Origin of the sequence: uncultured Flavobacterium sp. (assembly GCF_963974175.1) — a bacterium.
Classification (GTDB): domain Bacteria; phylum Bacteroidota; class Bacteroidia; order Flavobacteriales; family Flavobacteriaceae; genus Flavobacterium.
This window is the reverse complement of sequence record NZ_CAXBBR010000003.1, coordinates 173,015-230,685: the sequence shown is the minus strand read 5'-3', so window position 1 is coordinate 230,685 and position 57,671 is coordinate 173,015. Positions and strand designations below refer to the sequence as shown.

Annotated in this window: 46 protein-coding genes (2 of these 46 running past the window's edge); 27 read left to right on the top strand and 19 right to left on the bottom strand. The window is 35.0% G+C overall.

All coding sequences use genetic code 11. The features are described 5' to 3' along the window. Both AAC069_RS06255 and AAC069_RS06250 read left to right on the top strand, forming a co-directional pair. A protein-coding gene (locus AAC069_RS06255; RefSeq protein WP_339919617.1) for a T9SS type B sorting domain-containing protein crosses the window boundary here: on the top strand, window positions 1-11,584 show its 3' portion. The gene continues 1,874 nt to the left of window position 1, outside the view; only the last 11,584 of its 13,458 coding nucleotides appear in the window; its start codon lies beyond the left edge, outside the window; the stop codon is at window positions 11,582-11,584. A 45-nt stretch (window positions 11,585-11,629) separates the two neighbouring features. Further along, window positions 11,630-12,604: a type IX secretion system membrane protein PorP/SprF gene (locus AAC069_RS06250; protein ID WP_339919616.1), complete on the top strand. Its 975-nt coding sequence runs from the start codon at window positions 11,630-11,632 to the stop codon at window positions 12,602-12,604. A 276-nt stretch (window positions 12,605-12,880) separates the two neighbouring features. Here AAC069_RS06250 and AAC069_RS06245 read toward each other — a convergent pair whose 3' ends face one another. From AAC069_RS06245 to AAC069_RS06225, 5 genes are all read right to left on the bottom strand, one after another. Further along, complete coding sequence (locus AAC069_RS06245) at window positions 12,881-13,504, bottom strand: hypothetical protein (protein ID WP_339919615.1); 624 nt, start codon at window positions 13,502-13,504, stop codon at window positions 12,881-12,883. A gap of 109 nt (window positions 13,505-13,613) precedes the next feature. Beyond that, window positions 13,614-13,820, bottom strand: a complete 207-nt coding sequence (locus tag AAC069_RS06240) for a KTSC domain-containing protein (RefSeq protein ID WP_339919614.1) — start codon at window positions 13,818-13,820, stop codon at window positions 13,614-13,616. A gap of 16 nt (window positions 13,821-13,836) precedes the next feature. Beyond that, the gene (locus AAC069_RS06235) at window positions 13,837-15,189 is read right to left on the bottom strand and encodes a hypothetical protein (protein WP_339919613.1); all 1,353 of its coding nucleotides are present in this window, start codon (window positions 15,187-15,189) and stop codon (window positions 13,837-13,839) included. Window positions 15,190-15,230: 41 nt separating this feature from the next. After that, the gene (locus AAC069_RS06230; RefSeq protein ID WP_339919612.1) at window positions 15,231-18,239 is read right to left on the bottom strand and encodes a TaqI-like C-terminal specificity domain-containing protein; all 3,009 of its coding nucleotides are present in this window, start codon (window positions 18,237-18,239) and stop codon (window positions 15,231-15,233) included. Window positions 18,240-18,631: 392 nt separating this feature from the next. Then, window positions 18,632-19,042 (bottom strand): helix-turn-helix transcriptional regulator, encoded by a 411-nt coding sequence (locus AAC069_RS06225; protein WP_339919611.1) that lies wholly within the window; start codon window positions 19,040-19,042, stop codon window positions 18,632-18,634. A 168-nt stretch (window positions 19,043-19,210) separates the two neighbouring features. Between AAC069_RS06225 and AAC069_RS06220 the strand changes: the two genes are divergently transcribed. The 3 genes from AAC069_RS06220 to AAC069_RS06210 all read left to right on the top strand — a co-directional run bounded on the left by AAC069_RS06220 (window position 19,211) and on the right by AAC069_RS06210 (window position 21,676). Continuing rightward, window positions 19,211-20,890 (top strand): hypothetical protein, encoded by a 1,680-nt coding sequence (locus tag AAC069_RS06220; protein ID WP_339919610.1) that lies wholly within the window; start codon window positions 19,211-19,213, stop codon window positions 20,888-20,890. 90 nt (window positions 20,891-20,980) lie between these two features. Further along, entirely contained in the window at window positions 20,981-21,322 is a 342-nt protein-coding gene (locus tag AAC069_RS06215) for a hypothetical protein (protein WP_339919609.1), read from the top strand. 24 nt (window positions 21,323-21,346) lie between these two features. Beyond that, the gene (locus AAC069_RS06210; RefSeq protein WP_339919608.1) at window positions 21,347-21,676 is read left to right on the top strand and encodes a hypothetical protein; all 330 of its coding nucleotides are present in this window, start codon (window positions 21,347-21,349) and stop codon (window positions 21,674-21,676) included. 42 nt (window positions 21,677-21,718) lie between these two features. Here the strand turns inward: AAC069_RS06210 and AAC069_RS06205 are convergent, their stop codons facing one another. From AAC069_RS06205 to AAC069_RS06185, 5 genes are all read right to left on the bottom strand, one after another. Then, on the bottom strand, window positions 21,719-22,339 hold the full coding sequence (locus tag AAC069_RS06205) for a hypothetical protein (RefSeq protein WP_339919607.1): 621 nt from the start codon (window positions 22,337-22,339) through the stop codon (window positions 21,719-21,721). A gap of 100 nt (window positions 22,340-22,439) precedes the next feature. Next, window positions 22,440-22,925 (bottom strand): ATPase, encoded by a 486-nt coding sequence (locus tag AAC069_RS06200; RefSeq protein WP_339919606.1) that lies wholly within the window; start codon window positions 22,923-22,925, stop codon window positions 22,440-22,442. A 157-nt stretch (window positions 22,926-23,082) separates the two neighbouring features. Further along, window positions 23,083-24,084 carry a transcriptional regulator gene (locus AAC069_RS06195; protein ID WP_339919605.1) on the bottom strand — a complete coding sequence of 334 codons (1,002 nt, stop codon included), beginning with the start codon at window positions 24,082-24,084 and terminating at the stop codon, window positions 23,083-23,085. Between the two features lie 149 nt (window positions 24,085-24,233). Beyond that, window positions 24,234-24,569, bottom strand: a complete 336-nt coding sequence (locus tag AAC069_RS06190; protein ID WP_197037196.1) for a helix-turn-helix domain-containing protein — start codon at window positions 24,567-24,569, stop codon at window positions 24,234-24,236. A 580-nt stretch (window positions 24,570-25,149) separates the two neighbouring features. Next, window positions 25,150-26,796, bottom strand: a complete 1,647-nt coding sequence (locus AAC069_RS06185) for a helix-turn-helix domain-containing protein (protein ID WP_339919604.1) — start codon at window positions 26,794-26,796, stop codon at window positions 25,150-25,152. A gap of 383 nt (window positions 26,797-27,179) precedes the next feature. Here AAC069_RS06185 and AAC069_RS06180 point away from each other — a divergent pair, with 383 nt between their 5' ends. Beyond that, complete coding sequence (locus AAC069_RS06180; protein ID WP_339919603.1) at window positions 27,180-27,461, top strand: hypothetical protein; 282 nt, start codon at window positions 27,180-27,182, stop codon at window positions 27,459-27,461. Between the two features lie 98 nt (window positions 27,462-27,559). Here the strand turns inward: AAC069_RS06180 and AAC069_RS06175 are convergent, their stop codons facing one another. Together AAC069_RS06175 and AAC069_RS06170 are read right to left on the bottom strand one after the other, a co-directional pair. Next, on the bottom strand, window positions 27,560-28,405 hold the full coding sequence (locus AAC069_RS06175; protein WP_339919602.1) for an RteC domain-containing protein: 846 nt from the start codon (window positions 28,403-28,405) through the stop codon (window positions 27,560-27,562). Between the two features lie 467 nt (window positions 28,406-28,872). Next, complete coding sequence (locus tag AAC069_RS06170; protein WP_339919601.1) at window positions 28,873-29,751, bottom strand: hypothetical protein; 879 nt, start codon at window positions 29,749-29,751, stop codon at window positions 28,873-28,875. Between the two features lie 344 nt (window positions 29,752-30,095). Between AAC069_RS06170 and AAC069_RS06165 the strand changes: the two genes are divergently transcribed. From AAC069_RS06165 to AAC069_RS06080, 18 genes are all read left to right on the top strand, one after another. Next, window positions 30,096-30,329: a hypothetical protein gene (locus AAC069_RS06165; RefSeq protein WP_339919600.1), complete on the top strand. Its 234-nt coding sequence runs from the start codon at window positions 30,096-30,098 to the stop codon at window positions 30,327-30,329. A gap of 696 nt (window positions 30,330-31,025) precedes the next feature. After that, window positions 31,026-31,508, top strand: a complete 483-nt coding sequence (locus AAC069_RS06160) for a hypothetical protein (RefSeq protein WP_339919599.1) — start codon at window positions 31,026-31,028, stop codon at window positions 31,506-31,508. Next, complete coding sequence (locus AAC069_RS06155; RefSeq protein WP_339919598.1) at window positions 31,509-31,820, top strand: hypothetical protein; 312 nt, start codon at window positions 31,509-31,511, stop codon at window positions 31,818-31,820. Window positions 31,821-31,855: 35 nt separating this feature from the next. Next, a complete protein-coding gene (locus tag AAC069_RS06150; protein WP_339919597.1) occupies window positions 31,856-32,080 on the top strand; it encodes a hypothetical protein in 225 nt (74 codons plus the stop codon). 10 nt (window positions 32,081-32,090) lie between these two features. After that, a complete protein-coding gene (locus AAC069_RS06145; protein WP_339919596.1) occupies window positions 32,091-32,759 on the top strand; it encodes a response regulator in 669 nt (222 codons plus the stop codon). Window positions 32,760-32,917: 158 nt separating this feature from the next. Beyond that, entirely contained in the window at window positions 32,918-33,148 is a 231-nt protein-coding gene (locus tag AAC069_RS06140; RefSeq protein WP_339919595.1) for a hypothetical protein, read from the top strand. Further along, window positions 33,149-33,433, top strand: coding sequence for a membrane protein insertion efficiency factor YidD (gene yidD, locus AAC069_RS06135; protein ID WP_339919594.1), 285 nt, complete (start codon window positions 33,149-33,151; stop codon window positions 33,431-33,433). Window positions 33,434-33,443: 10 nt separating this feature from the next. After that, entirely contained in the window at window positions 33,444-33,650 is a 207-nt protein-coding gene (locus AAC069_RS06130) for a hypothetical protein (RefSeq protein ID WP_339919593.1), read from the top strand. Window positions 33,651-33,656: 6 nt separating this feature from the next. After that, window positions 33,657-33,905 (top strand): DUF4236 domain-containing protein, encoded by a 249-nt coding sequence (locus AAC069_RS06125; RefSeq protein ID WP_339919592.1) that lies wholly within the window; start codon window positions 33,657-33,659, stop codon window positions 33,903-33,905. Between the two features lie 12 nt (window positions 33,906-33,917). Continuing rightward, window positions 33,918-34,187 (top strand): hypothetical protein, encoded by a 270-nt coding sequence (locus AAC069_RS06120; protein WP_339919591.1) that lies wholly within the window; start codon window positions 33,918-33,920, stop codon window positions 34,185-34,187. 106 nt (window positions 34,188-34,293) lie between these two features. Then, on the top strand, window positions 34,294-34,644 hold the full coding sequence (locus AAC069_RS06115) for a hypothetical protein (RefSeq protein WP_339919590.1): 351 nt from the start codon (window positions 34,294-34,296) through the stop codon (window positions 34,642-34,644). Window positions 34,645-34,647: 3 nt separating this feature from the next. After that, window positions 34,648-35,913, top strand: a complete 1,266-nt coding sequence (locus AAC069_RS06110; protein ID WP_339919589.1) for an ABC transporter permease — start codon at window positions 34,648-34,650, stop codon at window positions 35,911-35,913. Window positions 35,914-35,918: 5 nt separating this feature from the next. Continuing rightward, entirely contained in the window at window positions 35,919-36,833 is a 915-nt protein-coding gene (locus AAC069_RS06105; RefSeq protein ID WP_339919588.1) for a hypothetical protein, read from the top strand. A gap of 115 nt (window positions 36,834-36,948) precedes the next feature. Next, window positions 36,949-37,158, top strand: coding sequence for a hypothetical protein (locus AAC069_RS06100; RefSeq protein ID WP_339919587.1), 210 nt, complete (start codon window positions 36,949-36,951; stop codon window positions 37,156-37,158). A gap of 151 nt (window positions 37,159-37,309) precedes the next feature. Beyond that, window positions 37,310-38,560, top strand: a complete 1,251-nt coding sequence (locus tag AAC069_RS06095) for a hypothetical protein (protein WP_339919586.1) — start codon at window positions 37,310-37,312, stop codon at window positions 38,558-38,560. A 53-nt stretch (window positions 38,561-38,613) separates the two neighbouring features. Further along, entirely contained in the window at window positions 38,614-38,940 is a 327-nt protein-coding gene (locus AAC069_RS06090; protein WP_126569108.1) for a DUF3892 domain-containing protein, read from the top strand. A 311-nt stretch (window positions 38,941-39,251) separates the two neighbouring features. Further along, complete coding sequence (locus tag AAC069_RS06085; RefSeq protein ID WP_339919585.1) at window positions 39,252-40,376, top strand: ATP-binding protein; 1,125 nt, start codon at window positions 39,252-39,254, stop codon at window positions 40,374-40,376. Next, the gene (locus tag AAC069_RS06080; RefSeq protein ID WP_339919584.1) at window positions 40,369-42,696 is read left to right on the top strand and encodes a S8 family peptidase; all 2,328 of its coding nucleotides are present in this window, start codon (window positions 40,369-40,371) and stop codon (window positions 42,694-42,696) included. The genes AAC069_RS06085 and AAC069_RS06080 overlap by 8 nt, the downstream gene beginning before the upstream one ends. A gap of 384 nt (window positions 42,697-43,080) precedes the next feature. Here AAC069_RS06080 and AAC069_RS06075 read toward each other — a convergent pair whose 3' ends face one another. The 3 genes from AAC069_RS06075 to AAC069_RS06065 all read right to left on the bottom strand — a co-directional run bounded on the left by AAC069_RS06075 (window position 43,081) and on the right by AAC069_RS06065 (window position 45,182). Further along, window positions 43,081-43,653: a hypothetical protein gene (locus tag AAC069_RS06075; RefSeq protein ID WP_339919583.1), complete on the bottom strand. Its 573-nt coding sequence runs from the start codon at window positions 43,651-43,653 to the stop codon at window positions 43,081-43,083. Window positions 43,654-43,812: 159 nt separating this feature from the next. Continuing rightward, on the bottom strand, window positions 43,813-44,460 hold the full coding sequence (locus AAC069_RS06070; RefSeq protein WP_339919582.1) for a hypothetical protein: 648 nt from the start codon (window positions 44,458-44,460) through the stop codon (window positions 43,813-43,815). 455 nt (window positions 44,461-44,915) lie between these two features. Further along, window positions 44,916-45,182: a helix-turn-helix transcriptional regulator gene (locus tag AAC069_RS06065; RefSeq protein WP_339919581.1), complete on the bottom strand. Its 267-nt coding sequence runs from the start codon at window positions 45,180-45,182 to the stop codon at window positions 44,916-44,918. Between the two features lie 954 nt (window positions 45,183-46,136). On the opposite strand from AAC069_RS06065, the gene AAC069_RS06060 reads away from it, so the two are divergent. The 3 genes from AAC069_RS06060 to AAC069_RS06050 are packed head-to-tail and all read left to right on the top strand — an operon-like array spanning window position 46,137 to window position 53,256. After that, window positions 46,137-49,172: a SusC/RagA family TonB-linked outer membrane protein gene (locus AAC069_RS06060; RefSeq protein WP_339919580.1), complete on the top strand. Its 3,036-nt coding sequence runs from the start codon at window positions 46,137-46,139 to the stop codon at window positions 49,170-49,172. 18 nt (window positions 49,173-49,190) lie between these two features. After that, window positions 49,191-50,585, top strand: a complete 1,395-nt coding sequence (locus tag AAC069_RS06055; RefSeq protein ID WP_339919579.1) for a RagB/SusD family nutrient uptake outer membrane protein — start codon at window positions 49,191-49,193, stop codon at window positions 50,583-50,585. Window position 50,586: 1 nt separating this feature from the next. Next, a complete protein-coding gene (locus AAC069_RS06050; protein ID WP_339919578.1) occupies window positions 50,587-53,256 on the top strand; it encodes a prolyl oligopeptidase family serine peptidase in 2,670 nt (889 codons plus the stop codon). Window positions 53,257-53,310: 54 nt separating this feature from the next. Here the strand turns inward: AAC069_RS06050 and AAC069_RS06045 are convergent, their stop codons facing one another. From AAC069_RS06045 to AAC069_RS06030, 4 genes are all read right to left on the bottom strand, one after another. Then, window positions 53,311-53,574 (bottom strand): DUF6520 family protein, encoded by a 264-nt coding sequence (locus AAC069_RS06045; protein ID WP_132109417.1) that lies wholly within the window; start codon window positions 53,572-53,574, stop codon window positions 53,311-53,313. A 90-nt stretch (window positions 53,575-53,664) separates the two neighbouring features. Beyond that, window positions 53,665-55,161, bottom strand: a complete 1,497-nt coding sequence (locus AAC069_RS06040; protein WP_339919577.1) for a MauE/DoxX family redox-associated membrane protein — start codon at window positions 55,159-55,161, stop codon at window positions 53,665-53,667. 101 nt (window positions 55,162-55,262) lie between these two features. Then, complete coding sequence (locus AAC069_RS06035) at window positions 55,263-56,168, bottom strand: helix-turn-helix domain-containing protein (protein ID WP_339919576.1); 906 nt, start codon at window positions 56,166-56,168, stop codon at window positions 55,263-55,265. A 430-nt stretch (window positions 56,169-56,598) separates the two neighbouring features. After that, on the bottom strand, window positions 56,599-57,671 hold the 3' portion of the coding sequence (locus tag AAC069_RS06030; RefSeq protein WP_339919575.1) for a site-specific integrase. 172 nt of this gene lie beyond the right edge of the window; the window shows 1,073 of its 1,245 coding nt (coding positions 173-1,245); its start codon lies off the right edge, out of view; the stop codon is at window positions 56,599-56,601.

Sequence of the window (57,671 nt, the reverse complement as noted above, 5' to 3'; positions counted from 1 at the left end):
AAATATTTTTCTTTGTGGTGCAAATGCATCGCGACTCATTCAAACTAATATTACAGACGCTTCTTCGATAGAATGGCAAAAATTGGATGAAGCAAGCTGTCCGTCTACAGCTATCGCTAATTGCGCCAATGAAAGTTTTGCAAACACTTGTTGGAAAACAGTGGCTACGGGTCCAAATTATTCGGCTGATACTGCGGGTCAATTTAGAGTTGTCTTAAAGTATGCTGGGGGATGTCAAAGTATTTTTTATTTCAATGTATATAAAAACATTCTAAACCCTACAGTTACGACCAATGATATTATTTGTACGACCAATGGAAATATAACAGTTGGAGGAGTCCCTTCCGGATATGAATACAGTCTGGATAAGGTGAATTACCAATTGTCTACTATTTTTACAATTGCAACTGCAGGTACTTATACCGTATATATCAGACAAGTTGGTGTAACTACAAATCCTTGTATTTTTGAGGTACAAAATATTTTAATTAGAAAAAGGAATTTTACAGTTTCTGAAATTACTACCCAACCACTTTGTAATGGCGATTTAGGAAGTATAAGATTGGTTGCCAATGATGCGCGTGCACAATATTTCTTCAGTATCAGTAAATCAGGAGTATTGGTAAATAGCGTAGGTCCTATATTAGCGAATGAAAATACTTTTTCCAATTTATCTGCTGGTACCTACACCTATGAGGTGAGAACGGAAGATGGTTGCATAGAAACAGGATCTATTGACATAATAAATCCAGATAAATTAACAGCTACAGCTGCATTAACCAAGGCATTAACTTGCGCTAATGGAGAAATAACTATTTACCCAGTTGGGGGGACACCACCTTATAAATATTTTGTAAATAGTACTACGGTATTTCAAACGGTACCTCAAATAGTAGTTTCGAAACCATTACCCCCAGGAGGTGTTTATAATATTACTGTGGTTGATGCGAACAATTGCTCTACTACTACTTCAATAACTGTCGCTGAAGTTCCTAAACCGGATTATACAGTAAGTAAAACGGATGTTTTATGTTACGGATCCAATTCTGGAGAAATTAAATTTAATGTCAGCAATGCCAATGGCTACAGTTTAAGATACAGTATTAACAACGGAACATCGTACAGTACTAATGCTACTTTTTCTAATCTAGCGCCGGGAACCTATACTCCAGTCCTAGAATATACCTTGAGCGAACAAGTATGTACTGAGGTAGGAACTCCTATTACGATTACTGGACCTGCTGCCGCTCTAACTGCTTCTGCGGAAGTTTCTGAATTGGCAGGATGTGGTCCTAATGGTGAAGGAAAAATAAGAGTTAGTAATCCACAAGGGGGAACACCATTTCCGGCGCCAAATCCTTATTTATACAGTTTTGATAGTCAGGGAAGTTGGACAAACCTAAATGAGGCCTACAAAATGCCGGGCAACTACACGGTGTATATCAAAGATGCCAACGGCTGTGTTTTTCCTATGGCAATTACTGTTGATCCACAACCCGTTCCTCCAACAATTAATACAAACACAATAATTAATTGTGATGGTACGGCTACAGTTACCGTAAATAATAATGGAGCATCTAATTTTAATTATGAGTATTTAATCGATAATGTATTAAATACAAATACTCCTTCTAATGTTTTTGTAAACGTACCATCAGGACCACATACCATTACCGTAAATTATACCTTAATTGTAAGTAGCTCCGTAATATCCTGTGTTACTACAAAAGAGTTTCCTATAACAATTGATTCTGGTAAAGCTTTTACCGCTTCCGTTACTGGTTTTTCAAATCTAAAATGTTTGGGGTCTAATGATGGAACAATTACTATAGCTGCTCAAAATTTTGATGCAACAACGGGATTCCAGTATTCTACTAATAATGGTGCAAATTGGTTCACAACAACAACTTCTCCAGTTACGGTTTCGGGTTTAGCTGCAAATACATATTCTGTACTAGTACGCCCTAATTCATCATCGGCGGCAGTTTGTACCAAAACATTCTCAGTACCAATTACAGCACCAACTGCTGTAACTGCGTCAGCCACAATAATACTTCAAGCTACTTGCAGTACAGGTGCAACAATTCGCGCAGTAGGCGGAGGCGGAACCCCTGCGTACCAATATGAATTGCGTCAAGCAAATGGTACTACTGTAGTAACCGCCTTCAATAACAATCCAGATTTTACAAATGTACCTGCAGGCAGTTACACGGTTTTTGTGCAAGATGCAAATGCTTGTTCGAATGCAACTGGAGTGCCAATAACGGTAAACGCTCCACCAACTCTCACAGCAACATTAAACGCATCGACAGATTATTGCTATACGGTAGCAAATCCAGCGACTCTAGTGGTAAATGTAAGCGGTGGTGTAGGTCCATTTACGTATAAATTAGACAGCAATGCCTCAATTAGCTCGGCATTAACTACGTTTTCATTTGCTAATGTTACTCCAGGAACGCACACGATTGAAGTGACAGATAGCAACAATTGTACATCCACTATTCCGAATATTGTAATTGCACCCGCAGTAGCATTCAACGTATCTTTACTTCAAGACTTGACCTGTTTGGTAAACGCATCTATTGGTAACCCAATAATTACAGGCGGTTATGGCCCAACACACACCTACACGGTTTCGTTCAATTCAGGAACCCCAACAGCAGTAGCTTCATTCCCATATACTGCGACTGTTGCAGGAACGTATGTATTTACTGTATCTGATTCTAAAGGATGTCCAGCTACAAGCAACACGATTACTGTAACACCAAAAACGACTCCAACGCATACTACTGTTAAAACTGATAGTACTTGTAACGGATTAAATAACGGGACTATTACCGTAACTGCCTCAGGTGGCTTTACTACAACGTATACTTATGCGATAAAAGGGAGTTCAGCAACTACTTACACCACACAAACTACCAATCAGTTTACTGGTTTGGCTGCAGGCACGTATGATATAAAAGTGATCGATAGCAAAGGCTGTGAGTCTACTCCAAGCCAAGTGACTATTATAAATCCAACACCTATTGCAGCCAATGCTACGGCTACTGCTTTCAAGTGTAGCACTACAAACGCCAATCAATCGGCAACTATTACTGTTGCACCAACAGGTGGAACGGGTACGTACACGTATAGTTATAACAATGGTGCATCGTATGGATCAAGTAGTACGCTGACTGTCAATGACAACGGACTTCCGCAAACTTTTGATATAATTGTTAAAGATGCGAATGGCTGTTTATCACCCGTTCAAACGATCACATTGGCACCGCTTAATAAACCAACAGATTTAACTTTTAGTAATGCCGCAGTAACGTGTACAGCTACCACAACAACGGTATCTGTAACCGCTACCAACGGAGTAGGTGCTTTAAGGTTTGAGATTACAGGAACTACATCAGCTACAGCTTCTACTAATTTTGGACCAATAACCACAACAGGATCGGCTCAAGCGGCTTCGTTCCCTAATTTGTTACCAGGAAATTATACCTTTAGAGTAACAGATGCGAATGGCTGTTATTATTCAGAATCCTACACCATTGTACCTGTAACGCCTATTGTTGCAACGGCCACTAAATTGACCGATGTAGACTGTCGTGGAAACACTACAGGTTCTATTCGCTATGGCGTTAGCGGTTTTGCTTCAGGATATAGCTATACTGTTAATGGCGGATCTCCAGTAGCAGGCACAGCCAGTACGTTTACCTTGCCTAACTTGGGAGCCATTACGTATAATGTGGTATTTACAGATAATGTTACAGGATGTACAGCTTCTACTTCTGTTACGATTAATCAACCAGCTGCAGCGTTATCTGCAAGCTATACCACCATAAATGCAAATTGTAACGTGCCGACATCAAGCGTAACGGTTACAGTAGCGGGAGGAACTCCAAGTTTTAGATATTCATTTGTTACTTCAAGTACAACACCTGGAACTTATGGAACAAGTAATACTGCTAATTTAAACCCAGCAACTCCTACGTGGTACGCACATATTATTGATGCTAACAATTGTACTTTTGTACTACCAATAACTATTGCAAAAGACCCTTTACCAACTGTAACAGCATCAGCAACAGGACAATGTTTAGGGTCTGGTTCGTATACTATAACTGCTTCAGGTTTAGGCGGAGTAGGAACACTTAGTTACAGTATCAACGGTGGAGCTTCTTACCAAGCAGGAAATACTTTTGTAGTAACAACTGCTGGAAACTATACAATAACTGTAAAAGACGGCAACGGTTGTACTAATACAAGTAATGTTATCACTGTAAATCCTCAATTAACCTTAACAGCAGTATTAAACAAAGATATTACCTGTAGCGCACCTGATCCTGCTCAAATTACATTGACACCTACAGGAGGCACAGCAGCATATACGTATGAATATAAAGAAGCGGCAGGCGTTTACACGACAATGGCTAGCAATGTATTCAATACCAGTACGCCTGGCAGTTATACATTTAGAGTAACAGATAACATATTATGCCAAGCTGTTACAACTACCCCAATCGTACTAACTACCCCAATTGATCCAGATATCACTGGAGTTACTCAAACGGCGTTTATTAATTGTAATGGAGATGATACAGCGGCAATTTCAATTGCTATTGACAATACCAAAGGACAATCACCATTTGTGTTCAATGTTACGAGAACTACACCAACAGTTTTCAATTATGGCACACAAACCTCTGGTTTATCAGCAGGTGATTATGTGGTTACTGTAACCGATGCTAAAGGATGTACTGATTTTGAAACGATAACTATTTCTGAGCCGCCTCCAATGGTTATAGATTTTAGGGTTATTGATATTCAATGTGTATCGGGTTCTGGTATTTCAAAAGGGTCTATTATTATTGATAAGATTACAGATGGTGTAAGTACTGTAGGAGGTTCAGGTGGTACGCTACCGTATACCTACTATGTTACGGGTATAAATGGTTATAACCAATCTGAAATGAATCCAGGAAATATTTCAACCACTTTCGATGTAGTTGATTTCGGATTCTATCAAATAAGAGTGGTGGATGCTAAAGGATGTACTGTTATTGAAAGTGATGTAAAAGTAGCATCTGATCCAGATGATTTAGATATTGTTATTAATACAACAGCTAATTGTGCTCTTGGCGGTACAGCTGATGTAGCAGTTCTTGGTGCATTAACGAGTTCGGGACCTTTCCATTTTAATATTTATAACGGTCCTGGTCAAGTTTTCATTGCCGACGGGACTGATGGATGGCAAGGAGAAACTCCTCCAGGATCTAAAGGCACTACTTTTACAGGCTTGCTTCCAGGAGTTACGTATACTTTTATTGTATATGATTCAGCTACTTTGTGTTATTACTATGAAACAGCAGTTACTCCAATACCTTCAAATTCATCACTTGTAGTAGGTAACCTTGTTCCAAAAAACATTACGTGTACAGGAAGTGCAGATGGAAATGTATCTTTTGATGTTACGAATTCAAGTGGTGTTGCGGTTGATTATACCTATGAAATCTTTGAAGCGTTTACCAATATATCGCAATATCTTTCAGGACCTTTCACTGTTCCGGGTTCTAGTACGGTAAATATTCCAAGTATTCCTATTACTCTAGGTGTGGGCAGTTATTATGTTTACGTTAGAGAAACCTCAGGACCTAATACTGGTTGTGGAAATGCTTCGGCTAATTTTAATATCCAAGAGTCACCAGTATTGTTAGTAGTTGATGCAACATTAGTTAAAAACTCAAATTGTACCGAGTTGGGTATTATTTCAGCGGCAGCTAGTAATGGTACAGGACCATACACCTATCAAGTAACTACTTCGGCTACTCCACCATTAGCATCGGATGCTAGTTGGGTAAGCGGAAACACGTTTACTAGACCAGGTTCGTTAACAGGTATAATATATTATGTTTATGCGAAGGATTCATACAATTGTATACAATCTACAACAGAAACGGTATTTGCAGATGAAAATCCAACGATTTCAACACCTGCACCAATTTGCTACGACGGTAATCCATTTACGATTACTATTTCTGGTACAGTTGATCCTGATATCGTAGGCGCACCAACCTACAGCGTAAACGGAAGTGCATTCCAAAGTTCGTCAAGCTTTACTTTTAATGCTTCTGGAACGTATAATCTGGAGATCAAGGATGGTAATGGTTGTACCGCTAATGTAGATTATATTGTTTATCCTCAATTGCAGTTGACACCAACTTTAACGAAGGTATTGGATTGTACTGGAACACCAAATGCAACAATCACATTGAATACAATCGGCGGGAATACAACACCAGCCTCAAATTATACATACGAAGTTAACTTTAACTCGGGTGGTTTTGTAGCCGCTACAACTCCTTATTCAGCATCGGCTCCAGGTTCTTATGAGTTTAGAGTAACAGATGCTAACAATCCAACACTTTGTCAAACTACAGCAACCATAGTTCTGGATCCAATTCCAGCTACTATTATTGCTACGCCTGTTGTAACTAACGTAATTTGCAATGGTGAAAGTAACGGAACCATTACGGTTACAGTAACTTCAGGTGAAGGGCCTTATACTTATGCACTTTCGGGTACAACTACAAACGCGACTGGAGATGCTTCGGGTGTTTATACCGGTTTACCAGTAGGCAATTATGTGGTTACGGTTCGTAATGGCAGAGGTTGTTTACAGGCCTCAACTCCTATAACAATTACAGAGCCTGTAATTTTAACAGCTACAGACACTTTTACAGTCAATACGACTTGTAGTCCTACTACCATCATTACAGTTACGGCTGCTGGTGGAAACGGCGGATATTTGTATAACTTTAATGGTTTAGGATACACTACAGCCAATATCTATACCGTTAATAATTTAACAACTGCAACCACTGTAAGTTATACAGTGAAAGATGCCAAAGGTTGTGTAACAGTTTCAAAATCAGTTACTACTCCAGCATTAAATCCACCTACGGATATGGATATTACAGGAACACCTATTTATTGTGTACAGCAAGGTTTAGGAGACGTGACGAGTACAGTAACAATTAACACTGTTACAAACGGAGTAGTTCCGTTTACTTATCAAATGCTTATGCCAACCAGCATCAATAACAGTACAAACAATGTATTCACTGGTTTAACAGCAGGAGATTATTTGTTCCAAGTAACCGATGCTAATGGTTGTACCTACCAAGAATTGTATACGGTTGCGCCACGTGTGGATATAGCAGTAGCAGTAACAACGATTACGGATGAAACTTGTTTTAACACAGATAACGGAACGGCAACTTTTACGGTTGCTAATTCAGCAGGTTATACTGCAACCCTAACTGTTGGAACTGGAACTCCAGTGATTGCTGGAACTCCAGTGAGTTTAACTGCACTAGCACCTGGAAATTATACGCTGCAAGTGGTAGATACTACAACAGGATGTTTAGCTGATGTACCTTTTGTAATTGGTGGAGTTGCACAGGTTCTTGATTTTACCAGTACGGCAACGAACACTAATTGTTCTACCGATATGGCAACTATTACGGTTGTGGCTTCAGGTGGAACCGTAAATTATAAATATGTTGCAGTGATTGCAGGTTCAACAGTGCCAGCAGCATCTGCTTACGGATCCAGTAATACACTTGTGGTAGATACTAATGGAGGCGCGAATATGGCTTGGGATGTGTATGTGATGGATGCCAATGGATGTTTCATTACTAAACCACAAAACATTGTTTTAGACGCGAGTCCAGTCATTACTTCGGTAGTAGCAACGCCGTGTCCGAGTCCAACAGGAACGTATACCATTACAGTAACAGCTACAGGATTTAGTACAGCGTTGCAGTACAGTGCGGGTGGAGGCAATTTCCAAACCGGAAATGTAATTACAGTGAACGCACCAGGCACTTATACCATTTCGGTTAAAGATGCGAATGGATGTGCTACTACTGCGGCACCAGTTACCATTTTAGACCCATTAATTTTGACACCAACAGTTACCACATCACCTTCTTGCGCAGATGGAGATGGTGTGATTGCAGTGGCAACAACAGGCGGTTCAGGAAATTATGAATATAGAATCGGCAGTGGCGTATACCCAATGGCAACACCATTTACCGGTATTGCGTCAGGAACACATACCATTTATGTGCGTGATATAACAACGGGCTGTGAAGTAACTACAACGGTAACGTTACAACCAGCAACGCTGATAACTGGATTTAGTTTGAATACTACAGCTGTGACTTGTAACGGTGGAACTGATGGTACAATCACCGCAACTTTAGCCACACTAGCTCCTGGAGTCAATGATAATCCGGTGTACACGTACACGCTAAACGGAACAATAGTAGGCGGGCTAGCCGTGAGCAGACCTTCTCAAAATTCTCAATTATTTAGTGGATTATCAGCCGGAACGTACACCGTTGTTGTTACATCAGGTAGAGCTTGTACCGCTACTCAAACTATAGATGTACTCGAACCAGCGGTACTTGTTGTGCCTGCACCAACTGTTGTACAATTTGGTTGTACCACAGGAAACGTAGGTAATAATGCTACTATCACAGTTACAGGTGTAACGGGCGGTACCACGCCATATTTGAACTATGAGTTTATAAAAATAGGAACACCTAATACGCAAGTACAGTTTAGTGCTAGTAATGTGTATACGGAAGGGAATCTTTTAGGAGGTTCATACATTGTAAACGTGTACGACAGTAAAGGTTGTTTTGGAACTACAACTGGGCCTATCACAATTGCACCTTATGTTGCTTTAGTTAAGGTAAATGTTACTATAAATCAAGCGATTACCTGTTCTAATCTGGAAGATATTACCGTTACTGCAACAACAGTTGGAGGAACAGCGACTAATTTAGAATATACGTTGGTAGATGCCAATACAACGGGTACTTTATATCCAAGTCAAACCAATACAACCGGTATATTTACTAATCTTCCAGTAGCTGATTATTTAATCACGGTGAGAAACTTAGATACGAATTGTGAAATAAAAGGAGTTCATTATGTAAACGAACCGAATACGTTTGATGTAACCATTGATGCTGTAGTTGATGTCACCTGTTTTGGAGGAACTACTGGTAGTGCCAATGTAACTTTTGTAGACCGATACATTACTACAACACCTCCAAATGGGGATGATGCGGGTGCGTTTACTTATACGCTTGTGGATGCTGCAGGGACGCCTCTTCCAGGAGGAACATCCCCAGATAATGGGCCAATCCCTATTTCAGGTTTAGCTGCAGGAACGTATACCATAACAGCAACATTATCACAATCACCTGATTGTGCAGTGACTAAAAACTTCACGATTACAGGTCCAACTGCAACATTGGCTCTTATGGAGACACATACTGAAATTACGTGTGCTGGTGCTGACGGAAGTATATCCGTTTCTGCTAGTGGCGGATGGCCAGGAGGATACGAATTCCAATTGGAATTAGGAGGTAACCCTATAGTCTTATGGAGTGCCGGGACTGATTTTACAGGATTAACCGCCGGAAGTTATACGGTAAATGTAAAAGACAGCAAAGGATGTATAGTGCCTGTAAATGTGAATTTGTTAGATCCAACACCAATCGCTGTAACAGCCAGTCCAGATGTTTCTTTACTAAGTTGTTATGGAGACACAAGTGCTTCTATTACTGTAAACACAGTAACAGGAGGTTCAGGAGATTATTTGTACACATTGCAAACTCTTGACGCTACAGGAAATGTTGTTAACAGCAATGGACCACAACAGGCTTCTGTTTTTAACAATTTAGGCGCAGGGACATATAATGTTATGGTGACAGATACTTGGTCTTGTTCTAATGTTTCAAGTCCAATAGTAATAACTGAACCTGCTAAAGTTATAGTGAGTCTAGTAAAAAATAGCTCTCAAACTTGTTTGACAGAAGCGACCCTTACATTAAGCGCTACAGGAGGAACGGGGCCTTACACTTATAGTGCTGATGGAAGTTTTACACCTAGCGGTTTGCCAGAAATGTCAGGTTCATTTACAGCAGCAACACCAGCTACGTTCTCAGTTCCAGTAGGAACCTATCATTATTATGTGAGAGATGCCAAGGGTTGTACCAGTTATATTTCTAATGATATTAAAATTGATCCATTAGAGACCTTAGTGATTAATTTAGACAAGACGAATGCGGTCATTAATTGTGCAGGAGACAATACAGGGGTTATTGTTGCAACGGCTCAAGGAGGTCTGGGTAATTATAGTTATACTTTGCTGGATGGACTTGGTGCAATTATTCAAGAGCCACAACCTTCGGGTAATTTCACGGGTCTTTTTGCCGGAAAGTATCAGGTAAAAGTAGATAGCGGGGATTGTACAACATTATCTTCCGTGATTAGCATTACGCAACCAGCCTCTCCATTGATTGCGCCTTATGTAACTATAGATGTAACGTGTAATGGGGCAAAGAATGGAATATTACAAATTAATGCTTCCGGAGGGTCGGGAAGTATCAAATATGCTATTTCTCCCTATTTGAATCAATTTGTAGACACGAATATATTCGACAAACTGGCACCGGGTAACTATGATATCATTGTTCAGGATATTTTGGGTTGCTATGTGAAAATCAATTTTGATATCACGGAGCCGGCGCCTATCGTAGCATCCACTGTCGCAGGATCGATACTTCCTGAAATTTGCGCAGGAGATAAAGACGGAGCATTTATGATTGAGGTCGATGGAGGAGTTTTACCTTACAGTGTTAGTCTGGATGATCCTAACGGAACGTATACAGTGGGTACAGCAACCCAAACAGAATTTGATTTTACAGACTTAAGTGGCGGAAACCATTTTGTTTTCATTCGTGATGCTAATGGTTGTACGACAGATTGGTTAGTAGCTTTACCTGAATCTATAAACATGACACCAATCGCAGTAGTGCAGTATGACTGCGTGAATAATGCTGCGGTCAATACGGTTACCATTAGCATTGATGACAGTATCACTGATCCAGCAGATGTTGATTATGCTTTAGACGGGGGTGATTTTAAATCGTCGGCTATATTTACCAATCTAGCTCCCGGGACTCATTTTGTTACGGCAAGACATAGCAACGGATGCGAACAGCAAACGATAATTTTTAATATTGTCCAAGTAGATCCTTTGACACTCGTTTTGAATGATGGAGGCTTAAATGAGATTGTTGCTGTAGCGGCTGGTGGCGGTGGCGGATATACGTATATGCTCAATGGGGAATCCTATGGTAGTACGTCTAATTTTATTATTTACAAATCAGGGGAGTATACCGTTACCGTTGCAGATGTTAATGGTTGTGTGGCTAGTGTTACGAAATATATGGAGTATATTGATGTATGTATTCCAAATTATTTCACTCCAAACGGAGATGGTGTTAACGATGGTTGGGCTCCTGGATGTACAGAAAATTATAAGAACTTACTATTCTCAATTTTTGATCGATACGGTCGTAAAGTAGGGGACTATCGTACAGGACAATATTGGGATGGTAAATACAATGGAGCAGAGCTTCCTAGCGGCGATTACTGGTATGTTTTAAGGCTGAATGACATGAAGGACGCTCGCGAATTTGTGGGACATTTTACGCTTTACAGATAAATTTATTAAAGGGACGAGCAGTTCTGACAAATGAAAAAAAATCTAATGAAAAAAATAATAGCATCATTTCTACTCTTTGCTGTAACTTGGGGTTATAGTCAAGAGTTAAATTTACCGGTTTTTACTCAGTATCTGGCCGACAATCATTTTGTAATAGCACCAACATTTGCAGGAATTGGTGATAATCTTAAAATTAGAGCCAATGGATTGACCCAATGGGTGGGTATAAAAGATGCCCCAAACAATCAATCGGTTTATGCCGATTTTAGAATTGCAGATCAATCCGGGGTTGGGCTGTCTTTTTACAATGACAGCAATGGAAATACGAGGCAAACTGGTGCCAAAGTGTCTTTTGCACACCACTTGATTTTGGATTATTACTCCAAGCAATATTTGTCGTTTGCGATGTCGTACAACCTCAATAATTTTAAAATAGATATTGATAAGTTCAATACCACCTATGAAAGACCTATGCTGGATCCCAGTATCACTGACAATAGATTTGTTTCAAACAACAACTTTGAAGTAGGCTTATTATACAGAAACAAGTCTTATTATTTGAGTCTGAATGCTAGTAATATTTTAAATAAAAACGCCGATCGATTTTCAGGGGTGGAGCCTATCTTACTTCGAAATTACCAAGTGTATTCAGGCTATGTTTTTAAAAGTCTCAATGATAATACGGCCGAATTTGAACCGTCTGTTTTTTATCAATATTTTGCCAGCGACGGGCGTTCGAGTACAGATGTCAACATAAAGTACAGAAAATTTAACAGATACGATGATTACTACTGGATTGGAGTTTCTTATCGTTTCTTGAATGACCAGTTTTTTAAACCATTAAATGTGGGGCCAATGGTGGGTTTTAAGAAGTCTAATTTTTATTTTGGATATTCTTATCAAGTTACTCTTAATCAATTAGCGGTATTTAATACGGGAACTCATGTCGTTACAATTGGGCTTGACTTTCTTGCAGGTATTAGTAACTGTCCTTGTACACAAAGTCCGGTACACGATTAATAGTTCAAATTAATTATTAAAATGTTACTCCGAACTTAATACTGGCGAATATATCTCCAATATGAGAGGTTGAGTATAATAATAAAAATTTTTCTTTGTTTAATATTATATCATTTAGTTCTGGGAAATGATTGTTTTTCATTCCTGACATAACATTCCAATCTAAATAGACTTTAATCATAATAAATTCTTTTGAATACTACTAATATCTTCAGTATGCAAATCACAAAAGGACAAAATATAGCTTCTATTTCTTTTGATCTTTTTTTGGTTTGACTAATACATAATACTGGATTTGTTTATAGTTACCATTGGAAAGGGCACGGATTTGAAATCCGCGCTAGCGGGTTTAAAAGTAATTTCAGAATGGGTATTCATTCTTCCATTAAAATTCTTCCATTGTATTCCATATAATCTCTTGTGATTTGAAATTGTATTGTACAAATATATTTGATACTTGTCTGGTAATGAATTATTATCTTTTTCTAAAATAAAGTTTACTAATTCTTTGTCATTTTTGAGAATACCAGTATGTTCAATTGCTAAAAACATTGTGAGTATTTGTTTCAAAACATTCAAAGGTTTAAAATTAAACTCTATAATATTAGTTTTGCTAATTATTTCAGCTTTATCAAAGTGATTATAGGCTTGAGCTACAAATTCTGAGAAATCCCTAGCATACCAAGTTCCTGTATTTTTGTTGCAATTTTCACAAAAACAAAAGGCACCAGAACCATTATTGCTTCTTATTGATTTTCCATAGACATAACTTTTTTTATCAAACAAATGTTCGTGTTTTTGAATTAGAATTGGCCTATCATTGAAAGCAGCTTTTGGTGGTATATGCTCAAATGACAGTTCTTTAAATTCCCCACATAAATGACAATTTCCTTTTCTCATAAACTTAGTTCTTAACTCCCCTCCAAAATCCTAATCTCTGTCTCGCTTAAACCATACAATTTTAACCCTACCTTGTATTATTTTGAAAAAATGTAATTTACTTTGGTATTTATCTAATTTGTCTAAATCTATATCTGTCCTTGATGTAAGTGTTCAGAAAAGTTCCTTTTGATGATGCGTTTAGAAGTCCTAAAAAAACATTTTCTGGTACATTAAAATATTGGTAAATTGAACGATTTTTAAATTCTATTTCTAATTTACCATCTTCATAACCAACACTCTTTATATTTGTAGAATGAATATTTTGTCGCATCATAATTTATTAATTGCCCTTAATTTTTTTTTAAAGCATCAGTCAAAGTGCCAACTGTTTCTTTTAAATTTTTCGTGTTAAAACTAAATAATGTTTCACTTTTATCTGGATGAATTTTCGGTTGGTTATACACCAGTTCAATAGATTTCAATAGCATTTGTTGACGAGAAGTATTGTCCTCTCTATCCGCATTTGAAAGCATTTCAGAATAAGCCGTTAGTGTCATTGCTACTGCTGACTTAAAAGCGTATTCTTCCTGAAGATTTCTTTCTTTTTTGTATTGTGAAAAAACAAATCCCATTAATATAAAAACTGGGGAAGTTTTAAGTAAATTGATTAATAAGTTTATCCATACATCACCTGTATTTGCTTTCAAACAAGTAAATACAACCAATACCCATATAACAGAAAGTATGGTAACTCCAGGAACACTATTTTTCCAAAAAACTAATCCCTTTTCTAATTTATCTTGTCTTTGGTCAAATTTCGAACCTAATGCACCATCTGCAGCCATTCCGGTTAAACGAACAATTTCCTCCCGATTACCTTCAACAAATTCAATACCTTCTTTTGATTTTTTTAAATCTTCCAATGCTGTGGCAATTGATGTTTCTAATTGAAGTTTTAATGCTAAATTGTCTTTTTTAATTGACGTGAAATCAGTTTCATATTCTGTGATACTTTCAGAAACCGTTGTAACTTTATCCTTGATATTCTTTAATATTCCGTCAATTTCCGTATCCTTATTTGTGGCATTAGAAACTACTAGATTTAACTCTGTTAATTGTGAATTTGCAGTAGAAAGTAAGGTTGTAATTTGGGTTAACTCCAGTTTTTTTTCATCGATAAAAACTTTAAAATCAGAAATTGTACTTTCTAAATTTGCTTTTAAAACATCATAAGAAATTAGATTTTTATTTAATGCCTTTTGATTTAGATTGATTAAAGTTTTTTGCTTCTTTAGTTCTTCTAAATCAACTGAATGCGATTTTACTTCTGATTTGTTCCAGAAGCCATTTTTTATTTGATAATGAATTAGTTTGTCTAGTATAGGCTCGATAGTAGTAAATTGGTTGGAATTTAAATAACTATGAATATTTGACAAATCGTTTTGAAGATTTACTGCGCCAAAATCATTAGCATAATTTTCAGTAAATGGCAATAAAAATCCTAATCCATTTTCTAATTCCTCTTCTAATTGAGTAATCATTTTATTGAAAAGAAACAGAAATTCTGCAGCACTATATTTACTGATATTTATTTTGCTAAAATCAGTTTCAGTAGGATAGGTAGCTATTAAATGTTGCTCAATATCGGTGCTTTTTATTGCTTCTAAACTATCCTGCACGATTTGTTTTTGATTAATGTTCATATCCTTCCAAGTATTTTTTTCGTTTACTATCTCTTACTTTTTTAATTATTTTCAACAATATTAATCTCTTCCTCACTCAAACCATACAATTCATACACCATTTTATCAATAGCTTTTTCGGTGGTTTCTATTTGTGATTTTAGGTTCTGGGCTTTGGCTTTGTTTTCTTCAAATAGGTCTAACCATTCGAACTCGTCTTTTTTTGTGAGTGGCGTTTGTCTTGCTGTTTTAATGGCTTTGTTGAGTTCTGTAATGTAAGTAGCAAAGGTTAATTCGTTCCAGTTTTCTAGCTTTTTAGGCAGTTTCCCAAGTTTATATTGTCCTGAAAAGTAGTTTGTGAATTTTGTTACTACTTTATTGAAATCATTTGTACGATTTAAAATGTCAATTATTAAAATTTTAAACTCTGAACTTTCACTCTTGACATAAGGAAATCCTTCAATATAAATGCCTTTAAATTGGGCAAATGCTTTATTTTCATCACTACTTTTAGTTTTATGGTAGTAACTCATCAACCTAGAATTAATTTGTGCAATCATTGAATAAATTTCATCTGTCTTTTTGGGAATTATTAAATACAAATTTTTAAGTGCGAAATACATTTCAGTTTCAATTGTTGCTATAATCGTAGCTCCAGTTCTCCTCATTAAAATTTTTGGCTGCAAATACATATTTTCATTTGCATTACTTTTCATCTCTTTTTTAATAAAATTCAAATAAGTACCACTATGATTGTATTGATATTTATTTACATCACGGCCTAATAAAATTGGAATATGAAACTCTGAATGTTTGGTTTCAGACAACCATTTACTATTATCCCTAGTTTCAACACCACGATAAACAATTGCGTTTTTGCCAAGTTTATCGAATTTGGTTTCTAACTTTTCTAAAAAGGGTTCTGACTTAGTAATGAAAGGATTATAACCACTAATAAATTTATCTTTATTAAATTGTACTTGCTCAAAGGTATTGTTGATTACATCTGATGACAACTTAATAGTTTCATTTTTATTTGCTACATTTTCAGACAATAAAATTACAGTTTCAACGACTTCAGCAAATACGGTATCTTTTAAATATACAATTTCATTAACATTTTTATGATAAACACCCTTTCTCATTTTTGAAAAATATTGACCATCTAGCCAAGAATTTGGTATAATAAATCCAAGATACCCTCCTTTTTTAAGAATAATATTTAATCCTAAATCAGTGAATAATGCATAGGTATTTGGATTGTATTCTGAAAATTGGAATTGCTGATTTACATACTTTAAAGTTTCATCACCAAATATTGATTTTATATAAACAACATAAGGCGGGTTTCCAATAATCACATCAAAACCTCCTTTGGCAAACACTTCCGGGAATTGTTCCTTCCAGTTAAAGGCTTTGTCGCCGGCAATGGCTTTGCTTTCGATAAGAGAGTTGCCGCATTTGATGTTGTTGTTTAAACTCGTAAGTTTTCGTTTGGGTTGGGCAGTGCGCAGCCACAACGAGAGTTTTGCAATCTCAATACTTTCTTCGTTGAGATCGACCCCATAAATATTGTGTTCCAGGATTTGGTTTTCGATATCGGGAAAGACAAAGAAACCTCCAAAGAGTTGTTTGTTGAGTTCATCTAGGTAGGCGTGTTCCTTGATCAAGAAATCTAAGGCTTGGTTCAGGAAAGCTCCCGAGCCACAAGCTGGGTCGCAAATGGTGAGTTCCAAGAGCCATTCGCGGTAGTCTTTGAGCTGCTGGTCCAGTTTTATAATGGTGGTGGCTTGGCGGTTCTTGCGGCCTTTGGCATATTCTTCGTCAATGATGCCGAGTTCTTGTTTTTTCTCGGTACAGAGTTTACCAATGGTGTTGTCGACAATGTATTTGGTAATGTATTTTGGAGTATAAAAAACGCCGTCTTTTTTGCGTTTGGTTTTTTGTTTGTCGAAATCGGTTCCTTCAATTTCGGCATTGACACTTTCGATTTCATTTAGTGAATGTTCAAAAATGTGCCCCAAAATATTCACATCTACCTGACTTTCGAAATCATAAGTAGAAAGTTTTAAGGTATGACGATAGAGTAGGTCATTGTCTATGATAATTGCATCGAGAATCGCATCGGGTTGAAAAAGCCCACCGTTATAGGCAAAGATTTCTTCTTTCTTGTCGGTGCCTTTTCGACCCGTATCGAGATAGCCAAAGTATTGTTTGTAGCGGTCGTAAAGTGGCATTTCGACATCCAAATCAGCCAAAGCTTTCCATTCTTTTAGCACGGTATTGATCGAGTTTGGCGCCAATAATCCACGGTCTTCTGCAAAGAGAATAAACAGAAAACGGTCAATCAATTTTTGTGATTTTTGGAAAAGAATCAGTTTCGTAGTCTTTTCGGGTAAATCATTAAGTATGATGTTAGACCGGTTTTGTTTGACTAAATCGCGGTACAATTCGCGCTTGAATACGGAATAATCCCCATAGAATTTTTTAGTAATATTTTCTTCTTCCACCACCGAAGCTTCTTTTATACTGAGGGGTTTATTAGCCAAGATATTTTCTTTGGCCAGACAGAGGTAGAAGATTTCAAATTCGGCGTGGGTTAGCGTAAACAAGTTGAATTCTTCATAATCTACGGCATTGTTGATGTAGAACCTCAACTTCTCGAAGTTGGAGGTAATGACATAGATACAGCCTGTTTGGTTGGCTTTGTAATCAAAGGCTTGTTGACGGATGCTTTCTAGGTCTTTGGTGTTGGTTCCCTTAAGTTCAATTACTGCTAGGGCATTTCCGTCTTTTAGAATGGCGCCGTCCACTTTTTTGGCTCCCTTTATGTTTTTGAGTTCCGTTGTCAGATTAAAGTTAGCTGCCGGATTTAGTGTGTAGCCCAAAATGTCCACAAATAATTCTCGCAAGAATCCTTCCTGGAATTGTTCCTCCTTACTGTTGCGAATATTTTCCTGAATTGCACCATTGTGAAAATACTTAACGTATTTTTTATAGGCTTTTTGGATCAAGGCAGAATCTTGTTGGCTCAAGTATTTCTTGAGAACTGAGGGCTGAAATAATGACATTGGTAACGCTTTTTTTTAGAATCTAAAAATACACAATTTGAAAGGAGTGTAAGAATTTTGTTATTAACAAATTAGGCTGATAAATGACACTACTTTCGATAAACGAATCCGATTGATTTTTCAAAACTAAGGAGACTAAATTGAATTAATTTACGGTTTCCCACATTTGAGGAGCACAAATATTTATTATCTGCTTTATTTCCATTTGTTTTGCGTCAAATTATAACCTTTTGACTGTTAAAAGGTAAATAAACAACATTTTATAGGAATACGCCATACCCACTTTTAGTGATATTGACTATATCACACAGATGAAAAATATTTTAGGATTTCTTATAAAAACAAAAAAGACCGCCTCAATGAGACAGTCTTTTAATAGGTATTTTTGGAAATTATTTGTTTTTAAATAGCTTTTCTAAATATTCTACTTTTTCTTTTTCGGCTTGAAGTAGACGTTCATAAAGTTTTTTGTTTTCTTCAAAAACTTCAACTAATTTTTCGATAGGATTAAAGTTTGGCTGATAATTAAATAATGCACCATTATCGTGATTATTAACTGTGTTTCCAATAATATTAAAAACAGCTTCTTCTGAAAAATTTTTCAGAACCTCTTCATTTACTCCAAGTGCTTTTGCAACTTCAAGTAATTTTTCATCTTCAATAGTTTCACTATTTTCCATATTAGAAACCGTTTGCTGACTCACTCCAATAGCTATTGCCAATGCTTCTTGTTTCATTCCTCGTAGTTCTCTGATGCGACTGATGTTGCGTCCTATGTGTTTTGGTTTTGTAGTTGTGCTCATAGTGTAAAGGTATTAAATAGCTGCGAAATTTTTATTGGTAAAATACCAACGGTAAATTGTGTAATACAATCCCAATTGGTTGAGTACGGCCAGAACTGTTCGGAACTTGCTATGACTTAAACAAAAATACACATTTGTCCGATATGTTTCACACTAAAAACCAGAATTATGAATCACACCACTTTACTACAGCAAAAGTATCCAGAACAAGATTCCCTTGAAAAAGTAATTGAACTTTTATTATCCTTTGTCCTGGCAGACTCCATCTATTTCTCTTCTCCCCTTGAAGAGGAGGGTAATGAAGGAATCATTATCGTTATTATTGGAAAGCATAGTCCGCATGATTGGGATGATCTTACTGATTATTGTTGGAAAATTTTTGAATCTTATCCTCAATTCTCTTTCCGAATTTTTGGTTGTGATTGGGTGAAGGAAGAACTGAAGAATGGAAATCCCTTTTTTGTTATGCACTGCAGTTCTAAAGAGTTAGTTTACACTGTAGATGATAGGAGCACTATTTTTTTTACTGAGAAACTGAAACCAAAACGCTTTTTGAAAAAAGCGAAATGTAGGTATCAGATTGATAATCAAACTTCGTTTGCTGCGGGATTGAATGTGAGGCATTATAAACACGGTAAAGATTATCTTCAAGCCGCTTATGCATTGCACCAAAGTATAAAATTTCTATTCATTACTGCTTCTGGTTTCTTGACAGGGGAATGGTTAGTAGATCAAGAGTTGGAAACACAGCAAAAGCATATTAGCAAATTTTCGAACACGCTGGGAAAAGTATTTGATCATGATAAGGTGGAAGATGTTCTATTACTGGAGTGTCTTAGTAGTGCCTGCTGTGTGGTACAGGGACATCAGGAAACTGTTGAAATATCTTTGCAGCTAATTGAAGCTGCAGAAGCAAAATGGGAATGGATGAAACAAGAGGTTCAACGCTTATTTACTACTTGTATATGCCGGTGCAAACATCAATTTTCTTTGGAAAGTATTCCTCTTATTGCAATTAACGAAAAAGATCCCCTGCAATTAATTACTACAATTATTACTGATTCTATCGAAACATTGGCTATTTATTGCTTTGGAAAACGGAGTATTAATCGATCATTGACTGATACTATTCTTGAAGAAAACAAAGTGAACTTTGAAAACAATCACTATTATTTATTTGTAATTGTTAACCAATATGTGGCAGATGCTGCAGCTAATCTTGCCGACAGTATTAAAACTCAAACGGGAGGTCAACATACAGCAACGGTACTGCTACACAAGAAAACATCGCTTAAGCAAAGGCGCGGTGATCAACAGCATTTTTTCTATCAGGTTATGGAACGGGGCCAATTGTTATTTCAAAATAATGCTCAGCCACCTTACCTTCCTTATGATGAAACGCCATGCCGTAGTATCGAATCAGCACGTAGGTATCTCGAACAGCGAAACAAGACGAAGCATATTTTTATTGAAGCAGAATCCATGGATGGAGGTAGTTCCACTAAAGTAAATGTCTTTATGATGCATATTGTTTTGGAACAGACTTGTTTGGGACTTATTCGTTTGTTTTTAGGGTATTTTCCTAATCATTTTTCTTTAGTCTTTCTATTTGATCTGTGTGAGTATTTCACGCCACTTACTGCTGAAATTTTTCCACGACAAACGGACAAGGACAAAGTGCTGTTGAAAATACTTTCCTGTCCAGGTAGTTCTTTGCGGTATGGGTTTATTGATGATGTGAGTCAACACGATTATGAAGTTTTGTGTAACCGCTACCATGAATTTGTGGAGCGTGCTGATGCAATTGCAACAAAAGAATTGGAACGTTTAGAAGAAGTGTTCAAGTAGCAGTATTCAGAAGGCAAAAGACAATAAACTGATAATTAATTACAACAGATTTAGATAGGTAAAAATAGTATATAATTTATTTTAAGGATTATGGAAACAAATAAAATCAAATCTCTCGAAGATTTAAAAACGCTTGCAAGGAAAAGCTTTATAGTGCTAAAGCCAGATGATCGAAAGGGACACTACAATATCACTTTACCGGTTAAAAGTTACACGGAATTGCATTTGTTCATCTTGGACATTGTAAAACTTTCGCTGTTGGCACTTGATGCCGAACAAGAGTCGGTGACATCTATTAAAAACCCTTGCGTGGCGATTCGTGGCGTATTGGAAATTGTATTGCAGCTCGTTCCCTTGGAGGAAGCGGAATTACTTGATAAGATACATCAATTGGTATTTGATGGGGTAGAAGATTCGGAAACAAAATCGTAATTGTTAAACACAACTAATAAAATTATGGAATTATCTGTTATTAAAAAATTGACTAATTTGAACGAACTGACAGACAAACATTTTACTTCATTATCTCCGGATAAGTACAAAAAAGAGGTCTATACTGCATCTTTTGGCGTAGTAGGTTACAAAGACCTCATTTTTGTGGTTAGTGACCTGATTAAGCTTTGTATTAAAGCTATCGAGACGGAAGAATCTCATGATCCTGGTTTGATTGTCAGTCCCCTTGTCAACATTAGTAATATTCTTGAAATTGCTATTCAGCTTTTACCGATTGATGAAGCGGAACTTTTGGACCAACTGCGGGCGTTGATGGAAAAACCACAGACATAGGCGATAAAGGAATTTTGGAAACATAGTCAGTCTGGGATTAGGCTAGGTGTTGTTTTGTTTGTTCAAAATTTCGGTAAGAGTTTCTAAATCGTATAGTTGAATACTCTCTGTATTTTCTTGTGGTTCCTGAGGAAGTTGTACCAAAGTGTTATTTTTGTCGACTATTAATTCGCTTAATTGATCTTGCGAAATAAGTGCTATTACTTGATTGAATGTCTTTGTGTTGCATATTATTTTTTTACTTTTAAGATGGATAAATATGTTCGCTTTTTTAGCATTTTCATTGTAATCCAGTGAAAGGAATTTTGAATCATTTGATTTCAGCGTTATGTCTGAAAATATAGGAATGTCCCTTCTCTCGACTTGGGATGGTAAAAGTACGGCAGTAAATTTCCATGTTTTCAATTTAGGGGCGTTGTCAATTAATGCTATTACTTGATTGAAGTATTCAGGGTTGCCATTGCAGGTGATTGTGAATTCGGTTTTGTCTTTTGCGGTATTTGGAAAAACGATTATGAAGTCTATTTCTTTGCAATAGTACCCCAAGTGTTTGTTGATCCAAAACAGGATGTGTTCTTGTTTTTCAATGGTTTCGTTGTTTATAGTTTTGATCGTTTGATTGTTGTCTTGGAACCAGTTCCAGAAGGTGTTTATTTTTCTCATGATGAAAAAGTTTAAAGTTTAAGGTTTGACAAGTTTAAATTTGCTTTTCGATATAATTTTTGCTCAAAGTGATGCCGTTGCTTTGTTCAAGGAATGATTGTTATCGTTTATCCTTTGTTTCTTTATCGAAGGTGATGAGGTTAAACATGGCTCTCATTCTGGAACGGAGGCGGTTGCCGTAGTTATTTTCGATTTCGGAGGCGGAAAGGTTAGTGGTGATGTGCGTGACGGATTTGTTTTCGATAAACTGTTCGTACCGGCTGATAAGTACTTCAGCCATGACGTTGCAATCATTACCGAAGTGCTTGATTTGTTGTTCTGCACCCAAATCGTCAAAACAATAACCCGTTAGTCGCGATTGATTGGCTTGCTTTATTGTGTAGCAGTTGATGGCCTCAAAGCCATTTTTGGCAAACTCAAAAGAGACTTCTCTACATGTTTTGATTTTATAGTCGGAGTTTTGATATGCAAAAGGTCGTATTAGATGCATTAGAGACGTTTTGCCGCAACCAATTGCTCCAGATACTAGAATGCCTTTTGCTAGGTCGATCTTTAGTTTTAAGGCTATTTTCTCGTCTTGAATCATATAAATCAACAATTTATAGATGGTTGGGTGGTCCGTTTCGTTAATTTGAAATGAATTTCCATAGGTTGTTTTTCCTTGGTTCTCGAGGTATTCCAGGCATTTTTTGAAATTATATACTTTGAAACCTTTGTATAGCACGAAGGTTTCATGAATGGATTTACAATGGTTCATCATAGTTTTTTTGGGTTGCCGTGTGCAGATGCATCGGTTTTGGTTGCGAGTTGTAATTGGTTTTTGGAACATTTGTAGCAAACTTAGCTGTGTTGAGCATCCAGTTTCGAGCTGCTGCTTTCCAATCTTTCATTTTTGTTTTTCCGCCTATAAGCCAACCGATACTGGAGTAGTAGTTGAAAAATTTATTGGCTTCTATTTGGGAACTTTCCTTGAAAGAGAAATATTCCAGTATCATTTCGAGTGAGGGTTTCTCGACTTCGTTCGAAATGACAGTTTCGTACAAACTGTTTTCTGTTTTATTTTTTGAGCTTGCTTCAAAAATTAAATCGAGTTCAATTGTTTTTTCTTTTTTGGCGCAAGTTTTTTGCCGACTGCTTTCAGTTTGTTTTTTATCGGTGTCGGCGAATACTGTAATTATTTGCCGATTGTCATAGGTCCATACTTCCAGCATTTCATTTTTTTCTTCTGGAATTATTAAAGGATTCAAATTTTGAACTGGTTTATTTCTTGAAATTTTTTCTATATCTATTTTTGTTTTGTTTAAATTGTTTTTAACTGTTTGTTTTTTATTATATATATAGAGCGGTTCATTTAGCTGTTCAATGACTTGTTCGTTTTTTGCTACTGTCAAATTGGGAACGGGTTCATTTTTTGAATGGGTTGGTTGTGGTAATTTTGTAATTTTTTTTTCTTTTTCAGAGAAATTGATCATGATTATGGTAGAGGAGGAGTGGGGATTAAATGTTGGGTTGTATACCATAAACCCTAAAAGCTCCAACTCTTTCATGCACTTATGATACGTCGCTTTTGAATTGATTTTGCTGGCTTTCATGATTTCTTCCCGAGAAATGCCTGTTGGATTCTTAAACCTATTCACGTTCCAACATTGGAAAAGGGCTAAATAGAGTGAAATGTGGGTAGGGTTGAGGTTGGTTTCGTAATTGATTTTATTGAAAAATCCGGTGAGGTGTTTGATGTAGTTCATAAGATAGTGTTCAGTGTTCAGTTTTTAGTGTTCAGTTTGATTAACCACAAGTTGTAAGGAGTTAATGAGATTACTCCTCTAATTCGAATAAAGTCCTCTTGTCTTCCTTTGTCGAGGTTAGAGAGATTGTTTCGTTACTTGTAATGACTTTACTTGAAAAGGGTCGGCAGGGCATTTACTTTATTTCCGTTTAAAAGTTTTTCTATATCAGTTTGGTCGTAATACATAATGCCACCTATTTTGGTGTAGGTCAACGTTCCGTTAATACGAAGGTTTTGTAAAGTACCTGGTGAAATATTCAGCAGTTTTCGGACTTCATTGGATTTGAGCCATTGTTTTTGTTGAAGTGGTTTGGATTGTATGATTCCTTTTAAATCATTGAGAAGAAGACTTCGAAATTCGTTTAAGTCTTCCATTGTAATTAATTGCTCGCGGTACATTCTGTTTTTAGTAGCGTTGGTGGAGCTGTTGCTTTCAAGTGCCATAACTTATGTTTTAGATTGTTATGGTACAAAAGTGTTGGTATTGGTTGATTTTATATCACAAGTGGTTCACAAGTTGTGAAAGAAAAGTAGTGTTTAGTGATCAGTGTTCAGTCTCGATTGATATCGGGATTAGTGTTCAGGGAGTTGTGAGGAGGTTGTAATTGTACGTTTATTGGTTGATTGCTGTTTTTATATTTGAAGAAAGTCTTTACTTTTTTCCTTGATGAAAAAAGTAACAAAAAAATCAAGCCTGAATATTTTTACACCCAAAATCATCGGACAAATTTCCCTATCGCGACCCCAGCCGCTCGTGTTTCACACTCGACTCGGGGGGCACTCCCTACGGCCAATGCTAAAATTCTTACCGTGATTTTATGGCGTAAAATTATAAGGGCGGTGTGAGGAGAGTACAGTTGAACGTTTATTGGTTGAATGTTATTTTTTTATTTTTAAGGAATTTTTTTCTTTTGTATTATGCAGTCGGTTCGAATAAAACTCCCTGTGGACAACGCTTAAATCCACGCCTTGATTTTCTGGTATTTCAACTATAAGGACGTCTCAGATGATGTCTTGTTATTATTTATGAATGTTGTTGGTTTTTTAATTCACTGATGAAGTAGGTGGGAGAGAGGCCTGTTTGATTTTTGAACGCTCGTGTAAAGTTTTGGGTAGAACCGAAACCTGCTTCGTCAGCTAATGCCTCATTTTTGTACTTGCGGTATGTGTTATCGTTTTTGAGTAGTTCTACAATATGTTCAATCTTTAAATCACTGATATATTCAATTGTTCCCTTATCACGGTAGCGTGAAATAATTTTTGAAGCGTATTTTGTATTGGTGTTTAGTAATGAAGCCATTTTTGCCAAAGTCATGTCTTTTTCGAGGTACTTTTTATTGCGCTCAAATTTTTCTAGATTTTTTAGAACTGTAGTAATTAGTTCAGGATTGATATCGAGTTCTTTACTGGTATTGTTTAATACTAATGATTGGGCCGTGTCGGGTTTACGATTCATTAATTCTTCAAATAATCTTTTGTTTTTATAGTGTCTGTGCACCAGAAACACAATGATTATTGACATTATAGTTATTATAATGGAGACCACAACTGTCCAGTAGTGTTCATTGTTTATTTGAGTTTGAAGTGTTTTTTTTGTGTCGTATTCTTTGTATATTTTGCCTGAAAGGTATTTATAATCCTTAAGTAACTGCTGATCTACTTTTGACAGGGTGCTGAAGTAGTATAGTTCTAATTCCTTGTCGTTTTGTTCCTGATAATAATGAATTAATAGTTCATAAGCTTCCCGTAAATCAGGGCGTATGTACTTTTGTTTTTGGAAAGCTTCATCTATCTTTTTTAAGTAGGGTACTGCCTTTTCCTGTAAATTTAGGGCCCAGTAGCTTTTACCTATGTAAAAATAGGCCGTCGTTTCGTTTGTAAAGTCTTTATTCACTTTCACAGCCGGCAGTGCCTTCGTCAATTTCTTTATTGCGTCAGGAAAATTGTGTTTAAAATACTGATTTACCCCTTCGGAATGAATGAAGTAGGGCTGCATTTCTAGGTTTTTAAAACGCAGGCCCTCGCTCAGACCTGTCTGGTTCATCTGGCTGCATAACTTATATTTGCCTATGCGATTGTAAGAAAGCCCTAAAGAGTGAAGTGTATTCAGATACGCACGGCTATTTTCTTGCTTGAAATACCCAAGACATTCTTTAAATAATGCTACTGCCTCATCGTAAAACCCAAGGTAATATTTGATCTGAGCAATGCCATATTTTACTTTGTAAATTTGGTACTGGTTGTTTGTCTTCGAAATGTATTCATCTGCTATCAGGTAGTTGTCAAGTGCTTTCATGTGTTCCTTACGGTCATAATAGACTGCTCCTCTCGTCATGTACGCTGCTCCGATTAATGCCATGTCGGCTGTCCGCTTGGCAGCTATCAGCATACTATCGGCATATGTAAGCCGTAACTTTTTATCGTTTTTATAAATTAATACTTTATATGCCAACGCCATTTGGTCGAAGTTTATTTCCCTTTTTGCTTTAGCTAACCATGATTGTGCATACAAACTTTCTTTGATACTGTCCTTTTCCTCATAAAGTATGTTTTTACTAAAATATTCATAGTCTTTAGTTGAAAGACTATCCGGAATAACAAAATTATTTTGTTGTGCATAAGCATTACAATACAGACATAACCATATTATAAGTAAGTATTTTTTCGTCATATTTCTAAAAGATTGGGGGCTTACTGATTAGAAAACATAAGATTAATGTCTTTGGGACTGTATTTTGTAAAATAAATGTAGCTAAAATAATGTAATTGATTACAAGAATTAGCCTTATAAAGGATTCTTTCGTTTCATTGAGTTTAACTTGCTGTTTAGTTGGATTTTAGAGTAAAATGTAGTGTATTCAATTCGGGAATTGCATATCATGGATTCCCGAATTGAACAGCTGTTGGCTTGCCGGAGAGGAAAGGACCGATTAGTTTTGCCTTGAATTCAAACGGTTTTGTTATGAGCAAAACCACCATCAAAATTGTTCAGATTATCCCGGGAGAAATGAACTGATTAAAAAGTAATCAGTAACATTTAAAACATTATCAAAGATGAAAAAATTCTATTTAGGTTTTTGTACAGTAATTTGTTTATCCGTTCTATTTTCGCTTGCATCCTGTAGCACCGATAGTCCTTTTGTAGAGGGCGATACGATAGGCAAGGCAGATGTGAAGAACGAAATTCCTTATTATGCTCCCAAAAAAGGGGATGCAGTGCTCGCTGCGGAAAGCTTAACGGCTAATACAGTCACAACGGAGGAAGAAGATATTATTGATCCAGACTGGAAAATACTTATCGGCCATATTACTGGTGGTACTGGAAGTAGTAACTAGACATAAAAATCATACACATTACTATGGTAGTTATTATTACAGTATGATTTTTTTTGCAACCAAAGCTAAAAGGCTGCTCTAATTTGAGCAGCTTTTTTTTAATTTTCATCTGCATCATCCATGCGGATTGTGAGTTTGTTTTTGAGTGTATTCATAAATTTTGTCCTATCGGATTTCCTGTTGCGGATTTCCAGAAAAACCCTGTTGAATTGACCCAATTCGATTTCTAAAGAAGACTCGAAAAAGGATATGACTTCTTTGAGCCCTGTGGCTCCATTATTAAAAACGCCTTCTGAATGCAGCGCATAAATTAATTCTATCAAATCTACTTTTGATCCTGTCCATTTTAGGCTTTTAGGGAGTGGGGAAGGAGATTGTGCTGTTATTGCCTTTCTTTCTAGTTTTTCCACTTGTTCCAGCAGAAAAATTTTTATTTCATCGTTCGCTATTATACGAGCCATCTTATAGTCGTGAGAGGTTGCGAAGCGATGGTCTATTTGAAAATAAACACTATCCATCATCAATTTAAGGTCGTATTTTTCGCGTATATAATATTTGCTGTCAAGACAGTTGTTAGCCGTGCGGCAGTAGCGATAAAATTCCTGGTTTTGTTTGAAGAAAACCTTTAATTTAAGAAGTTCGGAGTTATAATATTTAGCTATTGTTTTATGGGAACCCAATGGCTTGTTGGTTTCTATAGTATAGATTTCGCTGTAGTAAATGAGTTTAGCCGCAAACTTTGGTTTGATGTCGCGAAAGAATTCTATTTCTCCTTTCTTGTTCAACGATTTGTATTTTATGAAAAAGGATTTTAGTCTCTCTAAGGCATTAACGCTACTTTTAATGGACAATTCAGCCGATTGAATTGGATTTTCTATTTGCAGATGGATTTCTTTTAATTGCTGTTCTAATTGGGACATCAAGGATTCAGAAAATAATTTCATTGAAGCGGTTTAAGATTTACAAATTGACTTTTTTGATAATTGAATTGGGCTGTAAATCTATTTGATGATTACTATTGTTGCAAATGGTGTGGTGTGCGATTCCCGAATTGAATAGTGAAATTCCCGAATTGCATAGTAGTTATAATTTTATTTTTTTTGCGTCTATGATAATTTCTTGCGTAGTTTTAAAATAAACTGTGGTAGTTATGGAATGTGATGTCGGAGCAATAAGAATGGCTGGTATTTGTAAGAAGCAGGAAAAGCTCGAAGTGTGATATTTTCCAATTATCCTCGTTAAAAACGCTTTGTTTTTATCTTACTAAAATTAATACTACTCAATTTAATAGAGTAACAAAGCGGTATGAATAATTCGTTTTGAACAACTATAACGAAAGGATTGGGATTACAGAAAGGGCTTAGGTCTTACTTATTGTAACATAAAAGGAATACAAAGCACCTGAGTCCGTTTACTTCATATATTTATCAATCATATATTGGGTAATTGGTTTTAAAGGTTTTTCATTTTCAGGGTTAAAACCAGGTCCATTAAAAAAAACCAATTGATTACCTTTTTTACAATACCACAATATTGGTTTATTGTGCTTAAAAAAGGTTGTAGTATCACAAATTTTAATTTTTCTAAAATTCAGCATATTTTTATTTAGAGGCATAGTTGAATACAAGTCTACAAAACCAACTGCTTTAGTTTCACAGTCAACTGCTTCATAATGGTCTTTTTGCCATTGCATGCACTCTTTTTTGGGTAAAAAACTGTATCCAATACCACTCAACATTATAATTAATAGCATTCCAGGAATAACTACCTTTTTTTGGTAAAGACTTAATTTTTTCTTTTTCAAGAACGATGGTTGAATTGGGAGATCCGCACTAATAGTATTCTTTTTAATAAACTCAGTTGCTCCAAAAACATCGCCTGTATTTAGACTCTCAATACTCGTACTGGGAATGTTCTCTTTTTTTAAAGCTTCCTGTTTTGAGAATTTAAGATAAGGTCGTGAATTAAAATCGACTAATATGGCTGCAATATTCACTGCTTCAATATCAGCTAAATCAGTTTCTCCTTTAAAAAACGTTTCAATAGGCCTGAATTTATCTGTTTGCTCTTTTAATCTATTGGAGCAATTTAAAGAAAAATCAAATTGAAAAAAGGCAGAAAAGCTTTTTAAATCATCAGTGTTAGTGTTATTCTTAAATAACTCGCCACACAATTTCCTCAATTTGGCACGTGAAGGATTTAGCAAAAAACTAGAATAATTTCCAATCTTTTCAGACTCATACTTCAATTTAACCGCTGCTTTATAATCTTCTAAAGTATTTTTCATCATAAGCTTAAAGGAATTTTCAGGAATTTCAAGGAATCCACCGTACTAGTGGGAATCATGGGAATTCCACGGCAATTTTACTGTGGAAGCGTCATTACTTTGCTTCAGAATTAGTTCTTGTTCTATTTCGCGATACGGACAAATGTACAAAACTACTTCTATAAAAGTGAGGCTATACAGAACAGAATTTTTATTCCGGGAAGTATAATTAAACGATTCCGTACTAGCCCACTTTACTTCCCGTAACCCAAAAAACTGTTCTCATTTTAATGGTTTGGCCCTTATTAATTATTCGATTAAAGATATCGAACGGCCAAACCTATGTCAAATTTTCAAAAATTTAAATCATGAAAAAAATATTTTTTACAGCTGCTGTTGCAGTATCGGGCTTAGTTATGGTATCCTGTGAAGCGGATGCGATTGATAGTGCAATTCCTCAAGCAAAAGATTTTAGAGTACAAACAAAAGGGCTAGAATTCAAGGAAAGTGACACTATTCCGATGTTGAATATAAGCACTTCTATGACTAGTGACGGTCCTGGCGATGACATAATTATTATTACACCACCCAAAAATCCTTAATTATAAGCCTTTGTTTATAATTAACCGCTAATTTCGGGGAAAGTAGCATTGTATGCTGCGTTCCTCGATTTTATTTTTTTTACTTCCAAGTATATCTTGCCAAAAGAGTACCGAGATACCTTTTGTTACTATTAAAAAAGAAGAAACGCCTAAAAGTGTCCTAGCTAAGAAATTCTCCAATTTAAGAGGTTTGTATTAAACTGCAAAAAAATTTGATAGCGCCTACTATTATTACAACAAGTCAAAAGAGATATTTGAAACTTAAAAAGATAGTGCATATTCTGCTTACACTTTAATTCAGTTGGCACGAATCCAGCAGATATTTGGTAATTATGGTAACAGCGAAGAAATATTAACTGAGGGGTTGCCTTCTATTCATGATAATTTGGAATATCAGATAGCTGCAATTAATTTATTTAGTATCTCTGCATAAGAGCTAAAGAATTATGATGATGCCGTTTTTTATTACATTAAAATCTTAGAAATTGCTAGCGATTCAATAGTAAGGGTTACGCCGCTCAATAATATGGCTAATGTCTATATAGAACAAAAACAATATAAGGGCGTGGTAGCTATTTTAGCCCCCTTTTTAAATCGAATTTTTTAGATACGCTACCTTATAAGAAAGCCATAGTTACTGATAATATGGGGTTTGCTTATTATAAATGTGATAGTAATAAAAAAGGAGTAGAACTTATGAACCAGGCTTTAGCAATGCGGATTTATATAAGTGATTCCTATCGAAGTATTGAAAGATATTTGCATTTAGTTGATTTTTATAAAGGAATGAATTATCAAAAATCAAAAGAAAATGCATTGCAAGCTTATGCAATAGCTACAAAATATCAAAGCATGGATGGAAGGTTAGAGGCCCTGACAATTTTAATGTCATATAATCAAGAAAAAGGAATAAATCGTTATGCCGTATTGTTTGTAAGTTTAGATGACAGTATTAAAAAAGTTTGGAATAATGCTAAAAATCAATTTGCTAAAATTAGATATGATTCTAGAAAAGCCAATCTGGAAAGCGTCAAATATAAGGGGCAGAGGGCAGAAGCCCTCTTGCAACTTTCAATACAAAAGAGCCAAAAGTACCTGCTCTTTTTTGGATTTATGATATTACTTGGCGGGATTGGATTTATAATCAATTACTACAAAAGTAAAACCAAACACGAATGATTGGAGGCAAGTTATACTACTGAAACCCGAATTTACAAGGAACTCCATGATGAATTGGGTAATGACATTTTTTATGCTATGATTTATGCTGAAATTCAAGATTTGCAGAATCCAATAAAAAAAGAAACTCTTTTAGATAATCTTGATAAAATATATGTTAGAACCCGAAACTTTTCTAAGGTGAATAGTCGTATAGAAACGGGAGAACAGTTTGAGCAGAATTTAAAACAAATGCTCAATTATACTACCGAGGTTATTATTAAAAAAGGTAACCCAATAGATTGGTCAAAAGTTGAAGCAGAAAAAAGATAGCTATACAAAGAGTATTGTAAGAACTTATGATTAATATGAAAAAATACAGTCAAGTCAGTTTAGAGCTTATTGGTTTTGATTTGGAACAAAATACTCTCAAAATTGATTGTTCAGATAATGGAATTGGTTTTACGGAGAAACTAATTTTAAAAAATGGTCTCCAGAATGCGGAAAACCGTATTCAGACAATAAATGGAATACTTACTTTTGATTCTCAAACCAATAAAGGTTTTAAGGCTAAAATTTTAATTCCAAAATAATACACCAAATATGTTTACAAAAGTTTTAATTGCGGATGATATTGATTTTAATGATTTGGGTGCTGTTCAGACACTGAATGAACTTGATGTTGCTGAAATTCAATTTGCAAAATATTGTGATGAAGCATTGTTAAAGGTTAAAAAAGCAAATTTTGATGGTACTCCTTTTCAACTGCTTATTTCTGATTTGTCCTTTAAAGCGGATCACCAATTGAACAAACTCAATTCAGGCGAAGAATTGATAGCTGCAGTAAAAAAGGAGTGTCCTAATATTAAAGTAATTGTTTTTTCGATTGAAGACAAAGCGCACCGTATCAAATTATTATTTGATGCCCTTCATATAGATGGCTATGTATTAAAAGGTAGAAATAAAATATATGACCTAAGAAGAGCTATTCAAAAAGCCTACAAGGAGGAACAAGAAAATATTTCTCCTGAATTGTTGTACGTGCTTCAAGATATGACTACGAGTGAAATAAATAATTATGACGTGCAGTTAATCAAGTATCTCTCACGAGGAATCTCTTTAGAAAATATTGAAGCAGTATTTAAACTTGAAGGCATTAGCCCTAATAGTAAGAGTTCTATTGAAAAACATATCAATAAACTCAAAATTTATTTCAAAGCAAATAACACGGTACATCTTGTCGCTATAGCCAAGGATTTAGGAATTGTTTAAAATTCCACTCTTAATATACCTTAATTTATTCTTTAGATTCTAGCTCCTTCGGGAGCTTTTTTTTATGGTTTAAATAAAATAATGAATTGGGTTACGGTTTACCGTAAGGAGTTGACTTTTAATGGTTTTATCTTTGAATAAATTAATAAAAAAAAAATATGGAATATAAAGTAGTCCCTTTCGTAGCTTCAATAGAGGCCAATAAAGGCAATTCTAATCATGTTGCTGAACAGTTAGAAAGTCTAATAAAAAATCATACAAACCAAGGTTGGAAATATGTTAGACTAGAGAGTGTTTCCACTTTTGTTCAACCAGAATCTGGTTGCTTTGGTATAGCTAGTAAACCTGGATTTACAACAAGTAGACAAATGGTTGTTTTCGAAAAATAGATGAAGTATACGATACTACTTGCAATTCAACTCTACTGGTTTTTTAAATCAAAAAATGGAAAGGCAAAATGCATCTTTAAAAAGTCATGCTCTACTTATGTTTATGAGAAAACAAAAGCAGAAGGATTTATAATAGGGACCAAAGCATTTCTTTTTAGATACAAAAATTGTCGAGGGGGTTTTGAAATATTCAAAAGTCCAATTACTAATAAAACACAAATATTACTTCACTCAAAAATTATTGTTGAAAGTGAAGAAATTGCAAACCGATTTTTAATCCATTAAATTAAATAGTATGAAAAATTATTATGTAAACAATCAAGCGCAATCAAATGGTGATCATGAAGTTCATACAGCAGATTGTAGGTATTTACCAAGTCTTTTAAATAGAAAAGCTTTAGGTCAACATGAAAATTGCAAATTAGCTGTTACTGAAGCAAAAAAAACGTATTCAAAGTCAGACGGTTGTGAAACGTGTTCTAATGATTGCCATAAAAGCTAGTTCATTATGAGTTTTCGCTTCTCCAAAAGAATTAACCTTGGCGGCGGTTTAGGGTTAAATGTTAGTAAGTCAGGAATTTCGCCAAGTCTAAAGACTAAAGGCGGAACTATCAGTAATAAGGGTTTCTCGGTGAGGACTGGAGTGCCAGGTGCATCTTTCAGGAAATCATTTAATTCATCAAAATCTAGTGGATGTCTCGTTGCATTTATCGTCTACTTGGGTTTAGGTATAGTATTTTATCAACTCTTTCAATAAGAATTATTTATTATGAAACTATTTTTATACACCTCTTTATTTCTCCTTTTTAGTTGGACCGCTTCAAGTCAAACAAGTTCGAAAAAATTAATTGCTTCAAGCTGTGAGGCTAGGGGATGTTCCGGTTCGGAATATTGTTCCGCCTGTAAAAATTGTTCGGGTTGTAAGCATTGCGCCAAAGAAGGAGGGACCTGTGGCGTTTGTGCGCCTGCTCCAAAAAAGAAGACTAGTTCAAAAAAGGGTAAAAGCACTAAAAGTTCAAAAAGAATAGGAGAATCCTAGTTTAAAAGAAAGCAAACCAAATAATAACCATTTAATTTTTTAAAGTATGAATTCAAATTCGACTATAAGTATCCAATTGAAAAGCCATTTTCTTAGACTGTATCAGATGGCTTTAACAGATGATAATTTTGATATTCTGGAGTTGCAAATGTTATATCATTTAGCAGAGGAAAGGGGTATTCCCAGAGAAGAATTGGATAAATTATTTCTTAATCCAGTTAATCAGGAAGCAGATATTCCAGAAGATTTAAATATAAGAATTGAATATTTGTATGATTTGACGCGCATTATGTGGGCCGACAGAAAAATCACGGATGATGAATTAAATACCTTAAAAAAGTATTGCAAAAAATTTGAGTTCTTAGATGAGAATATAGATGAATTAAGTAGTTATCTTATCGATTGTGTGCAGAAAGGCATTGATAAAAAGGAGATTATTAATCAATTAAATTCTTAATTTATGAAATCATTACAGCAATTATTTAGCCTCAAGAAAACGGAAGAAAGTCAAATAAATAGTAGTCCACAGAACGAGGAAGACAGAGAACAAATAAGAATTACATATTATCAAAGCGGATTTGCTGCTTCTATAAAGGCAACCGGAAAACCCATCGTTCTTAGAGCCTGTTTACAAAATTTATTCAGCAGTTTTGAAGACCAATGTCGCAAACAAATTTTAGAGCAAGAAAGACTAAAACAACCCTATAGAGAAGAACAAGAAAAAAGTAGGACTGAGCTTAAAAAATGTGAAACGGCTATCGGAATTTATGAACAGAAGGAGCAGGAAATAGAGCATAAGATTGAAAACACTCAGCATGAAATTGTTGATGTAAAAGTAAATCCACAAAAATATATTGATGATGGTAAGGGTGGATCTGCACAGTTTTATATTGGTTTGATATTACTCTTGCCAATAACCTTATATCTATTAGTCTTTTATATCTCTGCCTCTTATTCTGCTTTTTTTAAAGAGTTCACAGACGCTAGCTTAACTGCTGCCATTTTTGACGCTGATGCTTTGACCAATTCATTTAAAGCAAGTTGGCTTGAAGGAGTCTTAGTGATTACTATTCCTTTTGTATTTATGGGTTTGGGATATGTAATTCACATGATGCAAAAAGGCATTGGAATAAAAAAGACATTTCGAATAATTGCACTTTTCGCTACAACATTTTTATTTGATGGTCTATTGGCTTATGTGATTGAAAAGAAAATTTATGATTTTAATAAAACTCCAGATTCACCACTCTATAATTTAGAAATAGCGCTAGGTCAATCTGAATTTTGGATGATTATTTTTGCAGGATTTGTGGTTTATGTTATTTGGGGATTAGTATTTGATTTTGTGATGAAAGAGAATGAAAATAAAGATAAAATAAGAGTTTTTATTAGGGGTAAAAAAGAAGAAATAATAAATTTTGAAAAAGTTAAATTAATCAATTCAAATAAGATACTTGACTTTAAAAATAAGATGGATCATCATAGAGGAGATATAAAAGTCTTGCAATCCAAAATTGATGGTTTTGTGTTTCCAGTAAAAGAATATTTAAACTATCACAATCAATATAAAGAAGGCTGGTTTCAAGCTATTGGAACAGAAATAGCACTGGCTAAAAACCAAAAAGATGATCTATTAATTGAATGTGATAACATTGCCTTAGACCATTTAAAATCACTTGATCTAATAAATTCAGATTTTCAACATTTAGTTTACTCAAAAAATTAATACTTATGAAAAAAGATTTTAAAACAATTTTACTGTTATTGGTACTGTCTAATTTAACGATTTCTTGTAAAAATGATGAAACTACCAATGCATCACAAGAAAAAATACAAAGCACAAAAGTAAATAGTCCCAATATAAACTACAATATAAGTATCCTCTTAGATTTATCGGATAGAATAGATCCTCAGAAATATTCAAATACAGCAATGGAATTTTATCAAAGAGATTTAGGTTATATCAATTCTGTTTCTCAAGCATTTACAAATCATGTTAGAGATAAAAAAACGAGGCTTATAAATGACAAGATAGAAGTTTATTTTAATCCTGAGCCGCAAAACCAAGAAATTAATAGTATCTCAAAGAAATTAAAATTTGAGATTAATAAAAATAATGCATCGAAAAGCACCATAAGTTTAGTCAATACAGCCTATAATAATGAAACTGCTAAAATTTATGATTTAGCGATAAAGGATAATAATTATATAGGATCTGATATATGGAAGTTTTTTGAAAATAATGTTAATGATTATTGTATTGACCCTAGTCGTAGAAATATCTTGGTAATACTCACAGATGGTTATATTTTTTATGAAGACACAAAATTCAAAGAAGGAAATTCAACTTCTTACTTGTTACCAGAAATGATTCGTTCCAACGGCATAAATAAAGCCAATTGGAAAGAAAAAATGCAGCAACAACATTTTGGTTTTATTAAAGCAAATGAAAATTTATCAAATCTGGAGATTTTAGTTTTAGGGATAAATCCAGATAAAAAGAATCCTTATGAAGGAAAAGTAATCAAGGAATATTGGAGTAATTGGTTTACTGTAATGAAAGTGAAACGGTTTGAAATTAAGGAAACGGGTTTGCCAAGTAATATGGATAAAGTGATTAAAGATTTTATACTAAACCCTTATTAAGTATTAGTAATCTTAGTGTCAATCCAGATGAAAAATTAAAAGCTACTGGTGAAAATGGCAATGAACATGACCCAGGAACAAATTCAGTACTACTTTTAGTAACAAAATTATTTAAATGAAATCTATTGTAATCCTACTTTTTATTTTTTTGACTTCCTTTCACCCCATAGTGACTAAAGTGTACATCTGCGGACCACGAGGAGCAAAAAAATACCATTATACTGAAAACTGTCGTGGATTATCAGCCTGTATACACGGAATAGTAAAAACATCACTTTCTCAAGCTCAGAACTACGGATTAACACTCTGTGGATGGGAAGATTGATTATAGCAGTTTTAGCATAAAAAAAGTTTTGTGATTAAAAAACTGGGTGTTAATAATAGGCGGTCAAAGAAGTAATTAACCGTATTCGTTTTGACGCGGTTAGAACTTCACAGAATCAAATGATTTATAATGAGTAAAAAGAAAAGTAATTATGGAAGAAAAATTTGTACAGAAAAATGTAGTGCTTATCCCTGAAGAAAGTACAGGAAAGCTTAGGATAGAGAAATTATGGGAATTGATGGAAGATCATCCTTATAAAGAAAAAATGTATGCTGAATTTGAAATTGAAAAAATTAAAAAGGAAGTAATTGTTATCGACTTTATAGATACTATCTATAAACGTATTAGACATTTTGGTACAAATTATAAACGAAAGTTAATCAGAGCCGAAATTAAGCATATTAACCTTTTTGAAGAAATGCTTTTAATTGATGGGGAAAAGAAAAAGGAAATAGTTTTTCATTTTGATGAATATGTGGTCGTTGATGAGGTGAAGGAAAATTTGAAAACTGTTGCTAAATATGATTCAAAAAACACCTATTTGGATGAGTATGTAATGACCAAGTACGCTAATAGTCTATTCAAAAATGGATTGTCTGATCTGGCAAGGCAAAATATTCAGTATTTTAAAGATTTGGCCAGTAGTTCAGATAATTATAACAAGCATAGGAGTTATCGTCTCGTAGAGAATGATGGTACTACTTATTTGAGAGGTATTACTTCAATAGATAAATATTATGAATATGGTGTCGATTTTGCATTTGTGGTTTCGATGCTTGTATTCCATGATTTTATGAAAAAGAATCAAGGAGTAGAATACAAAATCAAATCAGCACATATTAATGAATCCAAATTAGAAATCATAATTGCAGAAAAATTTAAGAAAGATGCAGGTGAGTTTGGAGAAGTTTCAACAGCAATTAAAGTTTCAACAAATGATTTAGGGAAAGGTTCTTTGAACTTTCTAAATATCATTAATGTCGGTAAAACCAATAAAGACGGATTTTATTTATTTCCAAAAGAAAACCCATTTGAAAGTAATAGGATAAGAATTTCTCATACCACAAAGCCAGAAAATGTCTTCGCAACATTAAAAACGATGGAAAGTGTTCTCAATACTAGTGATAAATTTATCAAAGAATTAAAAGAAGTTAAAACGATTAAAACCCCTGATGAGTTGCGAATTAAGATACAGGCCAAGATTGATGGTCCTAGAAGTTCTTTTGGTCATATAAAGAAATTGTCTGATATTTTTAAATCAAAAATTGATAATGAAATCACTAATCTTTCTAAACTTTTAGAAATGTGTAACAAAGCAGAGGAATTAGAAATTGATTTTGATCTGAAAGATAAATTAAGATATATTATTTCAGATATTATTTTATACGGCAGTACAAAATAGGTTTTTTATAAACCCATATTTAAAAAATTAAAATAACACTAAAAAAGATTAAAATGTCAGAATATAGAATTTCAGGAATTTGGAAAAATAGTCAAGAAGTAATAACTCACTATGCTGTCCATATAAGAACAAGAAATCAAGCAGGAAATGGTTATGAAATTGGCCGAGCAGCAAAGATGACCAAGGCAGATGCTGTAGTACTATTGCAAAATCCTGCAAACAGCGCTAAAACTTTCTTGTGGAATTACGCAAGAACTCAATGGGTAGCTGGTGAAGAAGTACATGTAGTTAACGGTAATCCTTCTTTCCTCAGAACAAATCATGACGGTACATTAAAGGATAATCTGCTACATCTTATAAATTACGGATATGTGTATTAATTATAAAGCTATTAAAGGTCATCGTTACGGCGAGGATCTTATTTTAAAATAAATATCAGTAGTGATGTCATAATTCACAATTTAACAGGTATCCCACTAAAAGTAAATAGTGCTAATATCTAAAATTATGTTCAAACCCTTCTAAAAAAAAAACAATTGGGTATGTCAAAAAAATATTAATATTGTTTTTAATGTAATTTTTCTGTTTTTAAGTTAAATGTAAAAAAACAGAAAAAAATAGTTTCAATGTGTTATTTAATAAGTATTTTTGTTTTTCAGTATATGAATGTATAATATATAAAACAAAAAAATTGAAAGCTACAGAGAAAAAAATAATCATCGATTTGATACATGCAGGATTAATTGGGGATACAAAAAGAGTTGAATTAGCAGCTTTGAGTTTAGCTCGATCTGTTAAGAATGACAGTCCTGAAATGTTTGACAATATTAAAACTACTCTTAGTTCTTATTCTTTAACAGGAGGTACGAATATAAGAAGTGCTGGAACTTCTCCAATTCCAATTGATGGTGATTCTAAACTGGAAATGGCAATTATTTATAAGCCTGATGCAGAATTAAATGTTTTGCCAATTCTTCCTGCTAATTTAATGGACAGGGTTAATGGTTTTATTGATGAAAGAAATAAGATTGATATTCTTATTGAAAATGATATAAAGCCGTCTACAAGTCTTTTGCTAATTGGGCAACCGGGAACTGGAAAAACAATGTTGGCAAAGCATATAGCGTCAGTTTTAAATAAAAATTTAATTGTTTTAGACTTATCTTCTAGTATGTCTAGTTTGATGGGTAAAACTGGTTCAAACCTTAAAAGAGTACTTCAGTACGCTAAGCAAAGTGCATCAGTATTACTTTTCGATGAATTTGATGCAATTGCTAAAAAAAGGGACGATAATACTGATTTAGGAGAAATAAAAAGGGTTGTAAATATATTGTTAATGGAACTTGAAGATTGGCCAATTTCTTCAATTTTTATTGCAACAACAAATCATCCAGAGCTACTGGATAAAGCAATATGGAGAAGATTCGACCACACTCTTAATTTTCCGATGCCTGAAAAAAATTTGAGACTTAAAATTCTTGAGGACGAATTGAAAGACTTTTTAATTTTAAATGGAACTTCAGCAGATATATTAAAACCAATATCTGAAATGTTTGAAGGTAAGAGTGCAGCTGATTTGTGTAAATATGCAAATAATGTAAAAAGGCGTTTTATATTAAGAGATGAAAAACCTTTAAATTCATTATTCAACGAAATTGAAGATTTTCAAAATGATAAAAAATTAAGAGCAAAATTTTGTGTAATTGCGAAAGACTTATTAGGGAGCGCACTAACAATGCGTGAACTATCTGAGTTAACAGGGTTAAGTATTAGCGGGGTGAATCATCATATATCAAAAACAAAAAACCATGAGTAAAAATACAAATAATAGAAGACCAATATTATATAATGGAGAAGTTTATTCTCATGCGGTAACAAAAAAAAGTGGTTTTGGCGAAAAATCAATACCTTATACTTATGAAGATGCTAAAGATAATTTACTTAGAGATATTTCTACTACTAGATCAATTATAAAGAAATTACCTGATTCATTACGAATGCCAAATGAAATAATATTGAGCTTTGTTGTTCATCCTGAATTTACCGCAAAATCTTATTACCCAACATCATTATTTGATAATAACGGTGCTGAAAAATTTGGAATACAGGAGATTGGGTCAAGAGTTTGGAGATCTAAAAATGATAATTCCCATAATTCAGAAAAAAATAACTCAAAAATGTATTTCGTAAGAGCTACGGAAGGCAGTCTGGAAAGATTAGAAAATCACTTAAATTCAAGAGTAAGTTCTTTAACTAAAGGTTTTCAAGATGATATTAGAAAAATATCTTCTTTTGGTTTGCTGGAATCGGACGATCAAATTTTAGGAGTCTCAAGTGAGTGGAGGGAGGGAAAGCTTGAAGCTGTTTTGCACCCGTTTGATATTGATAAAAATACAAGTGTTTTACATTTTTTGGAAAAAATTAAAGCATTTGGAGTAAATAAGGAGAGTATAAGGTACAAACAATATCATAGTGGCGTAACTTTTATTAGCTTTGATGGTAATAGGGAAATTTTGAAATCTATTTCAGGCTATAATCCATTGCGAACAATTCATCCATTAAAAGTTAGAGAATTGCCAAGCTATGGTAGAACATTTTCTGCTAGTAACGGACCTAAAGCTCCTATATTTACAAAAAAGTCTCCAATTGTAATTGGAGTTATTGATGGAGGAGTTAATATTTCTAATCCATATTTAGTTAATTATGTAGAATCTGAATTTCTTGTGTCTGGAAGTCCGATAAGTGAATATCTAGATCATGGTTCTCAGGTATCTGGAGTAGTTTTATACGGGGCATTAAATAAATATAAATCCACAGATGTAATTTCTGAACCTTATGTTTCTGTTAAAAGTTTTGGAGTACTATCGTCAGACACAACTGATCCCGATTTATATGATGCGATAGATGCAATAGAAAAAATTGTACCATTAAACAAGGATATCTCTGTATATAATTTAAGTCTAGGTCCAAGCGGACCTATTTTAGATGATAACATTTCCAGATTTACTTATTCTTGTGATTTATTAAGTTACGAACATGGCATTTTATTTTGTATCGCTGTTGGTAATGATGGCGAAGTAGTTGGTTATGATAGAATTCAATCTCCTTCGGATTCTGTTAATTGCTTAGCAGTTGGTGCATATACAAAAAAAGATGGTAAAGAAATTAGAGCGCCTTATAGTAGTATTGGGCCAGGTAGAGAGGGTAGTAAAATGAAGCCAGATATTGTAGCTTTTGGAGGTTGTGATAACAATCCAATCCATTTGGTGTCTAATGTTGATGGAAAAAAAGTATTAAGTGCTGGCACTAGTTTCTCAAGCCCAATAGTAGCTTCTGTCGCCGGTAGACTAATTGGTGAATCTAAAGGTAATATTAACGCTTTAATTGCAAAGGCATTAATTATTCATTCTACAACAGAAAAATCTAGTTTACATACCAACGAAATGGGTCATGGAATTGTTTCTGAGGATATTGATAATATAGTAAATTGCATAGATAAATCATATACAGTTATATATCAAGGGCAACTAGATACAGGAAAATATGCGGAATTTGCGATTCCTTGGGATAACTCTATTAGTAAAGGATCAACTTCTTTTAAATGGACACTGGCTGTTTTAACTGATGTTGATCATTTGAGTCCTGATGATTATACATCTTCAACAATTGAAGTAGCATTCTTTCCTAATAAAAATAAATACATTTTTAAGAATATAAATAATTCTTTAATTGATGGTGTTCTTAAAAAAAGCGAAACTGTTGACATAGATTTAGATCCCGGAAGGGCGGAAGTCCTTACTTCCTTAGGTTGGGCAAAGAGTAAGTTTCCTGTAACAAATTCTCCTAAAAAGCAATTTAAAACAGAATCTGATCTACGAAATGATTTAAAATGGGATACTTTAGATACCAGAAAAATAGTGAAACAAACTAATGGTATAAGAAATCCATCTTTTCATATTCATGCTTTAGGGAGAGGTTCAAGATTAGAAGATTTAAAAGTTAAATTTGCTTTAATATTAACTGTGACTTCACCAAAATCAGATGTCGATTTATATTCAAGTATATTATCTAAGTTTCCTGCTCTATTACCAATAGAGTTGGTTTCAGTAGTAAATGTTGATATTAGAGTAAGCTAATTGCGGGAATTCTCCATGGAACAAATGAGATTTTAACACAAACCTAATATAGAAATAATCTTACAACCAATAAAAAAGCCATCTGGTGAGGGCTTTTTTATTGGTTATAAGTAAGAAATTATTAGGAAAAGAATTAAACTAAATCTACTTTCGAATGTTAAAGAGTATTCAACTTTTTCATTTATTTTGATATAAAAAAAATAATTTATCTATGATTGAGCTTGAGTTTTTAATGTGGAATGTTTTATTTAATTCTGTTTAGTTTCTGCATTTCGAAATACATTCTATGTCCTTTAATAATTTCGTCATTGTCGAGAAAAATTTCTGATTTTGGGCCCCCGTATGGTTCTTTTATGTCATCTTTAAAACCTTTTTACTTCCAAATTAATTTTGATATCTAAAACCTAGAACCAACATAATTGAACCTAAAATCTGCAAGGCTAAGAAAAAGAATGAGGCTGTTTTCTTCTTAGTGTTCATTTTATCCATCCATTTAGCTTTTAATTTTCGATTTTCGGGAATTTTTGTGTCTGCAAGTTGCACAAAAGCATATAATGTGTTTAAGTCTGTTACATGTTGAATATATGCTAACAACTCATTTGTATTGTCAACAAACTTTTTCACTTCTTCCACGCTTCCTAACAATTCAATATTGGTTGAGATAATTTTACCCATTCTGTATTTTTCGGCAGCCGCTTTAATGAAAGTAGGTTGATAAAGGTGCATTGTTAAGCTGTCCTGGCTTTTTAATCCAAGATATAAATTTTGATATTCCAATGAGGTTCTTGTCATTTCTGTAAAGTCCCTATTTGCTTGGTCAAATTGTTTTGTTTTTTCATCCCAAGAATTGTATAGAAACATTTGTATAGTGAATGACAAGAAAAGTAAAAGACTGCCAAAAACATTCATTTTTTTTGATAACGTTGGCTTACTTTTGGACCAGTCTATTTTCAGCATATTTTTCAGTTTACTGTTATTTTAAAATGCCCTATGACGTTTTGCCACCTTGAGATGGCTGGAAGTGCGTAACCGCTCAATTTTCGGCATAACGAAAACTTGATGCGGAACGGTAATTCCACTAAAACCACAATCTCGCTAAATGGCAGTTAGCAGATGTTATTTTATCAATTCTTTAAAATATTTTTCAACTAACGTTCTCATTTTTTTGACGTCTTTTTCGAAAGTTGAGATTTCAGAATTTTTATTAAGTTCTTTTATTCTATCAGAAATTTGCGAAACTTCTGTTTCTGGGTCTCCATATATTTCTTGTGGATTAACTGATTCATTTAATTCTTCTAAATCAGATAAACTGTGTAATTGTCCTTTTAAAATAATTTTTATCAAATTGAATTTTTTATGGACAATTTCTATTTGTGCAATAATATCGTCTGTAAGCAATATTTTATTTCGGTGATAATAATTCATATTGGCATTAAATGCTACAATTAAAGATTTTATCTTCTCTTTTAAATAATCATGAGTTTGAAATTGCGGATGCAAAAGGTTATTAAAGCTAAAATGTAAATCAACAACATGATTATACATGATTTTTAAGCATTCAATTTGCAATTCCGAATATCTGCTAAAAGTAATTTCATTTCTTTTTAGTTCTCCTTTAAAGGTCTCAATTTTTTTCGACAGACGAAGATTGTAAATGTATTGTGATAAAATTATTAAAATTGCAAAACCTAATAATATCCAAATCATGAATTGTTTATATTCTGAAAAATTTTCTTGAATTTGTTCTGCTAAAATTTTATCCATATTTTTTTATAATATCTGCTAACTTGTATATAATATATACAAGTAATGCTTTTTTTTAAGTTTTACCATATTTCAAGCTATATATTGTAGTTCGTAAAATAAAGCCTTTTTAACTATCGTTACAATACCCACATTTAGTGATATTTTAACTTAACTTGAATATACACTAGAAAGCTAATTTTAGCACCGAGTATTTTTCATTTCTTTCCTCTAGTTCTCGAGCTATCATTATAATGCCTATTCCTTATACATTCATAAAACTTCCCTCTCAGATATAGACCTAAAACCCATACGACAGCAAACCCAATGATTTCATACCATTCCATATTTTGAATCTTTAAGTAAGGTCAAAATAGGGGTTTAAATTTTTATATAATATGCATTTTGGAAAATTCAATATGCAATTTGGGAATCTTTCTAAAAATAAAACAGATGCTAGTTTAGCATCTGTTTATTTATTTAATTTTTAATCCTTTATCAATTTCTTCAACTCGTTTTAAAAATTCAGATAGTGGTACTTTATAATATTCACACAATTCATAGAGAGTACTGACACTCATATTTTGATTTCCAGTTTCATTACGGCCAATATGAATTGATAAATCTTTATTCGCTTTTATATTGTTTGCCACCTGCTCTTGAGTCAAGCCACTTTTAGCACGAAGTTCTTTTAAAACTAGCTTTATTGCACTTAATAATCTTTCGTTTTTTATCTGTTCCATAGTATTTCAAATTGAACCAGAAAAATATTTTCATACAATGACTTATTTGTCATTTTATTTTTTATCTTTATACCCTAATTCTATTAGAATTAGTATTATTTTTGCGATTCTTCAAATACAATATTGAAGCATTCGCTTTGAATCTCGTTCCAAAAACTGGTAATTTTAGCACGCGAGATGATAAGTACGATGCTCACGTCCCATGGCGTGGGCTCACTTATTCGTGTGCGGGTATACCAGTGCCTTGGAGCGATATAAGCTGAGTTCCATGCCATTTTTTTTGCTCTATATTTTGGTAATTACTCCACTTCATTCTTAGCGCTTTATCTTCATTTTTATAGTCTCGCAGCAGTTTAACCCGCTAAAACTTGTATGCCTATGATTGAATAAATGAATACTCCCTATAAAACACCTGCACCGAAAGGTCCATTGAATAATCGCCTAGTTAATTTATTTTGAATTTGTTAGTAAAAGGTGCAGGCTTGTTTTTTTATTTTAAATTTTGAATTATAAATTTTAAATGGAGAGAAAAGAATAAAGAAAATAGATCCGCTTATTTGAAATAACTCATAACCTAAAAACCAAAACCCATTTTATAACCCTCATAAATTAATTAGATGAAATACTACAGACAAATTCAAGCAGCATTAATAGTGGCATTAATAATACTGATATGCCTTTGGGTTTATGGTTGAAGCTACAAGAACAAAGAGTAAAGAATATAGAAGATAGACCAAAGATGCAGTAAGTGTTTTTTTATTTTAAATGTTGAATTTTAAATTTTGAATGGAGAACGTAGAATAAAGAGCAAAGAAGCAATAACAAAATATAAATCCAATAAAAATCATGCCTATGAATTAAGAACAAACAAAAAAAGGCCCTCTGACTGTCTGGACAACTACACAGAGGACCATCGCTAACAAAACTAACGTTTCAATTAACTATACCAATATTATGAAAAATAAATCATTTTACAAGGGTGGTTCGGCTTTTTGGTACCTGATTATTTTCGGGTTCTCCTTAAGCTACACCCCAGCTTCAGCTAACAAAGTACTGAGGCCAGTGCATTACTTACTACAACAAAACCAAATAAGCGGTACTGTAACTGATGGTGTCAATCCTCTCGCTGGAGTGGCCGTTTCGATAAAAGGAAAAGCTACTTCCTCGACTATCTCTGACTTTAACGGGCAATATAAAATTACAGCATCACCAGATGATACTCTGGTCTTTAGTTTTATGGGGTTTAAAACGGTTACTGAGCCTATAAATGGGCGAAAAACAATAAACGTACAATTACAAGATGATGCGACTCAATTGCAGGAAGTACGAATTAATGCGGGTTATTATAGCGTTAAAGAAAGTGAGCGCACCGGAAGTATTGCCCGTATTACAGCTAAGGACATTGAAACGCAACCGGTAACAAATGTACTTGCAGCAATGCAAGGAAGGATGGCGGGGGTGCATATTGTACAGGAAAGTGGGATTGCAGGTGGCGGATTCAGTATCAACATTCGGGGGTTAAACAGTCTTCGTGAGGGTGCGAATGCTCCACTCTTTATTATTGATGGCGTGCCCTATTCGTCTGATCCTATTAGCGACCGACAAACGTCTACGTCTATTCCTGGGGATGGCAACCCATTAGGGAGTATTAATCCTGGCGATATTGAAAGTCTTGAGATATTAAAGGATGCTGATGCCACAGCTATTTATGGTTCTCGTGGTGCCAATGGCGTAGTGCTGATTACCACTAAAAAAGGTAAAGCGGGTAAGACCACCTTTACGATTAACAGCAATCATAGTAGTGGAACGGTCAGCAAGATGATGCCTCTAATGAATACCTCGCAGTATTTAGCAATGCGACAGGAAGCTTTTGGCAATGACGGTTTTGTTAGCTATCCCGCAAATGCCTATGATGTGAACGGTACTTGGGATCCGAGCCGATATACAGACTGGCAAAAAAAACTGATAGGAGGGACATCGGAAGTCACGGGATTGCAGGCCTCGGTTAGTGGTGGTTCTGAACAAACAAAATACCTCTTTAGCGGTAATTATCGAACGGAAAGCAGCGTATTCCCCGGAGATTTTTTATATAAAAGAGGAGGTGCTCGACTTAGTTTTGACCATGCTTCCGAGGACAAAAAGTTTCGCTTTACTTTTTCGGGAAGCTATACCGCGCAGCACAACGACTTACCATGGATTGACTTTGTAACCTTATCGAGGCAACTTGCACCGAATGCTCCCGCACTTTATGATGCGGAGAACAAGCTGAACTGGGAGAACAGTACTTGGGAAAACCCATTGGCCAATTTAGAAAGCAAAAATATCGCTCAAACCACTGACCTTATAGTGAATAGTTTACTTTCTTATACAGTGGCCAAAAACTTGGAATTTAAGACGAGTCTTGGTTTTACCGACCTTCATAATGAGGACAATCGTTCTATACCCTCTACTGTGTATAATCCTGCTTATAATTTAGGCAGTCAGTATTCCTCCATTTATAGCAATACCTTGAGCAGGCGGTCTTGGATTATTGAGCCACAATTGAACTGGAGGGGGGATTTTGGGAAATCAAAAATTGATGTATTGGTAGGAGCCAGCTATCAAAACCAAGATAGCAAAAAGCTACTTAGCCTCGCCAGTGGATTTACAAGTAATAGCTTGCTATCTGACTTGGGGTCGGCATCGGTGACACTGATTTTGAATAATAATGCTATACTTTATAAATATCAAGCTTTTTTTGGACGAGCTAATTACACCTTTGTCGACAAGTATATTGTAAATTTTACTGGTAGGAGGGATGGTTCTAGTCGTTTTGGACCAGGAAAGCAGTTTGCTACTTTTGGAGCCATAGGCGGGGCTTGGTTGTTTTTTAAAGAGCCACTGCTAGCTGAAAATAGTTCATGGCTCAGTTTTGGAAAACTACGATCTAGTTATGGTACCACTGGAAATGATCAAATAGGGGATTACCAATTTCTAAACACCTACAGTTCCTCTGGATATCAATATGGAGGTACCAATGGTTTGCAGCCTGCGCGACTTTATAATGCTGATTTTGGTTGGGAAACTAATAAAAAATTTGAAGCTGCGCTAGAGCTTGGATTTTTTAATGATCGTATTTTTTTGACAACCGCTTGGTATCAAAATCGTTCCTCCAACCAGCTGGTTGGTTTACCTTTAGCAGGAACCACAGGTTTTAGTAGCATCCAAGCCAATTTAGACGCGACCGTTGAAAATACTGGTTTTGAAGCTACGCTGCGCTTAGTACCGATTAAAACTAATAATTTTTCGTGGACGACTAATTTTAATATAACCAGCGCGACCAATAGATTGGTTTCTTTTCCTGATTTAGAATCTTCTGGCTACAGAAGCGATTATGTAATAGGACAACCTACGACAATAAGAAAACTATTTCATTTTACTGGAGTCGATCCACAAACTGGACTGTATCAATTTAAAGATGTGAATGGCGATGGTGCTATATCGTATGAAAATGACCGTGAAACAGTTAGGGATTTTAACCCAAAATACTATGGTGGCTTGCAGAATATGTTTGTTTATAAAGGCTTACAATTGGACTTTTTATTCCAGTTTGTTAAACAAGAGAATTTCAATTTTGCCAATACGCAGCGCTTTGCTGGATTATTGAGTAATCAACCATCAGCTTATGTCAACAGCTGGCATCAGGCTGGGGATTTGGCTCCATATCAGAGGTATACTACTGGCACTGACCAACAAGTTATGCAGGCTAGTGAATATTTTGGTTTGAGTGACGGTGCTGTAAGTGATGCCTCTTATATACGGCTTAAAAACATTTCGCTCTCTTACGATTTTCCACGTGAATTGTTGCCACAGGTGGGGTGTCGTTTGTCACTACAGGCACAAAATCTCCTAACTATCACTTCTTACAAGGGGGCTGATCCTGAGTTTACCCAAGGCGGTACTTTACCTCCTTTACGTGTTATTTCAGCTGGAGTGCAACTTACTTTTTAATATTTAAAATCCAAACACATGAAAAATCAAATAAGAATTCGGAACTATTCTATAAAACTACTGGCTCTGTCTAGTTTTCTTTTCATTGTAAGCTGTGATGATTTTGTTGCAGTCGACCGACCTAATTCGCAGTTGACCACGGACGCGGTTTTTGAGAACGCGACCACGGCAACTGCAGCTATGGTTGATGTTTATGCACAAATGAGAGAGAACGGACTGTTAACCGGAAAGTCTTTTGGGATTTCTTGCCTGTTGGGTACGTATGCTGATGAACTAGTTTCTTATGAAAATGGTGCTTACACAACAGCCGATTTTTATAATAATTCTTTACTAGCTTCAGATGCTTTTGTTTCCCTATTATGGAACAGTTCCTATAATCAGATTTATGCTGCCAATGCTATTTTTGAAGGAGTAGGTAATTCTGCTTCATTAGCGCCAAGTGATAAAAATCAATTACAGGGTGAGGCACTTTTTGCAAGAGCCCTAACGTACTTTTACCTCGTAAATCTTTTTGGGGATGTGCCTTATGTAAGTACAACCGATTATGTTTACAACAGTACAGTGCCGAGAATGGCGACCGAAGTCGTTTATAAAAACATCATTGCCAATCTTGAAACCGCTATTACCTTACTACCTTCAGACTATAGTAAAGCAGACCGAACTCGCCCCAATAAGGCGACAGCTCAGGCATTGCTTGCACGCGTGTACTTGTACCATGGTGATTTTGCAGAAGCAGCGAATATGGCCTCAGCAGTATTGAATGATACTTCGCTTTATATATGGGATGATAATCTTGACTCCGTATTTCTAAAAGAAAGTACTAGCACTATATGGCAACTTGCTTCTGGAGGTGAAGGCGCGAATACAGATGAAGGCAGCACCTTTATTTTCTTTTCCGGTCCGCCAGAGTTGGTTGCCTTGTCAGATAATTTTGTATCCCAATTTGAGACCAACGATTTGAGAAAGAGTCATTGGATAAAGACGGTTACCGAAGGAGGTGGCCTTTGGTATCATCCTTATAAATACAAGCAAGACATTGCTAGCGGTTCCTCATTAGAATACTCCATTATTTTCAGACTAGCAGAGCAGTACCTGATTCGGTCAGAAGCACGTGCTAGGCAAGGAGAGATGATAGGTGCCAAAGAAGATTTAAACAAGATAAGACATACGGCAGGCCTACCAGATACGGATGCTACTACTCAAACAACCTTACTCGAAGCCATCTTACAAGAACGCAAGGTTGAATTATTTACCGAGTACGGGCATCGTTTTTTTGATCTGAAGCGTTTTGGGAAGCTAGATGCTGTCTTGGGTACGAAACCTGGATGGAGTGCAACCGACCAATTATGGCCTTTGCCACAGTCTGAATTACTAGTAAATCCATTTCTAAAACCTCAAAATTCTGGATATTAATATGATCAATTACAACAACGCTACTATACGATTAATCGATAGAAAGACCAATACGACACTATTTGGCAGTATTTGCCGATGGGTTAATTTTTTAATTTTTTTGTTAGTTACTTGCCCGAATTACGGGCAGGTACTACCAAAAAAAGCAGTTACAGAAAGCGACTATCATTTGTGGGGAACACTTTATACTGACAAAATATCTGATAAGGGGAACTGGGTAAGCTATGCAATGCGCTATGACGAAAGCCCTGATACGCTTTTTGTGAAGCGAAGTGATGGAAAAAAGGTGTATACTTTTGCAAAATCGAATGCGGGCGCATTTAGCGGGGATCGTCAATTTGTCTGCCTTGATATTGATGGACGACTATCTCTTCTTGATTTGGAAAAGGATAAGATCAACGTAATTGAAGAAGTGGAAACGTATTCCTTTTCGGGAAATGGTAACTATTTGATTACTGTTGAAGGAAAAGCGAAGCAGCGTGTATTACAACTCAGGAATAGTGGAGGAGAGCTACTGCAAAGCATCGCTGGGATTGATCAATTCCGCATGACTAGTACCAAAGATGCACTGGTCTGTACCATTGAAAACGGTGGCGTTTACCAAGTACTGAAGGTAACCTTTGGGTCAACTATTGGGAAATCAGTAGTAGCTGAAAGTGGTAGTGGGAAATTTTCGCAACTGATATGGAATGCTGATGGTCAATCTGTTGCTTTTCTTAGAGAAAATAAAGATAGTATCAGTGGAATTAATCGTCCGGCTGTTTTCTGTTTTTCTGTAAAAAATACTACATTATTTCAAATGGAGCCCAATAAAATTCCAGAGGGTTTTTATGTGGAAAGCGGATTCGCGAGTGGTTTAACGCTTTCTCCCGATGGTAAAAGGGTATTTTTTACTATTAGGAAGGAAATTACTATTGCAGAAAAGTTTGATGGTGTGCAGTTGTGGAATGGCAATGATGCGGTAGTTTATCCTGAAAGGCAGACTGTGGGGGATGTCGAATTTAATACCAGAATCTCAGCATGGTGGCCGGAGCGCGATCGTTTTATGCTAATTACAGATGAAAGTAAACCCTTTGGTTTTCTGAATGCTAGTGAAGATTTTGCTATTACTTATAATACGAAAGATTTAGGACCGCAATACAAACTGGATCGCAATGTAAACTATTATGTTACTGATTTAGAAACGGGACGGAAAAATTTGCTTTTAGAAAACCAGTCTACAGAACTAGAGGCATCAAGTTTGTCACCCAGCGGAAAATACCTTGCTTATTTTAAAGATAACGACTGGTGGGTGTATAATTTTTTGACTCGTACCCATTCTAATATTACAGGAAGGCACGGATTACAATTAGCGGATTGGGAAGATAAAATTTGGCAAATTAACTACCGAATTGTAGGCTGGGGTATTCATGACGAATGTATTCTACTTTATGACCGGTTTGATATTTGGCAAATAGATTTTAAAGAAAATAAAGCTGTTCGACTTACTAGGGGGAAGGAGTCGGGAATTACATTTCGGATAGCTCCGCCAGTTGATAGCGAATTTTTTGTACCCTATTTTACTGGACATATTGATGCAGCGATCAATACTAAAAATAAAATAATGTTAAGTGCAAAAAGGAATAATGAAAGTGGTTACTTTATTCTTGGTCCAAAAAAGAACGTAGAACCGATTGTTTTTGGTGATTTTCTTACTACAAAAATACTAAAAGCCAGCAAAGCGAATGCGTATGTTTATGAATCACAGAAATATAATAGTCCGCCAGAATTAAGCATAAGCATGGGCAAGGAAGGGACGAGTAAAAAACTCTATCAGAGTAATTTACAGCATTATAAATATGCGTGGGCAAAGCAGGAAAAGATCTATTATCGGGATTCAAAAAACACACTTTTAACTGGGATCTTGTATTATCCTGCAGCTTATAATCCAGAAAAGAAGTATCCAATGATTGTACACATATACCAAACGCAATCCTATTTACTTCATTATTACATCAATCCATCGCTCCATAATATGGCAGGATTTAATACCTCTAACCTAACTGCTCAAGGTTATTTTGTGCTGCTACCTGATATTGAATATGAGTTGGGAAATCCAGGGGTATCAGCTGCAGATTGTGTCATTGCTGCCACCAAAGCGGTTGTAAGTAAAGACGTAGTCGACAGTTCTAAAATTGGATTAATTGGACACTCTTTTGGAGGATATGAAACCAATTTTATACTGGGGCAGACCAATTTGTTTGCAAGTGCTATATCAGGGGCTTCTGTTTTTGATCTTGCTGGATGGTATCTTTCTATCGGTTGGACTGCTGGCAGACCTGAGATGTGGCGATTTGAGAGCCAGCAGTGGCGCATGGGAAAATCGCTGTTTGAGGATAGGGAAGGCTATGCGTGTAATTCGCCGCTTACTTATGTCAATAAAATTAAAACGCCTGTGCTCATTTGGACAGGAGAAGAAGACAGACAGATTCATTATTATCAAAGTGTTGCTTTTTATCTTGCGATGCAACGACTGAAAAAGAGTGCCATCTTGCTAGTGTATCCCGGAGACGGTCATGCATTGGTAAAAAAGGAAAATCAGCAAGACTTTGCTCATCGAATTGAAGATTGGTTTGGCTATTATTTAAAAGGAGAATCACCCAAAAAATGGATTGCTGAAGGAGTACAATAAGAAATGCAGGTCATAAAAAATTATGACCTGCATTAATTTTACCTTAAATATTTTTTAAGGTTTGTGGGTCAATATCTCTGTACAGTCCGATGTTGGCGAAGGTTTCGCATACATTTGATCTGTTCCGTCAACACAAAGCACAGTTCCGATGTTATTACAGATTTTTTGTGGCTGACAATTGAATGGCGCCGTACGTTTAAACCCTTGCACGCTCGCGATTTCAGATTTAGTTGTCGAATCACTGGTGCTTACCGCACCTGCCGATGCCAACACAAAGGCGACAACGGGAAACATCATTTTAATTGCTAAAGATTTCATAATATTAAAATTTAAAAATTAACTAATGTGATCTACTCTTTTTTACAGGTTTTCGATCTGACCCCTGATACTGGCCGGTATGTCTTTCATTTAATTATTGTATTTATTTTTCAATGCTGCAGCTAGTTTGTAAGAAACAATGTTGGACCCTATTATTGCAAAAAAATGGGTATTGGTTACTATAAAATCATCAATTTTTTCACCGTCAATTTTGTAGATGTAAAAGCTCATTAAATAGGATTTCGTTAGAATGTCGTATACATCGATAACATTTGCATTTTTCCTCATTTTTATTTCATCATATCTCCCAGGTAATGTTGAGTTTACGAACAACAGGTTATTATGGATTGCGCTAACTCTGTTTACCAATAATGGGGGTGCTGAAAATACCCTCTGCTTCTTCGCCTTTACATATGCAATTTTGATTTTAGCTTTAGAAGTGGTATCAATTGTGTTTCCGCGATGCACAAGGTTAAGATATTGGTCTGTAACCGTATATTGATTGCGGTAGTAGTATAAGTAAACAAATTTTCTTTGCTGTTGACTGTACTGCATTGTTCCATCTGTATCGAATAATCCATCAATTTGTTTCTGAAGAAGTTCATGAGCCGATTTTTTAATTTGGCCATCGTTGAGGTTTACAGTTGCTAAAAGATTTTCTCGAGTATTGCTGAGCGTTCGAATTATGATGGTTGCGGAATCAATGAGTACTGCTTTTGTGAAACCGGGGATTTTTCTGGATTGTAAAACGGCTTTTCCATCACTTAAATTTCCTTTAAAAATTATGGGAACTGTACCGTCGAATAAATAAAAGTGGGGTGGAAGTACTCGTAATTGAATATTATGGAATTTGAATAACGTATCCGTAATCTTGATGTGCTGGGTTGTGATCACTTGAAGTGCTGTATCCAATGTAGTTATCAATGCTGGTGCCGAAGTATTTCCCAGAAATAGCTTACCATTGCTTTCGCCAGCAAAGTAAAAGGAATTGAATTTCAGGTTTTCTACAGTAATTCGTTTGGCAGGAAAGGGAGGAAACCTTCTCACAAAGTTATTGCGATGTTGCACCATGTCTTCAGAAATAAGAAACAGCCCAGCCATTAAAATTACACTTAGTAGCGATATTGCTACAAGACGTATGCTGATATAAAATCGCGGTTTATTCTGCCAATCATTGGAAAGATACAAAGCTGTCGCTGCAAGTATTACCATTGCAATATTGAAGATAAGATGCTCTGTCCAGTTCATGTTTTCAAGGATGCCTCCGCAAGAGCAGGGTACAAATGAGCTGTAATTGAGTATTATGTAGATATAAATTGTAAATAGTAGCATCAGTCCAAATGCCGAGAACAATCCGATTATTCTGGTTTTTGGTATTGATAGCAAAATAGCTATTGCAAATTCTACTGTTAGTACTGCATAAGAAATATATGTAGCAAAGGCAGTAAGTAAAGGAGATTGAGCAAGCTGTATCTGAAAGTTGTGAAAATCCAGTAGTTTACTGACTGCTGAATAGACGAAAAGCAGTATGAATAAATAACTAATACTGATTGTGAATTTCTCTTTGAATGTAGCTGTTACTTTCATTGTACTGTTTTTTTTAGTACTGTAAAATTGTAAATAAAAAACATATAACATTATGCAAATCAGGCATTTCGTTATTCAAAAAATAAAACAGTGCAAAAGTATTAGGGTAGAAGATCTTCTTCGGGTCTTGATAGATCACTTGGTTTGTAGCCAAATCTTTTTTTGAAGGCTTTATAGAAGTTAAGATAGCCCTTAAAGCCGTTCAGATATGCAATTTCTTTTAAAGAAACAGCTGTTTGCCGGATCATTAGATTTGCTCTTTTCAAGCGTTCCTCTTGATAAAAGTTATAGACACTTGTTTTGAAAAAAGTTCTAAAACCATTTTTTAATATGTGTTCTTCAATAGCAAACATTTGAGCCAAGGAATGTAAAGTGGGCAATGGTTCATCCAGATGACTTAAAATATAATCATGCAGATTTTGCACAGCAGTAACTTCATTGTGTTTGCGAATTTTTGAACCAGAGAGACGGTCATTAATGTCACGCATCTCTTCAAGTATGGTTGATACTGAACTTACAATTATTTCATCGCTATATAGTAATCGTGATACTGTGCAAAATGACGGCAGTAGGTGATTGTCACCAGTAATTAAAATTAATTGCAAAGTAGTGTTGTAATTGGAGTTTTTATCTAATTCATCAAGAATACCGTTCCAAATATCTTTCGATTGCTGAGCTATCAATTTTCCAAAGTCGGTATTGATAATTGTATCCGGTTTATATTTAAGAGTGTGTGGCACCTCATTATTAAAACTCAATAAAGCAAAATCATTATCCAATACAAATGTTAATTGAATTAGATTTTGGTACGAATAATAAGCGCTGATATATCCTGATGCCAGACTTATTTTTTGGAGATCTTCTGCAATTTTATTTAATGCGACAGCAATATTTTTTAATTCATCATTACTATTATCCTGGATGCGGAAGGTCATATTTCCAGTTGCCATTTCGAACAGCATTTGGTAAATCGCCTTTATGCGTTGTTGTGTTTTTTGATTTTCCATTAGATTAAGTAGTGAGAAATTGATTGTGGAATATCAAGACAAGTGCTTGAAAAGACAGACAAAACTATAGAATGTAATTTTTATTAACTAAAAGTGTAGTGTTCAATTCGGGAATTGAATAGGTGTTTTTTAGAAAAAAGTGAGCGGTAAATCGTTTTTTAATTTCATAATCAATGTGTAATTCAGAATGTGTTAGTTGAGGTATGGAATAATAGGATTTATTGTAGTTATATTTTTCGGACTGAACCTGAGTGGGATTATTTAACGAAAACTAGTAATTATGCGGTAATTTTTTTATTTATCACCGCATAATTAAATAATAATATATCGTTGTGATCTTTTTATAAGGGCAAAAAGGAAGTTGTACTGAACCTTTATATCGTTGCTAATTTCCTTTAGCATTAGGAAAATCTAAAGGGGATAGAAAATATCAGATTGTTTTTTGTTCCTTTTTTGCTTTAATCGTACAGAATTTGTCTCTTAGAATTTTCATGTCTTCACCTACTTTTTTATCTAAAACTTTGGCATAATGTTGTGTGGTTCTCAAGTTTTTATGACCAAGCATTTTGCTAACACTTTCAATTGGGACGCCATTTGTAAGTGTTACAGTGGTTGCAAAAGTATGACGGGCAATATGGAAAGTGAGTTCTTTATCAATCCCGCAAACGCCTGCAATCTCTTTTAGATAGGCGTTCATTTTCTGATTGCTCAAAATAGGAAGCAGTTTATCTTGGTTACAGCATTCCGGATGGTCCTCGTATTTGTCAATAATCATTTGTGTAATCGGAAGGATAGGAATTTTAGAGGCGGTTTCTGTTTTCTGTCTGTGAGTGAAGATCCATTTCTCACCATCAATACCTAGGCTTATATGTGATTTTGTCAAGTTTTTGACATCAATGTACGCTAATCCCGTAAAGCAGCTGAAAAGAAAGATATCGCGTACGAGGGATAGTCGTTCCGTTTTGAAATCTTTGTTGATGATGGTTTCGATTTCGCCTTCCGATAGGTACACACGTTCTACTTCTTTGACTTTCGCTTTGTAGTTGGCAAATGGATTTCTGTCTATCCAATGGTTGGCCAAACAGATCTTGATTATTTTGCTGAAGTTCTTGATGTATTTCACTGCGGTATTGTTGGCACAATTACGCACGCTTCGTAAAAAGAATTCATACTCCATTATAAATGCATGATCTATTTTCTTGATGTCTATATCTGATACTTTGTATTTCCAGTCCAGAAACTCCACCGTATGCTTTAAGGAGGTGGTATACCGTTCTAATGTTCCTGGGGCATATTCCTTTCCCACCAATTCCTTGATTTTGTTGTTGTGGTCTTGGAAAATGGGAATTAGCATTCTTTGATTGTCTTGGATGCCGAGAAGTCTATTTTTGAATACTTCAATTTTGAGGGGTTCATTGCGATGTATTAATTCCATTTGGATGTCGAATATTTTCGATTTCAGTAAATCAAGGTATTCATTTAATGAACGAGCATTCTCTGTAT

What these genes read in the sequence shown, in the direction of transcription:
- AAC069_RS06185 (WP_339919604.1), bottom strand. Translation starts at nt 26,796, where the DNA reads ATGACGAAAAAATACTTACTTATAATATGGTTATGTCTGTATTGTAAT.
- AAC069_RS06195 (WP_339919605.1), bottom strand. Translation starts at nt 24,084, where the DNA reads ATGAACTACATCAAACACCTCACCGGATTTTTCAATAAAATCAATTAC.
- AAC069_RS06080 (WP_339919584.1), top strand. Translation starts at nt 40,369, where the DNA reads ATGAGTAAAAATACAAATAATAGAAGACCAATATTATATAATGGAGAA.
- AAC069_RS06130 (WP_339919593.1), top strand. Translation starts at nt 33,444, where the DNA reads ATGAAAAATTATTATGTAAACAATCAAGCGCAATCAAATGGTGATCAT.
- AAC069_RS06225 (WP_339919611.1), bottom strand. Translation starts at nt 19,042, where the DNA reads ATGAGCACAACTACAAAACCAAAACACATAGGACGCAACATCAGTCGC.
- yidD (WP_339919594.1), top strand. Translation starts at nt 33,149, where the DNA reads ATGAAGTATACGATACTACTTGCAATTCAACTCTACTGGTTTTTTAAA.
- AAC069_RS06055 (WP_339919579.1), top strand. Translation starts at nt 49,191, where the DNA reads ATGAAAAATCAAATAAGAATTCGGAACTATTCTATAAAACTACTGGCT.
- AAC069_RS06100 (WP_339919587.1), top strand. Translation starts at nt 36,949, where the DNA reads ATGAAATCTATTGTAATCCTACTTTTTATTTTTTTGACTTCCTTTCAC.
- AAC069_RS06240 (WP_339919614.1), bottom strand. Translation starts at nt 13,820, where the DNA reads ATGATGCGACAAAATATTCATTCTACAAATATAAAGAGTGTTGGTTAT.
- AAC069_RS06250 (WP_339919616.1), top strand. Translation starts at nt 11,630, where the DNA reads ATGAAAAAAATAATAGCATCATTTCTACTCTTTGCTGTAACTTGGGGT.
- AAC069_RS06090 (WP_126569108.1), top strand. Translation starts at nt 38,614, where the DNA reads ATGTCAGAATATAGAATTTCAGGAATTTGGAAAAATAGTCAAGAAGTA.
- AAC069_RS06205 (WP_339919607.1), bottom strand. Translation starts at nt 22,339, where the DNA reads ATGAGAAAAATAAACACCTTCTGGAACTGGTTCCAAGACAACAATCAA.
- AAC069_RS06160 (WP_339919599.1), top strand. Translation starts at nt 31,026, where the DNA reads ATGAACCAGGCTTTAGCAATGCGGATTTATATAAGTGATTCCTATCGA.
- AAC069_RS06035 (WP_339919576.1), bottom strand. Translation starts at nt 56,168, where the DNA reads ATGGAAAATCAAAAAACACAACAACGCATAAAGGCGATTTACCAAATG.
- AAC069_RS06220 (WP_339919610.1), top strand. Translation starts at nt 19,211, where the DNA reads ATGAATCACACCACTTTACTACAGCAAAAGTATCCAGAACAAGATTCC.
- AAC069_RS06110 (WP_339919589.1), top strand. Translation starts at nt 34,648, where the DNA reads ATGAAATCATTACAGCAATTATTTAGCCTCAAGAAAACGGAAGAAAGT.
- AAC069_RS06200 (WP_339919606.1), bottom strand. Translation starts at nt 22,925, where the DNA reads ATGATTCAAGACGAGAAAATAGCCTTAAAACTAAAGATCGACCTAGCA.
- AAC069_RS06150 (WP_339919597.1), top strand. Translation starts at nt 31,856, where the DNA reads ATGAAAAAATACAGTCAAGTCAGTTTAGAGCTTATTGGTTTTGATTTG.
- AAC069_RS06070 (WP_339919582.1), bottom strand. Translation starts at nt 44,460, where the DNA reads ATGGATAAAATTTTAGCAGAACAAATTCAAGAAAATTTTTCAGAATAT.
- AAC069_RS06105 (WP_339919588.1), top strand. Translation starts at nt 35,919, where the DNA reads ATGAAAAAAGATTTTAAAACAATTTTACTGTTATTGGTACTGTCTAAT.
- AAC069_RS06170 (WP_339919601.1), bottom strand. Translation starts at nt 29,751, where the DNA reads ATGATGAAAAATACTTTAGAAGATTATAAAGCAGCGGTTAAATTGAAG.
- AAC069_RS06065 (WP_339919581.1), bottom strand. Translation starts at nt 45,182, where the DNA reads ATGGAACAGATAAAAAACGAAAGATTATTAAGTGCAATAAAGCTAGTT.
- AAC069_RS06235 (WP_339919613.1), bottom strand. Translation starts at nt 15,189, where the DNA reads ATGAACATTAATCAAAAACAAATCGTGCAGGATAGTTTAGAAGCAATA.
- AAC069_RS06095 (WP_339919586.1), top strand. Translation starts at nt 37,310, where the DNA reads ATGGAAGAAAAATTTGTACAGAAAAATGTAGTGCTTATCCCTGAAGAA.
- AAC069_RS06245 (WP_339919615.1), bottom strand. Translation starts at nt 13,504, where the DNA reads ATGAGAAAAGGAAATTGTCATTTATGTGGGGAATTTAAAGAACTGTCA.
- AAC069_RS06045 (WP_132109417.1), bottom strand. Translation starts at nt 53,574, where the DNA reads ATGAAATCTTTAGCAATTAAAATGATGTTTCCCGTTGTCGCCTTTGTG.
- AAC069_RS06230 (WP_339919612.1), bottom strand. Translation starts at nt 18,239, where the DNA reads ATGTCATTATTTCAGCCCTCAGTTCTCAAGAAATACTTGAGCCAACAA.
- AAC069_RS06140 (WP_339919595.1), top strand. Translation starts at nt 32,918, where the DNA reads ATGGAATATAAAGTAGTCCCTTTCGTAGCTTCAATAGAGGCCAATAAA.
- AAC069_RS06075 (WP_339919583.1), bottom strand. Translation starts at nt 43,653, where the DNA reads ATGCTGAAAATAGACTGGTCCAAAAGTAAGCCAACGTTATCAAAAAAA.
- AAC069_RS06050 (WP_339919578.1), top strand. Translation starts at nt 50,587, where the DNA reads ATGATCAATTACAACAACGCTACTATACGATTAATCGATAGAAAGACC.
- AAC069_RS06215 (WP_339919609.1), top strand. Translation starts at nt 20,981, where the DNA reads ATGGAAACAAATAAAATCAAATCTCTCGAAGATTTAAAAACGCTTGCA.
- AAC069_RS06165 (WP_339919600.1), top strand. Translation starts at nt 30,096, where the DNA reads ATGAAAAAAATATTTTTTACAGCTGCTGTTGCAGTATCGGGCTTAGTT.
- AAC069_RS06040 (WP_339919577.1), bottom strand. Translation starts at nt 55,161, where the DNA reads ATGAAAGTAACAGCTACATTCAAAGAGAAATTCACAATCAGTATTAGT.
- AAC069_RS06180 (WP_339919603.1), top strand. Translation starts at nt 27,180, where the DNA reads ATGAAAAAATTCTATTTAGGTTTTTGTACAGTAATTTGTTTATCCGTT.
- AAC069_RS06175 (WP_339919602.1), bottom strand. Translation starts at nt 28,405, where the DNA reads ATGAAATTATTTTCTGAATCCTTGATGTCCCAATTAGAACAGCAATTA.
- AAC069_RS06060 (WP_339919580.1), top strand. Translation starts at nt 46,137, where the DNA reads ATGAAAAATAAATCATTTTACAAGGGTGGTTCGGCTTTTTGGTACCTG.
- AAC069_RS06210 (WP_339919608.1), top strand. Translation starts at nt 21,347, where the DNA reads ATGGAATTATCTGTTATTAAAAAATTGACTAATTTGAACGAACTGACA.
- AAC069_RS06190 (WP_197037196.1), bottom strand. Translation starts at nt 24,569, where the DNA reads ATGGCACTTGAAAGCAACAGCTCCACCAACGCTACTAAAAACAGAATG.
- AAC069_RS06120 (WP_339919591.1), top strand. Translation starts at nt 33,918, where the DNA reads ATGAAACTATTTTTATACACCTCTTTATTTCTCCTTTTTAGTTGGACC.
- AAC069_RS06125 (WP_339919592.1), top strand. Translation starts at nt 33,657, where the DNA reads ATGAGTTTTCGCTTCTCCAAAAGAATTAACCTTGGCGGCGGTTTAGGG.
- AAC069_RS06145 (WP_339919596.1), top strand. Translation starts at nt 32,091, where the DNA reads ATGTTTACAAAAGTTTTAATTGCGGATGATATTGATTTTAATGATTTG.
- AAC069_RS06115 (WP_339919590.1), top strand. Translation starts at nt 34,294, where the DNA reads ATGGCTTTAACAGATGATAATTTTGATATTCTGGAGTTGCAAATGTTA.